This is a genomic window from Gallibacterium faecale (assembly GCF_027920745.1).
Taxonomy (GTDB): Bacteria; Pseudomonadota; Gammaproteobacteria; order Enterobacterales; family Pasteurellaceae; genus Gallibacterium; species Gallibacterium faecale.
Genome location: NZ_JAQIBB010000057.1, coordinates 1 through 55374, shown reverse-complemented (window position 1 = coordinate 55374; position 55374 = coordinate 1). Strand labels below are relative to the sequence as shown.

Annotated in this window: 75 protein-coding genes and 1 tRNA gene (1 of these 76 only partly in view); 55 read left to right on the top strand and 21 right to left on the bottom strand. The window is 37.5% G+C overall.

Annotated elements, in window-relative coordinates:
* The 3 genes in view from ydiJ to hemH are tightly spaced (at most 2 nt apart) and all read left to right on the top strand, a layout consistent with a single transcriptional unit that may run on beyond the window.
* Positions 1-158 carry the 3' portion of a D-2-hydroxyglutarate dehydrogenase YdiJ gene (gene ydiJ, locus PF272_RS06210; RefSeq protein WP_271142070.1) on the top strand. It extends 2911 nt beyond the left edge of the window, so only the last 158 of its 3069 coding nucleotides appear in the window; its start codon lies beyond the left edge, outside the window; its stop codon occupies positions 156-158.
* On the top strand, positions 158-589 hold the full coding sequence (locus PF272_RS06205) for a PaaI family thioesterase (RefSeq protein ID WP_271142069.1): 432 nt from the start codon (positions 158-160) through the stop codon (positions 587-589). Before ydiJ ends, PF272_RS06205 begins: the two co-directional genes overlap by 1 nt.
* 2 nt (positions 590-591) lie before the next feature.
* Positions 592-1563 (top strand): ferrochelatase, encoded by a 972-nt coding sequence (gene hemH / locus PF272_RS06200; protein WP_271142068.1) that lies wholly within the window; start codon positions 592-594, stop codon positions 1561-1563.
* 33 nt (positions 1564-1596) lie between these two features.
* Here hemH and rsmC read toward each other — a convergent pair whose 3' ends face one another.
* Both rsmC and metG read right to left on the bottom strand, forming a co-directional pair.
* Positions 1597-2595 (bottom strand): 16S rRNA (guanine(1207)-N(2))-methyltransferase RsmC, encoded by a 999-nt coding sequence (rsmC, locus tag PF272_RS06195; protein ID WP_271142086.1) that lies wholly within the window; start codon positions 2593-2595, stop codon positions 1597-1599.
* Positions 2596-2678: 83 nt separating this feature from the next.
* Positions 2679-4712, bottom strand: coding sequence for a methionine--tRNA ligase (gene metG / locus PF272_RS06190; protein ID WP_271142067.1), 2034 nt, complete (start codon positions 4710-4712; stop codon positions 2679-2681).
* A 226-nt stretch (positions 4713-4938) separates the two neighbouring features.
* On the opposite strand from metG, the gene apbC reads away from it, so the two are divergent.
* On the top strand, positions 4939-6027 hold the full coding sequence (apbC, locus tag PF272_RS06185; protein ID WP_271142085.1) for an iron-sulfur cluster carrier protein ApbC: 1089 nt from the start codon (positions 4939-4941) through the stop codon (positions 6025-6027).
* A 535-nt stretch (positions 6028-6562) separates the two neighbouring features.
* Here apbC and PF272_RS06180 read toward each other — a convergent pair.
* Both PF272_RS06180 and PF272_RS06175 read right to left on the bottom strand, forming a co-directional pair.
* The gene (locus PF272_RS06180; protein WP_271142066.1) at positions 6563-7561 is read right to left on the bottom strand and encodes a phage portal protein; all 999 of its coding nucleotides are present in this window, start codon (positions 7559-7561) and stop codon (positions 6563-6565) included.
* 11 nt (positions 7562-7572) lie between these two features.
* The gene (locus PF272_RS06175; RefSeq protein ID WP_271142065.1) at positions 7573-9342 is read right to left on the bottom strand and encodes a terminase large subunit domain-containing protein; all 1770 of its coding nucleotides are present in this window, start codon (positions 9340-9342) and stop codon (positions 7573-7575) included.
* Positions 9343-9478: 136 nt separating this feature from the next.
* Between PF272_RS06175 and PF272_RS06170 the strand changes: the two genes are divergently transcribed.
* The 13 genes from PF272_RS06170 (at position 9479) to PF272_RS06115 (ending at position 15383) form a co-directional block, all read left to right on the top strand.
* Positions 9479-10291: a GPO family capsid scaffolding protein gene (locus tag PF272_RS06170; RefSeq protein ID WP_271142064.1), complete on the top strand. Its 813-nt coding sequence runs from the start codon at positions 9479-9481 to the stop codon at positions 10289-10291.
* 15 nt (positions 10292-10306) lie between these two features.
* A complete protein-coding gene (locus tag PF272_RS06165) occupies positions 10307-11350 on the top strand; it encodes a phage major capsid protein, P2 family (RefSeq protein WP_271142063.1) in 1044 nt (347 codons plus the stop codon).
* Complete coding sequence (gpM, locus tag PF272_RS06160) at positions 11350-12009, top strand: phage terminase small subunit (RefSeq protein WP_065236498.1); 660 nt, start codon at positions 11350-11352, stop codon at positions 12007-12009. Before PF272_RS06165 ends, gpM begins: the two co-directional genes overlap by 1 nt.
* Before the next feature lie 92 nt (positions 12010-12101).
* A complete protein-coding gene (locus PF272_RS06155; RefSeq protein ID WP_271142062.1) occupies positions 12102-12617 on the top strand; it encodes a head completion/stabilization protein in 516 nt (171 codons plus the stop codon).
* The gene (locus PF272_RS06150; protein WP_271142061.1) at positions 12614-12823 is read left to right on the top strand and encodes a tail protein X; all 210 of its coding nucleotides are present in this window, start codon (positions 12614-12616) and stop codon (positions 12821-12823) included. Before PF272_RS06155 ends, PF272_RS06150 begins: the two co-directional genes overlap by 4 nt.
* A gap of 2 nt (positions 12824-12825) precedes the next feature.
* Entirely contained in the window at positions 12826-13011 is a 186-nt protein-coding gene (locus tag PF272_RS06145; RefSeq protein WP_271142060.1) for a phage holin, read from the top strand.
* Positions 12992-13504 carry a lysozyme gene (locus PF272_RS06140; RefSeq protein WP_271142059.1) on the top strand — a complete coding sequence of 171 codons (513 nt, stop codon included), beginning with the start codon at positions 12992-12994 and terminating at the stop codon, positions 13502-13504. Before PF272_RS06145 ends, PF272_RS06140 begins: the two co-directional genes overlap by 20 nt.
* Entirely contained in the window at positions 13492-13827 is a 336-nt protein-coding gene (locus PF272_RS06135) for a hypothetical protein (protein WP_271142058.1), read from the top strand. Before PF272_RS06140 ends, PF272_RS06135 begins: the two co-directional genes overlap by 13 nt.
* Positions 13745-13981 carry an Rz1-like lysis system protein LysC gene (gene lysC / locus PF272_RS12985; protein WP_413789431.1) on the top strand — a complete coding sequence of 79 codons (237 nt, stop codon included), beginning with the start codon at positions 13745-13747 and terminating at the stop codon, positions 13979-13981. Before PF272_RS06135 ends, lysC begins: the two co-directional genes overlap by 83 nt.
* An 8-nt stretch (positions 13982-13989) precedes the next feature.
* Positions 13990-14247 (top strand): hypothetical protein, encoded by a 258-nt coding sequence (locus PF272_RS06130; protein ID WP_271142057.1) that lies wholly within the window; start codon positions 13990-13992, stop codon positions 14245-14247.
* Positions 14244-14459 carry a TraR/DksA C4-type zinc finger protein gene (locus PF272_RS06125; RefSeq protein ID WP_271142084.1) on the top strand — a complete coding sequence of 72 codons (216 nt, stop codon included), beginning with the start codon at positions 14244-14246 and terminating at the stop codon, positions 14457-14459. Before PF272_RS06130 ends, PF272_RS06125 begins: the two co-directional genes overlap by 4 nt.
* Positions 14456-14935 (top strand): phage tail protein, encoded by a 480-nt coding sequence (locus tag PF272_RS06120; RefSeq protein WP_271142056.1) that lies wholly within the window; start codon positions 14456-14458, stop codon positions 14933-14935. The genes PF272_RS06125 and PF272_RS06120 overlap by 4 nt, the downstream gene beginning before the upstream one ends.
* Positions 14928-15383 (top strand): phage virion morphogenesis protein, encoded by a 456-nt coding sequence (locus PF272_RS06115; protein ID WP_271142055.1) that lies wholly within the window; start codon positions 14928-14930, stop codon positions 15381-15383. The genes PF272_RS06120 and PF272_RS06115 overlap by 8 nt, the downstream gene beginning before the upstream one ends.
* On the opposite strand, the gene PF272_RS06110 is transcribed toward PF272_RS06115, so the two are convergent.
* The 3 genes from PF272_RS06110 to PF272_RS06100 all read right to left on the bottom strand — a co-directional run bounded on the left by PF272_RS06110 (position 15380) and on the right by PF272_RS06100 (position 16275).
* A complete protein-coding gene (locus PF272_RS06110) occupies positions 15380-15637 on the bottom strand; it encodes a hypothetical protein (protein WP_271142054.1) in 258 nt (85 codons plus the stop codon). The two genes, PF272_RS06115 and PF272_RS06110, sit on opposite strands and share 4 nt — an antisense overlap.
* A gap of 5 nt (positions 15638-15642) precedes the next feature.
* Positions 15643-15924: a hypothetical protein gene (locus PF272_RS06105; protein ID WP_271142053.1), complete on the bottom strand. Its 282-nt coding sequence runs from the start codon at positions 15922-15924 to the stop codon at positions 15643-15645.
* A 114-nt stretch (positions 15925-16038) separates the two neighbouring features.
* Complete coding sequence (locus PF272_RS06100; protein WP_271142052.1) at positions 16039-16275, bottom strand: hypothetical protein; 237 nt, start codon at positions 16273-16275, stop codon at positions 16039-16041.
* Between the two features lie 68 nt (positions 16276-16343).
* On the opposite strand from PF272_RS06100, the gene PF272_RS06095 reads away from it, so the two are divergent.
* From PF272_RS06095 to PF272_RS06060, 8 genes are all read left to right on the top strand, one after another.
* The gene (locus PF272_RS06095; RefSeq protein WP_271142051.1) at positions 16344-19142 is read left to right on the top strand and encodes a tape measure protein; all 2799 of its coding nucleotides are present in this window, start codon (positions 16344-16346) and stop codon (positions 19140-19142) included.
* Positions 19143-19206: 64 nt separating this feature from the next.
* Positions 19207-19485 (top strand): type II toxin-antitoxin system RelE/ParE family toxin, encoded by a 279-nt coding sequence (locus PF272_RS06090; protein WP_271142050.1) that lies wholly within the window; start codon positions 19207-19209, stop codon positions 19483-19485.
* A 9-nt stretch (positions 19486-19494) separates the two neighbouring features.
* Positions 19495-19821 (top strand): HigA family addiction module antitoxin, encoded by a 327-nt coding sequence (locus PF272_RS06085; protein WP_271142049.1) that lies wholly within the window; start codon positions 19495-19497, stop codon positions 19819-19821.
* A gap of 119 nt (positions 19822-19940) precedes the next feature.
* Positions 19941-20480, top strand: coding sequence for a phage baseplate assembly protein V (locus PF272_RS06080; protein WP_271142048.1), 540 nt, complete (start codon positions 19941-19943; stop codon positions 20478-20480).
* Positions 20480-20812, top strand: a complete 333-nt coding sequence (locus PF272_RS06075) for a GPW/gp25 family protein (RefSeq protein WP_271142047.1) — start codon at positions 20480-20482, stop codon at positions 20810-20812. Before PF272_RS06080 ends, PF272_RS06075 begins: the two co-directional genes overlap by 1 nt.
* A complete protein-coding gene (locus tag PF272_RS06070; protein WP_271142046.1) occupies positions 20809-21723 on the top strand; it encodes a baseplate assembly protein in 915 nt (304 codons plus the stop codon). The genes PF272_RS06075 and PF272_RS06070 overlap by 4 nt, the downstream gene beginning before the upstream one ends.
* Complete coding sequence (locus PF272_RS06065) at positions 21716-22252, top strand: phage tail protein I (RefSeq protein ID WP_271142045.1); 537 nt, start codon at positions 21716-21718, stop codon at positions 22250-22252. The genes PF272_RS06070 and PF272_RS06065 overlap by 8 nt, the downstream gene beginning before the upstream one ends.
* Positions 22253-22255: 3 nt before the next feature.
* Positions 22256-24202, top strand: a complete 1947-nt coding sequence (locus PF272_RS06060; RefSeq protein WP_271142044.1) for a phage tail-collar fiber domain-containing protein — start codon at positions 22256-22258, stop codon at positions 24200-24202.
* An 18-nt stretch (positions 24203-24220) separates the two neighbouring features.
* On the opposite strand, the gene PF272_RS06055 is transcribed toward PF272_RS06060, so the two are convergent.
* Positions 24221-24472 carry a hypothetical protein gene (locus PF272_RS06055; protein ID WP_271142043.1) on the bottom strand — a complete coding sequence of 84 codons (252 nt, stop codon included), beginning with the start codon at positions 24470-24472 and terminating at the stop codon, positions 24221-24223.
* A 233-nt stretch (positions 24473-24705) separates the two neighbouring features.
* Here PF272_RS06055 and PF272_RS06050 point away from each other — a divergent pair, with 233 nt between their 5' ends.
* The 8 genes from PF272_RS06050 (at position 24706) to PF272_RS06015 (ending at position 29546) form a co-directional block, all read left to right on the top strand.
* Positions 24706-25905, top strand: a complete 1200-nt coding sequence (locus tag PF272_RS06050; protein ID WP_271142042.1) for a phage tail sheath protein — start codon at positions 24706-24708, stop codon at positions 25903-25905.
* Between the two features lie 12 nt (positions 25906-25917).
* Complete coding sequence (locus tag PF272_RS06045; protein ID WP_271142041.1) at positions 25918-26424, top strand: phage major tail tube protein; 507 nt, start codon at positions 25918-25920, stop codon at positions 26422-26424.
* A 62-nt stretch (positions 26425-26486) separates the two neighbouring features.
* The gene (locus PF272_RS06040) at positions 26487-26786 is read left to right on the top strand and encodes a phage tail assembly protein (protein ID WP_271142040.1); all 300 of its coding nucleotides are present in this window, start codon (positions 26487-26489) and stop codon (positions 26784-26786) included.
* Positions 26787-26791: 5 nt separating this feature from the next.
* Positions 26792-26929 carry a GpE family phage tail protein gene (locus tag PF272_RS06035; RefSeq protein ID WP_413789430.1) on the top strand — a complete coding sequence of 46 codons (138 nt, stop codon included), beginning with the start codon at positions 26792-26794 and terminating at the stop codon, positions 26927-26929.
* Positions 26926-27516 (top strand): DUF4376 domain-containing protein, encoded by a 591-nt coding sequence (locus tag PF272_RS06030; protein WP_271142039.1) that lies wholly within the window; start codon positions 26926-26928, stop codon positions 27514-27516. Before PF272_RS06035 ends, PF272_RS06030 begins: the two co-directional genes overlap by 4 nt.
* Positions 27503-27970: a hypothetical protein gene (locus PF272_RS06025; RefSeq protein WP_271142038.1), complete on the top strand. Its 468-nt coding sequence runs from the start codon at positions 27503-27505 to the stop codon at positions 27968-27970. The genes PF272_RS06030 and PF272_RS06025 overlap by 14 nt, the downstream gene beginning before the upstream one ends.
* 2 nt (positions 27971-27972) lie before the next feature.
* Positions 27973-28410, top strand: coding sequence for a phage tail protein (locus tag PF272_RS06020; protein WP_271142037.1), 438 nt, complete (start codon positions 27973-27975; stop codon positions 28408-28410).
* Positions 28407-29546, top strand: coding sequence for a phage late control D family protein (locus PF272_RS06015; protein WP_271142036.1), 1140 nt, complete (start codon positions 28407-28409; stop codon positions 29544-29546). The genes PF272_RS06020 and PF272_RS06015 overlap by 4 nt, the downstream gene beginning before the upstream one ends.
* A gap of 4 nt (positions 29547-29550) precedes the next feature.
* Here PF272_RS06015 and PF272_RS06010 read toward each other — a convergent pair whose 3' ends face one another.
* From PF272_RS06010 to PF272_RS05985, 6 genes are all read right to left on the bottom strand, one after another.
* Positions 29551-30087 carry a hypothetical protein gene (locus PF272_RS06010; RefSeq protein WP_271142035.1) on the bottom strand — a complete coding sequence of 179 codons (537 nt, stop codon included), beginning with the start codon at positions 30085-30087 and terminating at the stop codon, positions 29551-29553.
* A gap of 113 nt (positions 30088-30200) precedes the next feature.
* On the bottom strand, positions 30201-30359 hold the full coding sequence (locus PF272_RS06005) for a hypothetical protein (protein ID WP_271142034.1): 159 nt from the start codon (positions 30357-30359) through the stop codon (positions 30201-30203).
* Between the two features lie 5 nt (positions 30360-30364).
* Positions 30365-30571, bottom strand: a complete 207-nt coding sequence (locus PF272_RS06000; RefSeq protein ID WP_271142033.1) for an excalibur calcium-binding domain-containing protein — start codon at positions 30569-30571, stop codon at positions 30365-30367.
* A gap of 22 nt (positions 30572-30593) precedes the next feature.
* Positions 30594-30923, bottom strand: a complete 330-nt coding sequence (locus tag PF272_RS05995; RefSeq protein WP_271142032.1) for a hypothetical protein — start codon at positions 30921-30923, stop codon at positions 30594-30596.
* Positions 30924-30941: 18 nt separating this feature from the next.
* Positions 30942-31328, bottom strand: a complete 387-nt coding sequence (locus tag PF272_RS05990; RefSeq protein ID WP_271142031.1) for a hypothetical protein — start codon at positions 31326-31328, stop codon at positions 30942-30944.
* Position 31329: 1 nt separating this feature from the next.
* Positions 31330-32031 (bottom strand): XRE family transcriptional regulator, encoded by a 702-nt coding sequence (locus tag PF272_RS05985; RefSeq protein ID WP_271142030.1) that lies wholly within the window; start codon positions 32029-32031, stop codon positions 31330-31332.
* A gap of 126 nt (positions 32032-32157) precedes the next feature.
* Between PF272_RS05985 and PF272_RS05980 the strand changes: the two genes are divergently transcribed.
* Entirely contained in the window at positions 32158-32379 is a 222-nt protein-coding gene (locus tag PF272_RS05980; RefSeq protein WP_271142029.1) for a transcriptional regulator, read from the top strand.
* Between the two features lie 65 nt (positions 32380-32444).
* Here the strand turns inward: PF272_RS05980 and PF272_RS05975 are convergent, their stop codons facing one another.
* The 3 genes from PF272_RS05975 to PF272_RS05965 form a co-directional block, all read right to left on the bottom strand.
* Positions 32445-32687: a hypothetical protein gene (locus PF272_RS05975; protein ID WP_271142028.1), complete on the bottom strand. Its 243-nt coding sequence runs from the start codon at positions 32685-32687 to the stop codon at positions 32445-32447.
* A 108-nt stretch (positions 32688-32795) separates the two neighbouring features.
* The gene (locus PF272_RS05970) at positions 32796-33113 is read right to left on the bottom strand and encodes a hypothetical protein (RefSeq protein WP_039088910.1); all 318 of its coding nucleotides are present in this window, start codon (positions 33111-33113) and stop codon (positions 32796-32798) included.
* A gap of 193 nt (positions 33114-33306) precedes the next feature.
* Entirely contained in the window at positions 33307-33555 is a 249-nt protein-coding gene (locus PF272_RS05965) for a hypothetical protein (RefSeq protein WP_271142027.1), read from the bottom strand.
* Positions 33556-33749: 194 nt separating this feature from the next.
* Between PF272_RS05965 and PF272_RS05960 the strand changes: the two genes are divergently transcribed.
* The 14 genes from PF272_RS05960 to PF272_RS05900 all read left to right on the top strand — a co-directional run bounded on the left by PF272_RS05960 (position 33750) and on the right by PF272_RS05900 (position 40893).
* Positions 33750-34382: a hypothetical protein gene (locus PF272_RS05960; RefSeq protein WP_271142026.1), complete on the top strand. Its 633-nt coding sequence runs from the start codon at positions 33750-33752 to the stop codon at positions 34380-34382.
* Positions 34382-34642 carry a hypothetical protein gene (locus PF272_RS12980; RefSeq protein ID WP_413789429.1) on the top strand — a complete coding sequence of 87 codons (261 nt, stop codon included), beginning with the start codon at positions 34382-34384 and terminating at the stop codon, positions 34640-34642. The genes PF272_RS05960 and PF272_RS12980 overlap by 1 nt, the downstream gene beginning before the upstream one ends.
* Positions 34643-34728: 86 nt before the next feature.
* Complete coding sequence (locus PF272_RS05955) at positions 34729-34983, top strand: hypothetical protein (protein WP_271142025.1); 255 nt, start codon at positions 34729-34731, stop codon at positions 34981-34983.
* Positions 34984-34993: 10 nt separating this feature from the next.
* Positions 34994-35290, top strand: coding sequence for a hypothetical protein (locus PF272_RS05950; RefSeq protein WP_271142024.1), 297 nt, complete (start codon positions 34994-34996; stop codon positions 35288-35290).
* Positions 35280-35510, top strand: a complete 231-nt coding sequence (locus PF272_RS05945; protein ID WP_271142023.1) for a hypothetical protein — start codon at positions 35280-35282, stop codon at positions 35508-35510. Before PF272_RS05950 ends, PF272_RS05945 begins: the two co-directional genes overlap by 11 nt.
* 11 nt (positions 35511-35521) lie before the next feature.
* Positions 35522-35800, top strand: coding sequence for a hypothetical protein (locus PF272_RS05940; RefSeq protein WP_271142022.1), 279 nt, complete (start codon positions 35522-35524; stop codon positions 35798-35800).
* Positions 35800-37932 carry a replication endonuclease gene (locus PF272_RS05935; protein WP_271142021.1) on the top strand — a complete coding sequence of 711 codons (2133 nt, stop codon included), beginning with the start codon at positions 35800-35802 and terminating at the stop codon, positions 37930-37932. The genes PF272_RS05940 and PF272_RS05935 overlap by 1 nt, the downstream gene beginning before the upstream one ends.
* Positions 37895-38188: a hypothetical protein gene (locus tag PF272_RS05930; protein WP_271142020.1), complete on the top strand. Its 294-nt coding sequence runs from the start codon at positions 37895-37897 to the stop codon at positions 38186-38188. Before PF272_RS05935 ends, PF272_RS05930 begins: the two co-directional genes overlap by 38 nt.
* Positions 38189-38190: 2 nt before the next feature.
* On the top strand, positions 38191-38589 hold the full coding sequence (gene ssb / locus PF272_RS05925; protein WP_271142019.1) for a single-stranded DNA-binding protein: 399 nt from the start codon (positions 38191-38193) through the stop codon (positions 38587-38589).
* Between the two features lie 12 nt (positions 38590-38601).
* Positions 38602-38901: a hypothetical protein gene (locus PF272_RS05920; protein WP_065236456.1), complete on the top strand. Its 300-nt coding sequence runs from the start codon at positions 38602-38604 to the stop codon at positions 38899-38901.
* Positions 38902-39456 carry a phage N-6-adenine-methyltransferase gene (locus PF272_RS05915; RefSeq protein ID WP_271142018.1) on the top strand — a complete coding sequence of 185 codons (555 nt, stop codon included), beginning with the start codon at positions 38902-38904 and terminating at the stop codon, positions 39454-39456. It begins immediately after the preceding gene.
* Positions 39457-39495: 39 nt separating this feature from the next.
* Positions 39496-39726, top strand: coding sequence for a single-stranded DNA-binding protein (locus PF272_RS05910; protein WP_271142017.1), 231 nt, complete (start codon positions 39496-39498; stop codon positions 39724-39726).
* A 12-nt stretch (positions 39727-39738) separates the two neighbouring features.
* On the top strand, positions 39739-40038 hold the full coding sequence (locus tag PF272_RS05905) for a hypothetical protein (protein ID WP_065236456.1): 300 nt from the start codon (positions 39739-39741) through the stop codon (positions 40036-40038).
* A gap of 234 nt (positions 40039-40272) precedes the next feature.
* Complete coding sequence (locus tag PF272_RS05900; RefSeq protein WP_271142016.1) at positions 40273-40893, top strand: P22AR C-terminal domain-containing protein; 621 nt, start codon at positions 40273-40275, stop codon at positions 40891-40893.
* Here the strand turns inward: PF272_RS05900 and PF272_RS05895 are convergent.
* The 4 genes from PF272_RS05895 to PF272_RS05880 all read right to left on the bottom strand — a co-directional run bounded on the left by PF272_RS05895 (position 40890) and on the right by PF272_RS05880 (position 43735).
* Complete coding sequence (locus PF272_RS05895; protein ID WP_271142015.1) at positions 40890-41891, bottom strand: tyrosine-type recombinase/integrase; 1002 nt, start codon at positions 41889-41891, stop codon at positions 40890-40892. The two genes, PF272_RS05900 and PF272_RS05895, sit on opposite strands and share 4 nt — an antisense overlap.
* 239 nt (positions 41892-42130) lie before the next feature.
* A tRNA-Leu gene (locus PF272_RS05890) sits at positions 42131-42217 on the bottom strand.
* A gap of 128 nt (positions 42218-42345) precedes the next feature.
* Entirely contained in the window at positions 42346-42795 is a 450-nt protein-coding gene (locus tag PF272_RS05885; RefSeq protein WP_271142014.1) for a DUF441 domain-containing protein, read from the bottom strand.
* Positions 42796-42808: 13 nt separating this feature from the next.
* On the bottom strand, positions 42809-43735 hold the full coding sequence (locus PF272_RS05880; RefSeq protein WP_065234855.1) for a LysR family transcriptional regulator: 927 nt from the start codon (positions 43733-43735) through the stop codon (positions 42809-42811).
* A 139-nt stretch (positions 43736-43874) separates the two neighbouring features.
* Here PF272_RS05880 and metE point away from each other — a divergent pair, with 139 nt between their 5' ends.
* The 7 genes from metE to PF272_RS05845 form a co-directional block, all read left to right on the top strand.
* Positions 43875-46133 carry a 5-methyltetrahydropteroyltriglutamate--homocysteine S-methyltransferase gene (gene metE / locus PF272_RS05875; RefSeq protein WP_271142013.1) on the top strand — a complete coding sequence of 753 codons (2259 nt, stop codon included), beginning with the start codon at positions 43875-43877 and terminating at the stop codon, positions 46131-46133.
* A gap of 518 nt (positions 46134-46651) precedes the next feature.
* Positions 46652-48136, top strand: coding sequence for a ribonuclease G (gene rng / locus PF272_RS05870; protein ID WP_065235254.1), 1485 nt, complete (start codon positions 46652-46654; stop codon positions 48134-48136).
* Positions 48137-48435: 299 nt separating this feature from the next.
* Positions 48436-49890 carry a metalloprotease TldD gene (gene tldD, locus PF272_RS05865; RefSeq protein WP_271142082.1) on the top strand — a complete coding sequence of 485 codons (1455 nt, stop codon included), beginning with the start codon at positions 48436-48438 and terminating at the stop codon, positions 49888-49890.
* Between the two features lie 204 nt (positions 49891-50094).
* Positions 50095-51303, top strand: a complete 1209-nt coding sequence (locus PF272_RS05860) for an aspartate aminotransferase family protein (RefSeq protein WP_271142012.1) — start codon at positions 50095-50097, stop codon at positions 51301-51303.
* Between the two features lie 80 nt (positions 51304-51383).
* The gene (gene corC / locus PF272_RS05855) at positions 51384-52280 is read left to right on the top strand and encodes a CNNM family magnesium/cobalt transport protein CorC (protein WP_065236448.1); all 897 of its coding nucleotides are present in this window, start codon (positions 51384-51386) and stop codon (positions 52278-52280) included.
* A 63-nt stretch (positions 52281-52343) separates the two neighbouring features.
* The gene (gene lnt / locus PF272_RS05850; protein WP_271142011.1) at positions 52344-53894 is read left to right on the top strand and encodes an apolipoprotein N-acyltransferase; all 1551 of its coding nucleotides are present in this window, start codon (positions 52344-52346) and stop codon (positions 53892-53894) included.
* Positions 53895-54080: 186 nt separating this feature from the next.
* On the top strand, positions 54081-55374 hold a 1294-nt coding region (locus tag PF272_RS05845; protein ID WP_271142010.1), incomplete at its 3' end, for an ATP-binding protein.

Below are 55374 nucleotides of genomic sequence, written 5' to 3'. Positions count from 1 at the left end.
CTAAAGAGATTTATCAACTCTCTTGGGCAAAAAAATTACAAGATAAAGATTTACAATATTGCTTAGTTTCTGGCTACTCTTGCCGCAGCCAAATTAAGCGGATGCAACATCAAATCAGTAAACACCCATTACAAGGACTGTTGGAGATTATAAATTAATGGAAATTTGGAAAAAGAAATTTACGCTAGAAGATCTTAATCAAGCAAACAAAAATACCGCAGCTGAACAACTTGGTATCGAATTTGTCGCTTATGGTGATGATTGGATGGAAGCTGCACTAACCGTTGATCAACGTAACTGCCAACCAATGGGGTTACTGCATGGTGGTTCTTCCGCCTTATTAGCGGAAACAGTGGGATCTTATGCTGGTTTTTGTGCTTGTGAAGAGGATAAAGGTATTGTTGGCGTAGAAATTAACGCCAACCATTTACGGGCAATGAAATTAGGAGAACGTGTCACTGCTCGTGCAACAGCATTACATATTGGCAGAACATTACACGTTTGGCAGATTAATATCTCTGATTCGCAACAACGCTTGTGTTGTCAAAGCCGTTTAACTTTAGCCGTTTTAGATCAAAATAAGGAATAATTGTGATAGCAAAACGAATTGGTGTTTTACTTGTTAATTTAGGTACGCCCGATGAGCCTACTGTTCCTGCGGTGAAACGTTATTTACGTCAATTTTTAACAGACTCTCGTGTAATTGATTTACCTCGTTGGCAATGGCAGTTATTACTTAATGCAATTATTTTACCTAAACGAGCACCTCATGTGGCTAAACTCTATCAACAGATTTGGCAAACTGAAGGTTCACCATTACTTGCAATTAGTCGGCAACAACAAGCTGCATTACAACAACGCTTTCAGCAAAATGATAAAGAGATTCTTATTGAATTAGCGATGACTTATGGCAACCCATCTATCAATTCTGCATTAGATAAGTTGTATGCAGCGAAAGTTGAACATCTGATTGTATTACCTCTCTATCCACAATATAGCAGTACAACTACCGCTTCTGTGCTAGATGCCTTTCATACTGCCTTAAAGCACCGGCGTCAGTTGTTACCTTTTGACTTCATTTTTTCATATCAGGATCATCCGCTCTATATTGAAGCACTCGCTAAAGCCGTACAGCAGCAACCATTAGCCAATGATGAGCATCTTGTGATTTCCTTTCATGGTATTCCTCAACGTTATCAACAAGAAGGAGATTATTATCCTCAACATTGCCAACAAACAGCTAAAGCACTTACTGAACGTCTTAACTTAACTGAGCAAGATTGGACACTTACTTATCAATCACGTTTTGGTAAAGAAGTCTGGTTACAACCTTATACGGATGAAACACTTCGCGCTTTTCCAGCACAAGGTATTAAGAAAGTAGCGGTAATTTGTCCTGGCTTTGCTGTTGATTGCTTAGAAACATTAGAAGAAATTGCAGAACAAAACAAACAAGTTTTCTTACAAGCAGGCGGTGAATCTTATCGTTATATTCCAGCATTAAATGCAAATGAACTGCATATTGAGCTGTTATATCAGTTAATTAGCGAAAAATTAAAGTAAACAAAGGTGTCGGATATAAAATCCGACATCTTATTACTTAATCACCCGATAAACTTTAAATTTCCCTGTCTTCGCTAATACTTGATGCGAGCCAAAGTAATGATCCAATAAATCTGGATAAGGTAAGAACGCATTAGCCACAATCCGTAATTCCCCGCCCGAATTCAGGTGATGTTTTGCCTCACGGATTAAACCCTCTACCGCATGATAGGCAGTATCAATTCCAGCATGGAATGGCGGATTAGAAATAATTAAATCAAACTTATCGGTAATTGCTGAAAATACATCACTTGCAATTACCTTTCCTTCTAACTGATTCTGTTTTAAGGTTTCTTTCGCGGAAGTAATCGCCATCGCATGAATGTCCGTCATCACTAATTCAATTTGTGGATAATGCTGTTTTAAATAGCTACCAATTACTCCTGCCCCACATCCCACATCAAGCACTTTACCCTGCACGGTTTGATCTATTGTACTTAATAATAGAGCTGTACCTTGATCTAACTCACTGGCACTAAATACTCCTGGTAATGCGTAAATATGTAAATCATTACACATTGGTAATTGATATTGTTGCCACCAAGCTGCTAATGAAAACTCAGGTACCGTATCTAGCTCAAAGTGATACAAACTGCAACGGCGAGCCGAATCAATCTTAGCAATTGTTCCCCATTTAGCACAAAATTTTTCTGCTGAACGCACACCACCGCGGTTTTCACCAACAATTAATACTCTTTGTCCAACTTTGGCTTGTGACAAAATTTGTAGTAGTTGAAATTGGCATTCTTGCTTATTTTTTCCCCAATAAAAAATTATCCAATCTTCACCTTGATATTGTGCTTCTAAAGAAAACTCTGCCTTTGCTCTTGTTTTATTAACATAATCAAAATAATTGCTAACAACACGAACTTGCTGTGCATATTTTTGACACTCTACCGGAAAATCATCTTGAACATTGCCTAAAAATAACAGGTGTTTTTCAGCAAATAACGCTAAATGGCGCATTAATACTTGGCTTTCAGCTGTGAGGATCACATTAATATTCCTTATATTTATTATTTTATAAAAAATAAAAATAGCGATACCAAGATCGCTATTTTTTACTATGACTTATCTTATTTTACTCGCATTCCCGGCACTGCACCTTGATCAGGTGTTAATAAGAAAATATCACTACCACCGGGTCCTGCAGCCAACACCATACCCTCTGACACACCAAATTTCATCTTACGAGGTGCTAAATTAGCCACCATCACTGTTAAACGTCCTTCAAGCTCTTCTGGTTTGTACGCCGCTTTAATTCCCGCAAAAACTTGGCGTGTTTCGCTGCCAATATCTAAAGTCAATTTCACCAATTTATTTGCTTCTGGTACAGCTTCTGCTTTTACAATCTTAGCGACTCGTAAATCAATCTTAGCAAAATCATCAATCGAGATCGTTTCTGCAATTGGTGCAATCTCACTATTCGCGGCTGGCGTAGTTTTCGCTGGCGCATTAACTGCTGCATTTTCTGCTTTAGAGGCCTCAATCAATGCATCAATTTTGCTCATTTCTAAACGACTGAATAATGCTTTAAATGGTGCAATTTGGTGACCAAGCAATGGTGTTGCTAAATTTGCCCACTGTAATTGATCATTTAAGAATGCCTCTGCTCGTTCTGCTAATTGTGGTAATACTGGTTTTAAGAATCCCATTAACACACGGAACATTTGAATTCCCATGGAACAAACTTCATGTAACTCCTGTTCACGAGCTTCATCTTTTGCAATTACCCAAGGTGCCATCTCATCAACATATTTATTCGCCTTATCACACAAATTCATAATTTCACGAATTACTTTATTAAACTCACGATTTTCATAATATTGTGCGATTTGCTCTGATTGCTGGCAGAATGCTTGCCATAGTGCTTCATCATGTAAACGATCTGCTAATTTGCCACCAAAACGTTTTTGAATAAATCCTGCATTACGACTTGCTAGATTCACTAATTTATTCACAATATCGCTATTCACGCGTTGGACGAAATCTTCTAAGTTCAAATCTAAATCATCAATACGATTACTGAGTTTCGCTGCATAGTAATAACGTAAACATTCTGGATCGAGATGATCTAAATAAGTTTTTGCTTGAATAAAGGTACCACGTGATTTTGACATTTTCTCGCCATTGACAGTCACATAGCCATGTACAAAGATATTAGTCGGTTTACGATAGCCAGCACCTTCTAACATAGCAGGCCAAAAGAGGCTATGGAAATAGACAATATCCTTGCCAATAAAGTGATAAAGTTCTGTCGTACTTGCTTTATTCCAGAAACAATCAAAATCAATCCCTTTACGTGAACAAAGATTTTTAAATGAAGCCATATAGCCAATTGGTGCATCCAACCATACATAAAAATATTTGCCAGGCTGATTTGGAATTTCGAATCCAAAATAAGGTGCATCACGTGAAATATCCCACTGTTGCAAACCTGCTTCAAACCACTCCATCATTTTATTAGAGACTTCTGGCTGCAAAGTACCAGACTTAATCCATCCTTTTAACATCTCTTCAAATACAGGCAAATCAAAGAAGAAATGCTCAGATTCTTTTAATACAGGTGTTGCACCTGACACCACAGAACGTGGATTAATTAATTCAGTCGGGCTATATGTCGCTGAACACACCTCACAATTATCGCCATATTGATCTTCTGCCTTACATTTTGGACAGGTTCCTTTTACGAAACGATCTGGTAAGAACATTCCTTTTTCAGGGTCAAATAATTGCGAAATAGTACGGCTTTTAATAAAACCATTCTCTTTTAATTTGTTGTAAATAATCCCTGAAAATTCTTGGTTTTCTGGGCTATGAGTAGAATAGTAATTATCGTAACTAATATTAAAACCAGCAAAAGAAGAGATATGTTGTTGCTGCACATCTGCTATTAATTGTTCTGGTGAAATTCCCATTTGGTCCGCTTTTAACATAATAGGCGTACCATGCGCATCATCTGCACAAACAAAATAAATTTCATTTCCACGCATTCTTTGGAAACGTACCCAAATATCTGCCTGAATATGTTCAAGCATATGACCTAAGTGAATTGGACCGTTAGCATAAGGCAATGCACAAGTAACAAGTATGTGACGGCTACTAGACATAAATTTTCCTTCTTAAACCATTTTTCTATTTTTAAAAATAACGGCTAATGTTACTCCATTACCCTTTATTTTTCCAGTTCAGTAACTCCATCGAGTAACTTTCAAACTTTAAGTGACTTTTCGCTTAACAGTTGCTTGCTTGCGTGGTTAAATAAGCGGGCAAATTTAATCGCTACAAATTAAAAAGGATGGATCAATGAGTAAGTTAACTTTTACTTTTTCCAATATGGATGAAACACTTGCACAGCAAATTGCTGAAAAAATCCAACAATTCCAGCACCCTACTCTACAAAAAGACTTATTAAGTTTAAAAGCACTAAAAAAACTTTCTTTAGCAGATAACAAATTGCAAATTGCCTTAACAATGCCATTTGCTTGGAATGGTGGCTTTACTGATTTAAAAAATGCACTCACTGCGCCACTTGCACAACTCGCTAATGTAAGCGATGTAGAATGGACTCTCCAATATCAAATCGCTACCTTAAAACGCGCTAATAATCAACCAGCAGTGAATGGTGTAAAAAACATTATTGCGGTGACTTCAGGTAAAGGAGGCGTGGGTAAATCTACTACCGCCGTTAATCTCGCATTAGCGCTGCAAGCACAAGGTGCAAAAGTTGGGATCTTAGATGCTGATATTTATGGTCCATCTATCCCTTATATGTTGGGTGCTGAGGGGCAACGTCCAACCTCACCTGATAACCAACATATGGTGCCAATTGTTGCTCACGGATTACAATCTAATTCTATTGGTTATTTGATGGATGCCGATAGTGCCACCATTTGGCGTGGTCCAATGGCAAGCAGTGCATTAGGTCAATTATTAAACGAAACTTGGTGGACTGATTTAGATTATCTTGTTATTGATATGCCTCCAGGTACAGGTGATATTCAGCTCACGTTGTCACAACAAATTCCTGTTACAGGTGCTTTAGTGGTAACAACCCCACAAGATATTGCATTACTAGATGCAATTAAAGGTATCTCGATGTTTAAGCGCGTATCTGTACCTGTATTAGGCATTATTGAAAATATGAGCGTTCACATTTGTGCCAACTGTGGACACCACGAAGCGATTTTTGGTACGGGTGGTGCTGAAAAAGTTGCCGAGAAATATCAAATTAAACTTCTTGGTCAATTACCATTACATATCCGCTTACGTGAAGATTTAGATCAAGGTAAACCAACTGTTGTGGCTGCACCAGATCACGAAATCACTCAAGCATTCCTCAATCTTGCACAAACTGTTGCAGCTGAACTTTATTGGCAAGGCGAAACCATCCCAGCAGAAATTATGATCCGTGAGGTTAAATAAGCTGGCATAAACCCGCTTATTACTACACTATAAAAACAAATTCCCCATCAGGGGTTATCAACTGATGGGGAATTTTGTTTGGGTATCTATTATGAAATTTAAAAAGCAAAAACCGCCTTTTTATCGGCGGTCTTTTTTTTGAAATCATTTTAATGGTGCCTAGGGTCTGTACAAAATAATCTTATAAATCAATAATAAAATATATGTTGGGTGCAATATTGAGCAATCTGATATTAAGATTAAAAATATTATATATTTGTGATCTAAATCAAATAAAACGGATCTATTTAGATCATAAAAATTGCATTGTTTTGCGTAAAAATGCGTTAAAAAAGATCTGTTAAAAGATCTTAGATCTTTTGTCCTGGATAAGGACTCGGGTTGATTGCGTTTTTGCGTAATTTTCCACACTTTTATTGTGCGGGCGTGGCGAGGTACGCATCGCGATTTTTTGGTAACGAACATCAAAAAAAGAAAAAGCTATTGAGAAAATACTCAATAGCTTTTTATCTTTATCTAATTATAAAAATATAAATTAATTTGTATCTAGTAGTCTGTAATTACTAAACTTAATCAAATCTTGCTGAATATTATAATTATCTCTAAACCAAACATTGATTTCATTGAGCTTTCGTTGCAACGGTTCGATTTCATTGATGAAAAAGACTTTGCCTGCTTTTTCCACATCACCGAAACCACCAGTATTATTCGGAATAATGCCGAGTAATTGAGGAGGCACTCGGTGCGCGGCTAAGATGTCATCACGACTAGTGTTCTTGATGTTTAAGAATTCATCTTTTGCGGTAATGTCGGAAAGCGGTATCACTTGTAAACCTTTCTCTTTGCCGTTTGGCGAATAGATAAAAAGGTTTTTAAAATTGCCTTTTCCTTTTGCCGATTTGATCTGCTGTTCCAAGTTATCAATACTCGCTTCCGATTGTAGCGGATCAGTCAAATAGATAATACTTCCTGCATGAGCGCCATTAATATAATATTTGCGGCGAAATAAAGTGGCCGCTTCATTTAAGAATGAAGACTGTAATGCAGACAAATATTCGGGTAAACCGTAAATCTCTTGGTTAAAATCGGGTTGGATAAAGTGATAAACACTATCTTTAGGAAATTCAAAGTCCTCTACAAAATTAGTGACTTGATAATAAATTCCATCTTTAACACCTTTTCTGACATACTTTGCTAACATCGCCTGCAGTCTAACGGGTTTACCTAATTTATTTTTATGAATCAAAAAGTAAGCATTGCCAAAGATCAAATAATCTAAGACAAATCGTTCTAAGTCCAAACGTGAGATTAAATAAGATGTTTGCAATGTACTTAATAAAATATTTTTCTTTACTGTAAGTGCAGTTGAATGATATGAAGTTGAGTGAAATGCTTTGGCTAAACCAGTAAAGTTAACTGGCGTTGTATAATACTTATTAAGATAAATCGCACTTTCAAAGTAAGATAAAATCTCCGCTTTATCAATAACAGGGATTGGATCATCAAAAGCAAATAGTTTAGATTGTATAGTCATTGTTAGTTCCTTTAGTGAAATTCAATAATTCTGGCTGATGTGTTGGTTTTAGCATCGTAAGGCTCGTTAATAAAACAACTCATAATTGCCCACGCAATGTCGCCATGACTTGCTTCTTCGGAGCGATCCGATATATAAGTAATCTGACGCCCAGATTTAGTTACTTGCTTTTTGATGGTCATAAAGCTAGTAATAATATCTTTATCTCCCTGGTCAAACTCAAAGCGGCGTTTTTGAATAATATTCAACGTTTTTAAGACCATCTCATTTTTTACATCTAAGTTATAAGATAGACCTTGAGCAGTTGGAAAAAACTTACTAACCAACTGAAAAACGCCCTCCCCCATACCCGTCTTATCAATCGTGATACGTGCCACATTATAGCAATCACAATAATGCTTAATCCGTGCGGCTTGCTGCTCAAAATCCATGCCGTGAAAAGTTTGATAATGCAGCAATCTAAACTTACCGCCCTCAACCGCAGGCGGAGCAACAATTACCAACGCAGCCCTATCTCCTGTATAAGCGGGATCATAGCCAATCCATACAGGACGATTACCAAACGGCCGTTGATAAAATGGATTAAAATCGCGCCAAACTTCGAGCGAATCAATGCCACATTTTTGCAAATCAATAAACTTAAATACACTGCTGTCATCATCGATGAATTGACATAAAAAAAGCTGCTCAAATTCTTCAACGGAATATTCTAGCTTCAAGGCTTCAATATCAAACAGATTACAACCACCCTCTTCGGCATCATAAATCGTCACAATCTGACGCCACTGACCATCAGGCATCAATCGCCCTGCTTTTAAATAATCGTGCGATAAATTAAATTCTTGTCGCTGATCCGCTGGTCGCCCTTTATTAAAGCGTTGTCCAGACCAAAAAGGATAAGCAGAATGAGATATAGCAGATGGGGTAGAAAAATAGGTTTGTCTAAATTGCTTTTGTGATGCCATGCCAGATGCCACTTTGCGGATTTCTTCAAAACGTGGCACCCAGAAGATTTCGTCAAAATACAAATTGCCGTGATAGGATTGTGCGGTGTTTGAATTTGTTCCTAAAAAAATCAATTCGGCTTGATTAGGTAATTTGATTGTTTCACCTTTTAAATCCACATCTGCTGTTTTTTTGGCATAATCACAAATGTAACTACGAAATTGTAAAGCTTGTTTTTTACTGGCTGATAAAAAGATCTGATTCCGCCCTGTTTTTAGCGAATCAATAAAAGCTTCGTGTGCAAAATAATAAGTTGCACCGATTTGACGACTTTTTAAAATATTGCGAATCCGATATTGCAGCCCAGCGTCGTACCATCTGCGCTGATACGCAAACATTTCAGACAAAAAGCTATTAATTAATGCTTCTTCCTGTTCCTCATTAATCGCATTCTTTTCAGCTTGTTTCCGCTCCGATTTATAACGACTTTTAATTTTAGGATTAAGATCCGTTTCATTACCCCCACCGTTACTATATTTCTTGATTCGAGCGATCCGCTCCATTTGCCGACTTAGTAAATCTATTTCCTTGAAGTCATGACCTGTTTTGTCGTCTTTGTTAATCAATAAACAAAGTCTAGCTTCTAAAGATACCTCTACTCGCCCAACTGGTGCGGTATCTTCCCATTTTTCGCGATCTTTCCAACTCGAAATAGTTGATGCAGGAATATTTAAGGTTTTTGCAATTTCAGCAATACGATAGCCAGCCCAATACATGATTTGAGCTTGCCTTTTTTGTTCTGCAGATAGTGTTGTTTTAATGTTTTCTTTTTCCATGCGTTAATCATAGATAGCGCATAGAAATTGGCTTGTTTTGTTATTTGTGATAACGAGATTCACAAATAACAAAAATAGAAAAATATTTTTAAGCGTTCAATATTGTTGGCAATGTTAAATACGGAGCAAAAAAACTATGTCAACAAAATCTAAGTGGTTTGTCGTTGCGACTGAGGGTGCAACCGCAGACGGGCGTAATATCGAACGCCAATGGTTGGAAGAAATGGCGTCTAACTATGATCCAAAGCTTTACGGAGCAAGAGTAAACCTTGAGCATTTCAAGGGAATTTTTCCTGACGGCGACTTTAAACGCCTTGGCGATGTGTTAGCGTTAAAAACTGAAGAGCGTGACGGAAAGCTCCGTTTATTAGCACAAATTGAACCGACAAAAGACTTAATCGAAATGGTAAAAAATAAACAAAAAGTTTATACCTCGATTGAAGTCAACCCAAATTTTGCTGATTTAAACAGTGCTTATCTTGTTGGGCTTGCTGTTACTGATGACCCAGCAAGCTTAGGCACAGAAATGCTCACATTTTCCGCACAAGCGAAACAAAATCCATTAGCCCACCGCAAACAAGATAAAGATAACCTCTTTAGTGAAGCGATAGAATTTACGCTAGAACTTGAAGAGCAAGAAAAAGAAAGTTTGTTAGATAAACTCAAAGCAATGTTTATAACAAAAACAAACTCACAGCAAACAGAACAACAACTCTACAAAATGCTAGAAGATGTTGGCACGTTATTAACTGAACAAATTAAGCAAGTTCAAGAAGAAAACGAAAATCTTACACAACAACTCAACGAATTAAGCACTGCGAACATCGAGTTAACGCAACAATTACAAGCGTTAGAACAAAAAATCACTACTCTAGAAAAAGAACCCGTTGAATTTAATCGCCCAGTAATTACGGGTGCAGAAAAATCAATGATTGAAACAGATTGCTAATTTAAGGAACGCACAATGAAAAATACTACAAAACAACAATATAATGCTTACGTTGCTCGTATTGCTCAACTTAATGGAATTACTGAAAAAGATGTCGCAGAGGGATTTTCTGTTGAGCCAACACCAGAGCAAAAATTGTTTGAAAAAGTGCTGTTAAGTTCCGAATTTTTGCAAAAAGTCAATTCCGTCAATGTTGATGAAATGACCGGAGAATTAATCGGCTTGTCAGTTGCGAATATTATCGCTAGCACTACCGACACCAATGCTAAAGATCGTGAAACAAAAGATATTGCAAAATTAGACTCTCGCAAATATTTCTGCGAACAAGTCAATTTTGACACTCACATCACTTACCAACGCTTAGATCAATGGGCTAAATTCCCTGATTTCCAACAAAAATTAGCCAATCAGACCCAACGCACCATTGCACTTAATATCATTATGATGGCATTAAACGGCACGAGCCGTTCGGCAACATCAAACCCGAACAGCAATACTCTGCTACAAGATGTTAAAAAAGGTTGGTTGCAACAACTCCGTGAAGATATGCCAACGCACGTGATGAACGGATCAACCACTGAAAATAAAATCAAAGTCGGTAAAGGACAAGGAACAGGGGCAAACGCAGGTAAAGGTTATGAAAATCTTGATGCACTTGTATTAGACGCAACGAACAATTTAATTAGTGAAGTGTATGCCGATGATACCGAATTAGTTGCAATTTGTGGCCGAGAAATCCTGAATGATAAATATTTCCAAATGGTCAACAAAACTACTGAGCCGACCGAGGAATTAGCGGGACAAATCATTATGTCACAAAAACAAATCGGCGGCTTGAAAGCAATTCGAGTTCCATACTTCCCCGCTAATGCGATTTTGATTACTCGCTTAGATAATCTATCTGTTTATTATCAAACTCAATCGCTCCGCCGTGCGATTATCAACAATCCGAAGCGTAATCGCATTGAAGATTACATCTCGAAAAACATTGATTTCAAGATTGAAGACTACGATTGTGCCGCATTGATCGAAAATATTACTTTTGAGGACGCAGCATAATGAAAAGATTATCACCCGCTCAACGCCATGTGCAGCATATTGCTGCACAATTGCAGGGCGAACAACAAGATCTGGCACACCTTAGCGAGTACGACAAGATGTTGTACTTGCTCGCACGTCATAAAAAAGATTTAAGCAATATCCAATCAAAAGAAGCCAAGGCGGAATACAAACGCAAAATCTTGCCCGACTATCTCGATTGGATTAACGGCGTCATGCAAGCTGGCACTGGTCGCCAAGATGATGTGTTAATGATGTGGCTTATTTGGGCAACGGATTGTGGCGAATATGAATTAGCGTTAAAAATCGGTGAATATGCGCTCTTCCACGACCTCACATTGCCAGAGGGATTTAACCGCACCACAGCGACCGCAATCGCAGAAGAATTTGCCGACGCTGCCAATAAAGCAATGACCTTAAACAAAGCGTTTGATCTGGGGTTGTTACAAAAAGCTAATGACATCACTCAAAATAGCGATATGCCAGATGAAAGCCGTGCGCGATTGCTGAAAGAATTGGGATTGCAACAAAAAGAAAGTAACCCAGAACAGGCATTAATCAATTTAACTCGTGCTTTATCACTTAATCAAAATGTCGGAGTTAAAGGCGAAATTAAAGCCTTACGCAAAAAATTAAATTTAACCGAAGAAACCGAATAGCAAGAATGCGACCACGCAACGCACGGGGCGGATGAAAAAGCCTCTTCGAGGTGATTAAGTAATCCTCACCCCGTTTTTTAAGGAGTAACAAAATGGCAGATCTTACGATTACTATGTACCAAGATGATGATCTTGCTATGCCAGCAGTACAAAAAAACGTGGAGCAATCGCAACCCTCAAACGACATCATCAATAACGATCCATTTTATCCAAACATTGAACTAACACTATTACGCAACGCAATGCGAATTGATAGCAATGTGCCAAACGAACGTCTAAAAGAAGCAGCATTGCACGCCGTGCTAGACGTGAATACGGAGCTAGAAGCATTTAAAGCTAAACAACTCGAAGCTAACGTTACTACACTTGCAAACATTAAAGGCGTAATGATTGATAACCAAAATCAACAAACCTATTACTACTTACGTGCCGTTTATTGCTTAGCGGTAGCAACACTGTATGAACGTTATGCAAGTTACGATCTCACTAACGACGGCGAAAAACGCATGATGATGTTAGAAGAAAGTATCGGCGATTTACGGCGAGATGCGCGCTTTGCAATTCGTGCAATACTCGGCAAACCAAAAATCACAGCGACATTACTATGAAAGTGTTTGCAATACAAAATGACAACTTAGATACCATCATTTACCGATACTTTGGGCGTGTTGATGGGTTACTTGAACCAACGCTGGCACTAAATCCACATCTAACAGACAACGCAATAATTGAAATGGGAACGGAAGTCAATTTGCCAGATTATGAAACGATTAAACAAGGAAAAACGATTCAATCCGTGAATCTATGGGACTAAATATGAAAGATTCAACGACTTACGCATATTGGGGTGCAGTCCTCTCTTTTTTTAGCGGCTTATCTATCAACGAATGGGCATCGCTCATTGGGATTGGGCTTGGTATCGCCACATTTTTAATTAACTGGTATTTCAAGAGCGAAGAATTAAAACTAAAGAAACAACATCATGATGAAGATAGTCATTAAATATTGCAGCGTAACAGCAGTTATCGCCATTGTATTAAGCCAGTTTGCTAATGAAATAAAAACATCACAAAAAGGTTTAGAGTTAATTGGCAATGCAGAGGGCTGTGTGCAACAACCTTACCAATGCCCAAATGATGTTTTGACTGTCGGCATAGGCTCAACCGAAGCAAGCGGACAAGTAATAGAACAACGTAAATACAGCTTGCAAGAAATCGCAGAACGCTGGGTCAGTGATATAAAAATCGCTGAACAATGTGTGAATCAATTTGCGAACGGAAAAGCAATGCCGCAAGGTGCATTTGACGCTTTAACGTCTATTACGTTTAACGTTGGCTGCACAAAACTACAAAATTCAACGTTATTTAAGATGGCTCGCCAAGGCTACACGCCAGCAATGTGCGATCAGTTTGCCCGTTGGGTCTATATTGCTGGGCAAAAATCAAACGGCTTAATCCAACGCCGAAACAAGGAGCGTGCGTTATGCCTAAACTAACTACCCTAATTGAAATCGTTTTGTTATTTGTTTTTGTAATGTTAGCGACCATAAGCAGCACGCTTTACGACAAAACAAAGCGACAACATCAAACAATCAGCGACCTTACTCAACAATTACAACAAACAACACAACAAATTGAACAATTTAAGAAATCACAACAGCGCCTGTTGGGATTACTGGAACAACAACAGCAACAAGCAACGAAACAAAAGCAACAAATTAACGAGGTGTTACAACATGAAAACAATAAAAACTGGCGTGATCAGCCTGTGCCTGATGACATTAGCCGCCTGCTCAACACCGAAAAAGCCAACAACTAATCATCTGATTTGCCCACAAAGCAATCAATGCCAAACACCAAACGTACAAATTAAAACTAATGGCGATCTAGTAACAACATTAGCAGACGCATTAAATACGATTGAAATCTGCAAAATTGAAAAACAATCATTAATCAATTGCCTTAATCAATAGGAAATAAAATGGCATTACTGAAATACTACACAAAAAAAGAATTACTCTCCGAAGGCTTTACACATTATGGGAAATTATTCGGTATTCCTGTCTATATAGGTGAGATTGATGGCATTGCCCCGACAATTGCAACGGCTAATTTTATTCCAGAATTTATCTTGTATATAGCACAAAGCATTTATTTTAATCTTGAATCATTAATGAATATAAACAACCCCGCATATGAACCGTACTTTAGGATTAGAGTTGAAGGAAAAATTGAATAATGGATCAAATTGATAGAGCGAACGAATTAGCACAATTAGAACGTGACTACAACTTGCAACAACGACAACAAAAAACAGTAAGACAAAGTTTAACGCACTGTATCGATTGTGAGGAACCTATCCCAGAAAATAGAAGAAGGTTACAGGGCGTGACACGTTGCATTGACTGTCAAACTATTTACGAACAGCAACAGAAGCAATATCGCAAATGAAAAAACCAGCACAACTAAGAGAAGTGATTGAAAAAGCCTATCCGTATTTACGTAATAATCCAGACAGGCTACAAGTATTTATTGATGACGGGCATATTATCGCGACAAATGCAGAATCATTAAGTTATGAATATCAATATACCATAAATATTATCATTACTGATTTTGATAAAGATGTGGCGATCATTATCGTGCCGCTGCTCGCCTACTTACGCAAAAATCAGAATGAGCTATTTGACAATCCAGCAAAACGCCCAGATGCAATCGCCTTTGAAACTGATTTGATTAATAAAACTACCCAAGATTTATCACTCAAAATCAAATTAACCGAACGCGTAAAAGTTGAACAAACCGAAAAAGGCACAGAAATCACTTATCTACCAGAGCCAATCGCAGCGAATGAAACACTTGAGCGATTAGAGCTCTATATCAAAGATGAATTTATTACCTCGACCGACGGTGAGCATCATGGATAACGTTGATGAATTAACCAATAAATTAAGCACTTTAATCGCTAATTTATCACCGCAAGCTAGACGTCATCTCGCAAAAAATATCGGGCAGAAAATCGCACAATCACAACGCCAACGCATTACTAATCAACAAAATCCAGATGGCACAAGTTTTATTCCGCGTAAAAAATTAAGAAAAAAGAAAGGTCGGATTAGACGACAAAAAATGTTTGTAAAATTAAAAATGGCACGTTACTTAAAAGCAAAAAGTACAGCCAATCAAGTTACTGTCGGATTTAGTGGATCTGCAGCAAATATTGCTGCTGTGCATCAACTGGGTAAACGTGGTGTCGTGAATGAGAAACGTAATATCTCAACACAATACGCAAAGCGGGAATTATTAGGGTTTACGGAACAAGATAAATCATTAGTAGAAGAGTTAATTATTCAGGGGTTAGGCTGGAACAATTAAGGCTTTTTACGGCTGAAAAAATAGATTAAGCCGCAAATACATAACAAAATGAAAGTTGCTGTTTCACCAATCCAGCCAGCCAAAACTCCAATGCCAATCAGAATACAGACAAGAATAAATAAAGGAATCGCAATCGCAACAACGAGAGGCAATAAATAAACTGCTGCTGCAATCATCGCAAAAGTCGCAGTAAAAGCAAATGCTAATGAAAAACCGACACCGATAAGTAAAAGGACAAAATAAATTAGCTCCATAATGATTACCTTTTAGCATTGGTAAAAATAGCTTCAGTGACGATAGGGATAAACAAAAGAGATAACGCTGCTTGCCATAAAGAGTCATTAATAAAATTGTAATAGATAAAAGGCGAGGCAAGCATTAAAGGGGTTAATAACGCTTGTACTTTCTCTTTACGTGTTACAGCAAATTCATATTGATCTTTTGTACCTAAAACAATACCGAATAAAAGACCAAGTGGCACAAAAACGACACAAAAAATGACTATAAGAATCCAGAAGAAAATTAATAAGATGCTGAACATAATTCAATTTCTCCTTAATCGTTTTATTACATTATTGATAGTAATATTAATGATGTCAACCAAAACAGGGTAAAACTATGAGCAATCTCAATTTAAAAATTATAAGGATTAATTTTAACTTGTTGCTTTACATCTTCTCTGGAAAAGGTGGGCTAAATAACAATAAAAAATAAGCGCAACTAAACCTAGAAAGACATTAATGTCAAATAACCAAAGGATAGAAGCAATCATTAACAAATAAAGAAAAATGAAAGGAACAGCAAGAACTAGACCTGTGGCAAAAGGTAACATCACCATTGTCAAGGCTAGCAGACTAATAAAAAAGATAGATATTAAAATTAGGCTGACCATAATTAACTCCTTGTTTAAGCCATTATCAAACTAAACTGAAAATATTGTCAATTAAAAAGTAGGTTTTTATGAACAATTTACAACTTACCGTTTTATTAAATGCGATTGATAAAATTTCTGCACCTCTTAAAAGTGCAGAAAAAGCCAGTCAGAAATTAGCAACTGCACTTAAAGAAAGCAAAGATAGCCTCAAATCATTAGAAAAAGTTCAAGGACAAATTAATGGTTTCCAACGGCTTAAAGCGAATATTGATAACAGTACAAAAAGCATTCAGAAATACAATGAAAAAATTACCTCTTTACAAGGAAAACACGAAAAACTCAAAAGCGGTCGCGATAACTTAATTGTCAGTATTAAAGAGAAAAAGCGAGAATTACAACAAATCTTTGATGCACAAAATACACTAAGCAAAGGTGGGCTAGGTAATAGTAGTGAGTACGTTAAACTTAGCACACAAGCAATGTTTGCCAACCAAGCCATTAATCGACTAGAACAAGAGTTACAAAAACAGAAAAACGCCCTTAGTGCTAGCAAACAAGCCATTAATGCCGAAAAATCCGCATTAAAAGCCAGTCGCCATGAAAAGGCATTGCAATTAGTAGAATTACGTCGTTTACAACAAAAGCTGAAAGAAAGCGGAGTCAATGTTAAGAGATTAGGAACAGAAGAACTCATTACAAAAAACAAAATCAGCCAAGCAACCAAAGAAATCGACAAACAGAAAAAAGCATTAGAACGATTAAATAAAACCAAAGCCGCACAGCAGAAATATCAACAACGAGTAGCAATGTTAAAAAGCGGCAGTGAACGTCTTGCTAATTTTGGACAACGCTCAATGGTAATGGGGGCTGGGTTAGTTGGTGCTGGTTATGCTGCTGGAAGTGGTGTCGTAGGTATGGCAAAAACAGCAGCTCAATTTGAACAATTTCAAACAGTGCTAGAAACAACAGAAGGCAGCCAAAGCAAAGCTAAACAAAGTATGGATTGGATCAGTGATTTTGCTACTAAAACCCCATATGAGTTAGGCGAAGTAACAGAAAGTTTTGTACGATTAAGGGCTTACGGAATGGATCCAACTAATGGTTTATTAAAAACATTAGGCGATACATCTTCTGCAATGGGAAAACCTATTATGCAAGCGGTAGAAGCGATTGCTGATGCAGTTACAGGAGAAAATGAGCGATTAAAAGAATTTGGTATTAAAGGAAATGCTATTAAAGGAACAAATTTTATTGAGTATGAATATACAGACCGCAACGGTAAACAACGAACAGCAAAAGTTAATAAGAATAACCGTAAACAAATCGAGGAAACTTTAAAAAGAATTTGGAATGAAAAATACGCCGATGCAATGGAAAAACAATCAAAAACATTGATTGGTATTTGGTCTAACTTACAAGATCAATGGGTTAGATTCCAGAATATGATAATGCAATCTGGAGCATTTGATGTTTTAAAAGGGAAACTAAAAAACGTTCTAGATGCTGTTGATCAAATGGCACAAAATGGAGAGCTAGAAAAATGGGCAAATGATGTTGGAAAAGGAATTTCTACAATCGTTGAAGGTATGTGGGAAGTTATTGTTATTGTGGCGAAAGTAACAAAATCTATTGGACAATGGGTAACAAATAATAAAGATCTTGTTGTTAGTTTAATAAAATGGGGTGGTACTTTAGGAGCTTCGTTAATTGTTGTTGGGGCTTTAAGTAATTTGCTAAGTTTTATGCTTTATCCAATCGCAAGAATGGGGTTAGGATTTCTAAAAGTTGGCGGAATAGTGCTTTCATTAGGTGGTAAATTCTTAGGATTAATTAGGGCAATTTCTTTATTTGCAATGACGAATCCTATTATTCTTGCTATTGTAGCAGTGATTGCAACATTAGCAGCCATTGGCTACCTTATTTATAAAAACTGGGGACCAATCAAGAACTTTTTTGTGAAAATTTGGACAAACATCAAAGCCGCGTTCGACGGTGGAATTGGTGAAATTGGAAAGCTTATTGTGAATTGGTCACCCATCGGGCTATTTTACAAAGCTTTAGCTAAAGTAATGTCATATTTTGGGATAGAACTGCCGGATAATTTTGTGCAATTTGGCACAAATATTGTAACTTCACTCAAAAAAGGTATTGAAGATAAATTCAGTGCAGTTACCAATTTCATTAAAGAAAAAGTCGATTGGATTAAACAAAAACTCGGCTTCTCCACCGAGGCAGAAACAAAAATTAATGAAATTAAAGAAAAAGCAGAACAAGAATCGCTACAAAAAGCAGTACAACAATTCCATGGTGGTACCAATATTTTAATGGATGAAGCTATGCGAGGGGTATTAACACAACAAAAAGCAACAGGCGGCTATACTGGTAGCGGTGGCAAATATGATCCTGCAGGCATTGTGCATCGTGGCGAGTTTGTCTTTAATAAAGAAGCGACTTCCCGTCTAGGCACTGGCTTTTTATCAACGCTACACAGAGCAAAAACCGCCAAAGCAGGAATGGTTGCTGCAGGATTAGCAAGTAGCGTGGCTTTTGCTCAACCACAAGTTGCACTACCGCAGCCACAAGTTGCACTACCACAACCACAAGTTGCACTACCACAACCAACTGTGCTACCGCAACCACAAGTCGCATTACCGCGGCCAATTGTACTATCACAACCAAGTCTAAAAATTGATGAACGAAAAAATAAGATCAATGATCATAAGTATCAACATGATCAAAAAGCCACTAATTTACAAGTGTCAATAAATATCAATGTGCAAAACGGCAATCCAGAAGCAATCGCGGCAGCGGTAAGAAAAGAAATTGAGTCTATACAACGACAACAACAAGCAAAAAATCGTAGTTTATTGTCAGATAGAGATTAAAAGTGTTGCGTTTAATAACGAATAACGTTATCATACCATCAATTAATAACGAGGAGCGTTAATAATGATATTAAGTTTTCGCTGCAAAGAAACAGAACAATTTTTTAATGGAAAAAGGATAAAAAGGTTTATCACTTTTGAACGTGTTGCAATGAGAAAATTACAACAACTTAATGCAGCGACAGACTTAGCTTTTTTACGTATTCCACCAGCTAATCATTTGGAAGCTTTAAAAGGTGATAGAGTCGGTCAATATAGTATCAGAATTAACGATCAGTGGCGTATCTGCTTTGTCTGGCAAAATGGACACGCTGCTAACGTTGAGATTGTGGATTATCATTAAGGAGGCAATATGAAAGATCGTGAAGTGCCACTAGTGCATCCGGGTGAAATATTATTAGAAGATTGGCTAATCCCACTAAACATTAGTCAATATGCGCTGGCTAAAGCTATTAATGTGCCGCCGCGTAGAATTAATGAAATTGTGCAAGGTAAACGCAGTATTACTGCTGATACTGCATTACGTTTAGCCGCGTTTTTTAGCACAGACGCACAAAGCTGGCTAAACTTACAAACACATTACGATGCACAAATCACAGAAGAAAAAATTGCTATTGCGCTTGCTGAAATTAAACCGTTTAATCAAGCAAGCACACAAACGCAACACATTACCCAATAATTAATCAATCAAACCAAAAAGGAAAGTGAACAAACTTTCCTTTTTTTATCTATTTGTGATAGCCAATCTCACAATCTTATCAGCTCGCCTACCCTCTTTATCCTCTCAATAATAGCGGTATGAATATCGCAGACATCATTCGCCGACTTGAAAGCTTAATCAAGATTGGCGTTATCCACGCCGTGGATTATCAACAAGCAAGAGCAAGGGTGCAATCGGGACAAATAATTAGTGACTGGTTGCCATTTTTAACCTTGCGTGCAGGAACAACCATCACTTGGTCACCGCCAACCGTCGGCGAACAATGCTTATTGCTTGCGCCGAGCGGCGAACTCAATACAGGCGTGGTTATTACTGGTATCTATTTAAAAAATCAATCTCCGAGCAATAGTCCTGATGAACACGTTATCAAATTCGCTGATAACGCCGTCATCAAATACAACCAAAAAACGCACGCTTTAACCGCAAGCGGTATTGCAACAGCACAGATTGAAGCAAGTCAATCTGTTACCGCTGATACCCCGCAAGTCAACTGTACCGGCAATGTACACATCAACGGAACTGTGACAGTTGATGGTGATGTAGTCGCGTCAGGCATTAGCCTAGTTAAGCACATTCACCCAGGAGATAGCGGTGGAAAAACAGGGGAACCGCAATAATGAACAAAAGTAACGGCACACAAATCACCGATGAAATAGCACATATTAAACAGTCTGTTACCGATATTTTAATTACGGCCGTTGGCTCAAGAATTCAACGGCGTGAATACGGCAGTTATCTCTATCAACTTATCGATCGTCCGTTAAGTCAAGCGCTAATGCTGCAAATGTCTGCGGCTTGCATTATTGCAATAAAGCAATGGGAGCCGCGTATCGACATAAAAGCATTTAAGGTCTATCTGCAAGATCAAAAATTTGTCGCAGATCTAAGTGGCGTACTTAAACGTAATCAACAAAACATCAACTATCAAAAAATAGGCTTAACGTTATGAGTGCATTAATTGATTTATCCAAGATACCGCAGCCAGATTTCCTAGAAGCATTAAATTTTGAAGCGATCTTTGAAGCAAGGAAACAAGCATTTATTACATTATACGACAAGCAAGAAGACAAAGATTTTTGGTTACAACGATTGCAGTTAGAAAGCGAGCCAATCGTTAAGCTATTACAAGAAAATGCTTATCGAGAGTTATTGCTTAGACAACGTATTAATAACGGTGCATTAGCCGTATCACTGGCACACGCAACTGGTGCAGATCTTGATGCTATCGCCGCTAATTACAATGTAGCACGTTTAGTTATCCAACAAGCAGACAATACTGCCAATCCACCAATTCCTGAAATTTTAGAAGGCGATGAAGCATTACGCTATCGCGCTCAATTAGCATTTGATTCGATTAGCACCGCTGGCGCAAAGTCAAGTTATGAATATCACGCTTTATCGAGTGATGGACGTGTTGCGGATGTTGATGTTTACTCACCACAGCCATGTTATGTGACTGTGTCTGTTTTGTCATATAACGGCAACGGAACCGCAGAAGCAGATCTCTTAAATAAAGTTCGCATTGCATTAAATGATGAAAATGTGCGTCCTGTTGCTGACCGTGTCACCGTGCAATCGGTACAAATCCAAAATTATCAAATACAGGCGACACTATACACCTACAAGGGACCAGAGTCAGAACCGATTAAAGCCGAAGCATTAAAAAGAATTAATGAATTTGTTCGTCGACAATTAAGACTTGGTAAAGATATTAATATCTCTGCAATCCATGCGGCACTACACGTTGAAGGCGTACAACGCGTTGAAGTAACACAGCCAACACAAAACATTGTGCTAGCACATGACCAGGCTGGTTACTGTGAGTCCATCAATTTGGAGGTCACAGAATCAGATGACTAAAACACTGTTACCCGTTGGCTCAAGTCAGCTAGAACAAAAAGCAGCTCAAATTTGTGCATTAGCTGAGTATCTGGATGTGGACTATTCGATTTTGTGGAACGCAGACAAATGCCCAGAACCGTTACTCCCTTTCTTGGCATGGGCATTGTCTGTCGATTATTGGGAAGAAAGTTGGAATCAAGAAAAGAAACGCGAAGTCATTCGTAATGCATTCAGAACGCACAAGTACAAAGGCACAATATCAGCAATCAAGCGTGCTATTGAGCCGTTTGGCTATATCACCGATTTGACGGAATGGTTTGAAGAAACTCCCGCAGCACAAGCGGGAACATTTAGATTATCGATTGAAGTGCCCGCATCAGGATTAACTGAAAAGCTAAATAAAGAATTACTACGCTTAATTGATAACACAAAACCAGTATCACGCACACTACGACAACTCATTATCACATTAACAAACATCTGCGACACAAACGTAGCAAGTACTATCACATCAGGAACAATAACAGAAATCTATCCGCGAGACTAAAATATGGAAAAACAATATTACTCTATTTTAACCGCACAAGGTGAATTAGATATTGCACAAGCAATATCTGACGCTGGTACTATAAAAATAAAAAAAATCGCAATTGGAGATGGGAATGGTGCAATTGTTGTACCGAAAAGAACTCAAACTAAGCTAGTCAATGAAGTATATCGTAACACAGTAACATCTGTCGCTGCAGATACAAAAAATCCACAAAATGTAGTTGTTGAACTAAACATACCACCAGATGTTGGGGGATGGTATATCAGAGAATTAGGCGTGTATAACGATAGAGATCAATTAATTGCTGTCGGAAACTACCCTGAAACATATAAACCGATCTTAGCTAGCGGAAGCGGTCAATCATTGTTGATTAGACTTATCTTGAAAGTGCAATCAGTAGATAACGTTGAATTAACTGTTGATAGCACAACTGTTTATGCAACTAGACTTGAAGTGAAACCAAAAGGGATCACTGAAAATACAACAAATGCTGTTGATATGACAGGTCATACACATGCAATAGATAAAGCAACAACATCTCAAGCCGGTATCGTGCAGCTTACAAGCGCTTTAGATAGTGACAGCGAAACTTTAAGTTTAACCGCAAAAGCGGGTAAAGCCTTAAAAGCATTAATTGACGCTATTACTCGAAATCTGAGTAATTACATCCCAAATAGTAAAAAATCAAATGCAGTCAACAGTACTAGCAGTGACACAGTAGCAACAAGCTATGCAGCTAAAACAGCATATGACAAAGGTGTCGAAGCGTTGAACCTCGCCAATAGAAAGCAATCACCAGCTACTACTCTTGCCGGATACGGAATTAAGGATTTTGTTGTTAGAAATATCGGTACTGATGAAAACCTTAACGATATAAGAACAGCGGGTATCTACACACAAAGTAATTCCACACGAGCAACACTAGATAAAAACTATCCAGAGACTCAAGCAGGGTCATTAGAGGTGATTAATTCAGGAGGTCTTTTACAACGATACACGTGCTTGCACAATAAGCACGTTTATTTACGCAAATACAATGGAGAAAATACCAAATCTTGGACGCAGTGGACAAGAATTGATGCGATAGATAAGCTAGATTTATATACTGGCGGCACAGTAAACGGTGATGTAACAATTAGCGCTGGTAATAAGCTGTACGCTCGTAAAATCTCATCAACATCAAACGGCGCAGACTATCTTGATTATTGTTCGACCAGTGGGCATATATTTTATAACAACTCTACGGCCTCAAACAAAATATTGACACTATCAAACGGAAAAGTAGGTGTCATAGGCGATTTAAACATAAACAGTAATATGCTGATGTTTAACGACGGAATGCCGGGAGGCGACCTTAGCTCAGCAAAAAACTCAAAAAATGCTGATGGTATCTGGGCTGACGACGAAAATAACATATTCCATTTTCAGTTCAACTCACCATATAAAACAGACGGTGGCAGTGGAAAAGCTAAGTTAGAAGCGGCTGATTTTCAGATAGACGATACAAAGTCATTTAGTAATATTGTATCAGCTATATCTGCTCTATTAGCCGGTAATATTGCTGGATTAAAAAGCATTGCAAATTTATTGGGGCAAAATGGAAATAACCCGCTTGGTATTAGATATGATTTTGCAAATCCAAACGCTTGGTGGATAAGCTTAGGACCACTTTATGGCGGGCTAATTATCCAAGGGGGATTGTTTGTTCATTATTTTAATTATATAGACAATCAAACATGGTCTGTAACTCAAGTATCACTTCCCATTAAATATGGTACTAAAAATCTATTTTGTAATGGTGAATTTACATTTGGAACAATGCAATACGAACTAACAAAAACTCAAGAAGATTATTCGCTAGGAGGTTTTAATTTTATTGCTTATACAGATAACCCATCACTATTAAAGAATGGGGGTAAAGTTGCTTGGATCAGTCTTGGTATCTAGCCAAGGGCTAGGCACTGTTTATACACAAAATGCAATAAAAAATTGATAATCTGATGGTCTTGACCAGTCTTTTTTATTTAATAAGCAAATTTGAGTTTTATTGTTGGCTTTCTCTATACCCCAAGCAACAATGCTTTCTGGAGCTCCCATTACTTCTGTTCCGCCTTCAACTTGATACGGGATAGCAGCAAATACTTTATTAACGGTTATTGCTAGTGTAGCGTAACAAATTGGTTTATCTCCTAAATAGCTTCCCCCTTGGGTTTGCATCGTAACCAACTGTTTTTCGGGCTAAATAAGGTCTGTGTCTATTTCCACTTAATTTAATTACGCTGCCATAGCCGTTTGGTAATCTCATAATTTTTCTCCTATTTTTTTAGTATCTAACTTACAAGCTCTGTAATGTGATAAGTCATTTCACAGGTTTATTAGATAGCATATAAATTAGCTGACGATCACAATAGCAATATCTCTTCATTATCAACAACAAACAGGGATTTGCTATGTCCGAAGAATACCTACACGGGGTCAGAGTCAACGAGATTACTGAGGGCGTTCGCTCAATTCAGATGGTATCTACTGCTATCATTGGGCTAGTCGCCACTGCATCAGATGCTGACGATGATACTTTTCCGCTAAATAAAGCTGTATTACTTACCAACCCACAAGCCTATATTGCAAAAGCTGGCACGAAAGGCACGCTAGCAAGATCGTTAGATGGCATTGCTGATATTGTTAACTGTAAAGTGATTGTTGTGCGTGTGCCAGAATCAACGCACGATGAATCAACAGAAGCAGAAGAGTACAAATCAGAAATGAACGCCAATATTATCGGTACAACAGATGAAAACGGTAATTACACTGGCATGAAAGCGTTGCTCACGGCGTCGGTCAAATACGGCATTAAACCACGTATTTTATGCGTACCAAAACACGACACCAAAGAAGTAGCGATTGAATTGGCTGCCTTGGCGGCAAAAATGAACGCATTTGCTTATCTCTCTTGTTACGGCTGTAACACCAAAGAGCAAGTTTTAACTTACCGTAAAAACTTCGCACAGCGTGAAGTGATGTTAATTTTCGGTGATTTTATTTCGTTCAATCCATTAACATTAAAAAATGAAGTGGATTATGCAGTAGTACGTGCTGCAGCAGTGCGTGCTTATTTAGACAAAGAGCAAGGCTGGCATACATCTATTTCTAACAAGGCAATTAACGGCGTGTCTGGCGTTACCAAAGAAATTTATTTTGATATTAACGACAGCTCAACAGACGTTAATTTCTTGAATGAAAAAGGGATTACTTGTTGTATCAATTATAACGGCTTCCGCTTCTGGGGCTTGCGTACTTGTTCTGATGAGCCGAAATTTAAATTTGAGGTTTACACCCGCACGGCACAAGTGCTGAAAGATACAATTGCACAATCCTTTGACTGGGCAATGGATAAAGATATGTCGGTTACGTTAGTGAAAGACATTATCGAGGGCATCAAAGCAAAATGGCGTGATCTTACAAATAAAGGCATGTTGATGGGCGGTAATGCTTGGATTACTGCAGATCTAAATTCGAAAGAAAATCTATCAGACGGTAAGTTAATTATTGATTATGACTATACACCTGTACCGCCACTAGAACAGTTGCAATTTAATCAACGCTTTACCGATTCTTATCTTGTTGATTTTGTTAGTCGAGTAAATTCATAAGGAGCGTAACAAATGGCAATGCCGAGAAAACTAAAATATATGAATATGTTTATTGATGGTAATAACTATCGAGGACAAGTTACCGAAGTTACGCAACCCAAGCTGGCAATTAAATCTGAAGAGTATCGTTCCGGCGGAATGATTGGTGCGGTTGACGTTGATCTTGGTTTAGAAAAGCTGGAAGCGGAAATCAAGATGGGCGGTTATATGACAGAGTTATTTCGTCAATTTGGCAAAAATATCTCAGACGTGCAATTACGTTTTACTGGCGCATATCAGCAGGATGATAGCGGCGAGGTAACGCCGATTGAAATTGTAATGCACGGGCGTTTTACCGAAATTGATCCGGGCAATAGTAAGGCTGGCGATGATACGGAACAAACATTTAAAGCCTCATTAACCTATTACAAGCTCATTGAAAATAGTCGTGATGTCGTTGAAATAGATATGCTGAATATGATCTATGTTGTTGATGGTGACGATAAACTCGCCGACCACCGAGCGGCAATCGGAATCTAATTTTTACACCACCCTACGCCCCGCAAAGGGGCTTTTCTCAATTACAACTTAAGGATTAAAAAATGACTAAAGTAAAAACAGATAATCAAAAAACAGTAACATTAACTGCAGGTATTCGTCGTGGCGAAAACACAATTACAGACATTGTGATTAATAAGCCAAATGTCTTTGCGTTAAAGGGATTGAAATTAGTTGATGTGTTAAATGTTGATGTTGACGCAATTACGAAGTTATTACCTCGCGTTACCTCGCCAGCGTTAACAGAAGTGGAAATTAAATCGCTTGATATTGTTGATTTTACAGAATTAGCGACAAGCGTTATCACTTTTTTTATCAAACCGGATCAACTCGAAACGGCGTGATTTTAGTGCCGCAGACCGTTGATGATGCGATTGCAGATATTGCAACGGTCTTTCACTGGCAACCGACTGCATTTAATGAAATGTATTTAGATGAATTAATGTCATGGCGTGAAAAAGCAATCGAACGTAGTCAATCAGAATGAGAAACGATTATTTAATTATTATCAATCCAGAAACTGGAAAACGCGAAACATCATATGTGATTGGGGTTACTGCACCAAATTATGATGAAGCTAAACAAATGGCGCGGGAACAATACCCGAACTGTCTGTATTTTGAAGATGACGGCACATTACAACAGCAACTTGTTAACCAGAATAAATTATATATTGATGGGCAAGTTGTTGATGCGCCTCCCGTCATTATTCCGATTGAACAGCGGCAAGATGCGGTTTGGGAAAGGATTAAAGCGGAGCGCTATAAAAGGACGCATAGCGGCGTTTATGTTGCTAGCGTCGATAAGTGGTTTCACACAAACGAGCCAAGTCGGCAACAGTACACATTTATGCGGACGTTACCGGTTTTCGAAGCATTAAATTGGAAAACAATGGACGGGACGTTTGTTGAAATGGATAAAACATTACTTGATAAGTTGTCATTAGCGATTTTGCAGATGGAACAAGCTAATTTTGCAAACGCAGAACAACACCGCATTGCGATGTTAGCAAGTGATGATCCAGGTGATTACGATTATTCGACAGGTTGGAGTGAGATTTATGCAGAGGAATAATATCTATATCGCTTTTTACAAAGGGCAAAAAACGGGAAAATCCTTATCCGCTATCTGGGCGAGGTTTTGCGATTGGTTAACGCGTAAAACAACGAAGGGGAAGTATTCGCACTGCGAAATTGTTTATCGCGCTAAGGAAGGCGATTATCATTGCTTCTCTGCTTCGGTGCGGGACGGCGGTGTACGTTATAAGCGAATGCAACTAGATTTAGAAAAATGGGATTTTGTGCCGATTGATTTAGATAAACGTTATTTAGATTATTTTTACAATGGAGTGAAAGGGCAAGATTATGACTGGCTTGGTGCGATTGGCGTTGTCTTGAAATGGCGACAATCTGCTAATAAGTGGTTTTGTTCAGAATTTTGTGCCGCGGCACTAGGTTTTAATCAAAGCTGGCGATTCTCACCTAATGATCTCTATATTGTCTGCAAAAGAATGGCGGAAGATTTATAGCAATGTTTCAAAATTTCGCACTTGCTTCACTTGGATTGTTCGTTTTTATGCAGCGAACAATCCCCTTTCAATCATTAAGCCGAGAATCATCTTGGCGGCACCCAACAAATAACGTTATTGGCTTAATGCCGAAAACTCAATTTATTGGCAAAGAAAGCGAAACTATCACCATTAGCGGGCGTTTAGCGCCAGAAGTTACGGGCGGAAGAGTTAGCATTAAACTGTTGGAACTTATGGCAGATTTGGGCGACGCTTACCCGTTGATTGATGGCGCAACGTTTGAGCTGATAGGTTATTTCGTGATTGAAAAAATTAGTGAAGAGCGGACAGAGTTATTCGGGGACGGTGCACCACGTTTAATTGATTTTAGTATGACATTAAAGCGTACAGATGATCCACTGTCTGTTAAACTCGTGCAAAAAGTGATGGATTACTTATGATTGATATTATTAGTGATCTCTTTAATAGCAATCATCGCAAACCCATTTTTAAGGTTGTTGTTACGTCAAAAGACGACAAAACGCAAAAAGATATTACGCACATTGTCAGCGAGCGTTTAATCTCGCTCACGCTTACCGATAATCGCGGCTTTGAGGCAGATCAACTTGATATTACATTAAGCGATCACGATAGTGAGCTAGTATTACCCAGTCGAGGGGCAACCATTAATTTAGCGATTGGTTTTAAAGATACAGGCTTAGTCGATAAAGGTAGTTATAAAGTTGACGAGATTGAGTTTAGTGGTCCACCTGATACGCTTGTTTTGCGAGCAAGGTCGGCAGATCTATTCGGCTCACTAACAACAAAGCAAGAGCGTTCATTCCATAAAATAAAAATTAAAGATTTAGTGGCACAGCTTGCTGCAGAAAACAAATTAAAACCACTCTGCGATAAAGAACTTGGTGAGCAAACTATCGAACACTTAGATCAGCAAAATGAAAGTACGATTAATTTACTCACGCGACTTGCGAAAGAATATGACGCTATCGCCACGGTGAAAAACGGTTATCTAATGTTCTTCTATGCTGGCGAAATGAAAACCGCTAACGGTAAGCCGTTGCCCTCAATCTTGATTACAAAACAATCGGGCGATAGTTATCGTTTTAATATTGCCGAGGGGGATAATTATAGTGCAGTGCGTGCTTATTATTACAATACAAATACAGGGGAAAAAGGCGAAGTGATTATTGATAAGCACTCCGAAATTCAACGCAAAAACATTATCACTAAAACGGGGAAAGTCAGTAAGAACAAACAAAAAGTATTAGTTCAGCATCAGCCAGTTGAAAGCGATGCTAATCAAATGAAAACGCTACGCCATACTTATGATTCAGAAAAGCGTGCGATCAATAGCGCTAAGGCAGCGTTTGATAAAATGAAGCGAGGCATTGCCAGTTTTTCGCTAACGCTTGCTTACGGCAGACCTGAATTAATCCCTGAAATGCCAGCGGTTTTAGCTGGCTTTAAGGGACAAATTGATAGTAGTAAATGGATTGTTACTCAAGTTACACATAATTTAAACGATAGCGGCTATACAAGTAATGTGGAGTTTGAGTTAAGTCCTAACAAGGAATAACATATTATTTTTCTAGTTTTTCAAAAATTTTATGCGAACGTATATCAAAAAATTGAGCTAATAAACGTTGATACCAAGAAATTTTTGAACATCTTTCTTTAGTAAATCCATCAGCAATTAACTGTTCATTATAACAAATCTGCTCAAGAACTATTAGTACTGCCGGCTCTTTGCTATCAAGTTCACGCATTTTAGCAGTAACATCATTGATTAACTTTTCAGATAATTCACTAGTTAATAGTAACGTCTGCAATTGAGAAAAATCATTAATAAAATCGCGATGATCCCGTGCTTTATCCCCAAAACCTATTACCAAGGCTAAACTAGAAGACACTGTAACTACAACGCCGAAAAGTGTTGCTGCTAACTGATATTCTTGAGTAATTGCGTAAATTATACTAGAACTAAAAACTACCCCAATAAAATTAACAAAGCGATTTAAACACTCAAAAAATTTACACCGTTTTGCGTTGTAACGAATTGAACGGTTAATATCGAATAATAGATCTCTTTTACTATTCTCTAATTCTATCTTGGTCATCTTTATCTTTCTCTTTATATGGACTTGGACGGTGACGGCTAGTATAGTCGTCACGCTCACAATAAAAGAAAGCGAAACCTTTTACATAATTGTTTAATATGTGATTTTGTTGATCACCTTTTATTATTGTTATCATCACATTTCTTTACCGTATTTTTATAATCAGTATCTTTCTTGTTGTAAGGAGATGGTCTGTGCTTGTAAGTTTCTAAAGATACTGAAATTTTTTGCTTAGAAGCTTCATTTATTCTTTTATTTAAATTTGTTGTCATTATTATTACCTACAAATACTCTCACACGGTACGCCGTCTTTATCGCGATCTAAACGCCCTACTCCGCATTGGTTAAGGTAAAACTTCGCTTCTTCGCATGATCGCATTTCTTTGCAATAACGTTTGCCGTCGTCGCAGCTATATTCTTGTTTTGCGGCTAATGCAGACTGGGTTAATAATAATGCACTGATGATAAGAAGTAATTTTTTCATATAGATACCATCTTTTATTTAATTAATTACATTGTGCTGTTCCAAGATTTACCCATTCACCAGTTTGTACAATTTTATCTATATCAACAACACGCACTAGAACACTTTTACCTTTAAAGCCATGTTCATAAAGCACTTGACAAACATATTCTGCATAGCCATCTCTACTAGAACCATCATCATGAACCCCGACTTTAAAAACATTATCGCTAGTCCAAACAGCATCAATAGCTGTCGGTTCTTGCTTACTAACAAAAATTTGTTTAACTTTATCTCTAGATTTATCTAAATTATCTGCTAATGCAGACTGGGTTAATAATAATGCACTGATGATAAGTAGTAGTTTTTTCATATGTTTCTCCCAAAATTATTATTTCTTAATCCATCCCATCATAGTGATTAACATTGCAGACATATCACTAACCTTTGTAGTTGCTGTTTCTTTACTTGCCTTTTTACCATTACAAGATGAACTATCTAAGCCTTTTACTAATTCTTCAGCCATTAATTTGAGTCCATCAATGTCATGTGTATTTAAGGCTTGCATAAGCTCATCTTGATATATTTTATTATTGTAGCCAACAGCTACTAAATCACCTGCTGTTGCTAACTTATTTTTATCACTAGCTTTACACCATTCTTTCATAGTAGATTGATGTAATGTTCCTTTTTCCTCGTACCACTCTTTAGCTTGTAAATTGGTAATATTGGCAGACAAAACTAATAGACTACTGATAATTAAAACTAGCTTTTTCATTTTAAAGCTCCTTTGCATTAATGGGTAAAACTCGAATAAACTTTCCGACAATTTTCGCGGTATTAAACAAGTCATCAGATATATCAAATGCAGGATAAAGTTTATTGTCGGAAATCGCTTTATAAACATTGGTAGGTAATCGCATTAAACGCTTGATATATAAATCACCGTTTAGCGAAAAAATATAAATTCCTTCAGTGTCATAATAATCAATTTTGGTATCTACAAAGACTAAATCACCTTTATTGATTGTTGGTGCCATGCTGTCAGTTGGCACCGTAATTAAATAAACATTGTCAGTAGATTTTTTGCCAACAATTTCAATCAAACCTTGTTTTGAAAAATAAATTGACTGAATAATATCTGGATAATCTTGATTAGTAATGCCATTTATTGCTGCTGCAGCTTGTACGTCTAGGCGGTCAATTTGGTAGGTATGCTCTTCATCTTCGTTATTACTAACCAATGATGTAATAGGCGAGATCGCTGTTGTTATTTCTCGACTTCCTTCGCCTGTTTTTAACCAGTGAGGGTTAACATTTAGTGCATTGGCTATTTCCACTATGTTCTTAGGATCTCTGGTCTCCCCTTTTACAATTTTCGCAATCGCAGGTTGACTAACATTAATCATTTTGGCAAGCGCATACATAGATATACCTTGTCTATTTAGCTCTTTTTCTAAACGTTCTGCCAAACTTTGCATAAATAATCTCCTCTATTTTTTGAATTATATAACTAAAGTTTCATTCGACAAGTCAAAAAAAAGTTGACCATACAAAACTTTAGTTTTATATTATATGAAATTTTAGTTAATCTTTAGGTGTGAGATATGAAACTTAATATCGAAAAGGCAGTGTTTATTTGTGGAAGTAAAACAAAACTAGCTGAAATTTGTGGTGTTACATCACAAGCTGTTAGCAAATGGACTGCAGGAAAAGCAAAAATCTCTATTGAATATATTCCAGGAATTATCCAAGCAACTAACGGTGAAGTAACCGCAAGAGATCTCCGTCCTGATGTTGATTGGGACACGATTAAGGCAAGTTTATAAAGGAAAGGTGGTGTATATGAATAAGAAAAATCCCCTAAAACCTACAAGGGGAAAGTATAAAAATTCTATTGTGCAGTATGTGGCTTGGCATTTAGTAAAGCATCTATGTCGATTTTCTCTTGAAAAACAGCCAATGCCCGAATCATTTCTTGTGTTGCCTGTGGTGAGAACTGAATCTGAAATTCCATTTGTCCACCGTCTGATAAAAAGTGATAACTCTTCACTATTAATTCTCCAGAATCCGTATTCAAAGAGATCTTCAAAGGTGAATCAACATAAAAAGGAGCAATAAGACTTTTAGTATCCATAAATTTTTCCTAGTTAGATAGATTGAGGAATAAAGTTTAACAAAATTTAGGTGGTGTAAATGGCAAAAATTAGAAAACGCCCTACAAGTAAGGCGTTAAACACGAAAGTCAATTTTTCTCGGTCAGTTGACAATGTATTTGTTGTAAATCGGTTATCAGTGTATTTAGGTAATCCCTGCCAGTGTCGTCATCAGGTGAGAGCTGCTGTTTTAACTGTTGATAATCTTCAATCTGCTTTAGATAAAATTGTGAAAGAGGCTCTAGATCGACCGACGGCGGCAAGAGCGAAATTAAAAGATGAGTATTAAGTGATAGTTGTTCTAGTTGGTGAGAAATAATGGTAGCAAATAAATTTTGGCGATCAATGCGTTTTTGTATTTGCTGTTCTAACTTTTCTAACCGAGCTTCTAAATTTTTAGTATCCATAAATTTTTCCTAGTTAGATAGATTGGGGAATACAGTTTAACAAAATTTAAGGTGGTGTATATGTGTAATCAATGCAAAAAACAGAAACAAAGCCCAACAGATAATCACGTTGGGCTGGTAAGCGGAAAATTTACTGTGCGTTGTAATCAAGATGGACAGTATCGTTTAGATTTTAGCTTATTTGATTATGGCTTTACTTGTCGAGAAAAGATTCAAGCTCGTCAAATAATGCTTCAAACTCTTCTGCTTGATCTTCTTCAAGCTCAAAGTTCTCTAAGTGCTGGTAGCGTACGTGTTCATAAAGCTGCTCGAGTAGGGAGCGTTGATTTGAAGTTAAAAGCGGTTTTAAGAGATCAAGAATAGTGCTTTTGGCTTTGAGTTGGTTCGCTTGTTCTTCATTTTTGACGGTCAGCTCAATAATTTCATTTTCATCATTGCTCATAGATGTTTCCCTTATGGGGTTAAATGGAAATTTAGCATAGCATAAAGTTTTATAAGGGAAAATAAACCAGTTAAGGATAAAGATGAGAAATCGTAACAACCATGTAAGCATAGCGTACCTCGCAACATTAGTTTCTTTTATAGCATTTGTGTTAATACAAATGATTTTAGCGTAACGGTAAAAAGGTGGTGTAAATGAAATCTTTAAATTCTACCCCTTATTCTTCTGACGATAATAAGGATTCATTAAATCAACAGGACGGTAATTATCTAAAGGTATATCCGCTTCTAACATTGGATCGATTGAAATTGCAAGCTGAACGAGTTGCTCGACTTGTTTATGTTTCCCTTGATCATGTAGCTTACGAAGCTGCTCACACAGAAACCAAGCCATATCCGCAGGCTGAAACCAATTATTTAAACCTAATTCGTAAAATTGGCGAAGAATTTTATCAGTTAGATGATGGTGTTCAGATTGTTGAAGTGATAAAAGCAATGCCTGATAAAAATAGAGCAAGACCGATTTATCAAAATGTTTCTTTTTTGGAGGTGTTATGTTTGCTGCGGTCGTTTGGGTTACCGCTTGATGGCGAGATAAGTTTTTATCGTCATTTTGCATTTTTTGCTCCTGCGTTAGATGCGTTAGCTAAAAAAAGCGAAAGATTATTAGGCGAGCTGTTGACATTATTAGTACTAGTTAAGCTTGCACAACATTATCAAGATTTTAATCCAGATGACAATGAGAAATTTTCTGCATTCATCAAAGCGTCATTTTCTCAATGGATTAATGGGTTTGTTGATGAACTTATTAAACAAGGTGGTAAATAATGGCAAATATCGATCATCGCTGCACAAACTGCGGGAGTCCAAATTTAAGAGTGAGGACGTCGGAAAAGGTAGGGTTACTCGTCATTGGTACTACCCTTTATTGTAATAACTGCGGGACAAAACTTGAGGTAAAAAGTCAGATTATGCGTGTATTCACGCCGACATATCATGAGCGACCAGAAGCATTGCGAATAAATAAGCCGTTGTTACAGATAGACAATAAAACGTTAGATATGTTCGAAGCAGAACAACAGTCGTAATTCTTTTTTAATTAACACACTGTGCAAATTATAGCCTTTTTCACAAAGGGCGAGTTTTTTGCACCCTAAATTCGAGGATTTGAACAATGATTAAACAACCTTATCGCTACAAAGTCGTTAAGCAACAGAAGAAACGTATCAACCTTATCAAGCTGGAACAACGTATTGAAGCGTTAGAACGAGCTGTCGCACAACAAAATCGGATGAATGCACATATTGCAAGCAACAATCAGATTATCAATTTAGCAAACGAAAGTTTGTTAGATCGAGTGGAAGCATTAGAAGCATTGCACTACAAGCCAACGTTTTTGAGTTGGTTATTTGGGAAATTAGGTAAGTAAGGGGTTGGCTATGACTGCTGCAAATTTAGCAAAAGATGAGTTTTTTAAATCATTTCATCGACTTTACAACGAGTCAGATTTTGCGGCGGAGCGACTTTTTGAACAGTTAACGTTAATGCAAAAAACGGCGGTGGCGAGAGCGGCTAGCGTTGAGTTTAAGCGGCATTTGCGTGATTACGACATAGAAGATAGGCGAAAAATTGGTAACGCTATACGGCAAATTAAGACGATTGCAAGCGCATTTAATTTACCTGTTAGCGTAAATGATTTTTTAAAAGTGGATTCAGAGGTGGTGTATGAAGATTAAACAAAAATTAAACGTTAACCGTGAAATGGTGAACGGGTCAATTTATTACTTTACGGAGAATTGCTTGGGTTATTTGGGGTTGTGTAAGCATAAACCTCGTGCTGAACGAGTGAAGTTATTAGCTAAGGCAAGTCTGCAACGAAAAGCTGCAGCGGAATTTATTCAGTTGCGAGCAAGAATTAATAAAACCTTAGCGGCAACTTATATCACTTTACATTAGGAGTAACCACAATGGGCGAACGTATCTTTTTTGATTTGGGCGAGCGTTTTTGCGTACAACGTACGGAAAACGGTCAAGGTTTTTGTAAGACATCATATGCGTTTGATGTGGAACATGGGGTTTGGAAGCCAGCTGAAATCACAGAATACCCTAATTTTGAAGACTTATTGCTAGCGATTTTTAAGGAGCAATTTGCTAAGACTGATCGCTCCCCTGTTGCGGTATTTGATGCCGTCAATGCGGTTATCGGGCAGATGAAAGAAGAAGTTATTCGGGTAAGGGATTTGTAATGCAATACGCCACAGTTAGACAGTCATCTGATTATATTAAGACAGATCGTGTTGCGCCAATGGGCTTAACCCCGGTGCAATACGAGCTGTTTAATTGTGGCGATGATGACATTTTTAAATTCGGGTATGCCAAGTTAAAGGGATTACCCGATTTTTTAAGTAAGTATTTTGTTAAGCGTTATTTAAAAACGTTTCGGAAGTCGGGTCGTTTTACGGCGAATACTTGGTTACGCACGACATTAGATAATGGCGTGCTTGAGCGCGTTGAGAATGTCTTACAACGTCACCCGATCATCGAAACGGTTAAAGTTTCGGAAAGCAATATTCAGACGATTGATGAAGACGGAAAGCGAATCAATACGACAAAAACTATCGCATTACACGAGTTTTCTCGCCATCAGGTTGTTGAGTTTGCAAAAAAAATTGCTGATGAAATGTTTATTGTTCAACAGGATTTTTTAGACGAAAACTTACACTCCTGCAAAACAAAAGAAGCTATCGATAAAAAAGTCAAAAGCCTGTACTACAAACTTGGTCGCTTAACCGAGTTAAAAGGGATTACACCGCAATTTTGGGACAAATATCACAAGGGCTTAATCACATCTGAGCAAATCGGCATCAGTATCATGAAGATGTGTGATGAAGATTGGTGGACGCGGAAACTTTGGCAAAAACGTTCTTATTTGCGTGAGCATTTAGCGATTGCGGTCGGTCAAGTGCAAGCAGCGGCGAGTCCTTATGCTAGCCGTGAAGCGATTGCGGAATGGCGGACGCAAAAGAAGAAGAATAGTCAGTTTCTGAAAACAATGCAGCTTATCAATGAAGAGGACGAAGAAGAGCAACTCGGACTTGATGAGATGTTTTATAAAACCGTTTCTAATCCTGCGATTCGCCGTTGTGAGTTGATGAACAGAATGCGTGGTTTTGAAGAGTTGGCAAAGATTTATGGCTATGTTGGTGAGTTTTATACCTTGACTGCTCCCTCCTCTTATCACGCTATCCACTCTAAAGGCGGTTTCGTTAAAAAATGGAATTTTAGTAATCCACGCGATACGCAAGATTATTTATGCCGCGTTTTTGCCCGCGTTCGTGCTGCATTGAAAAGACGCAACATAAATATTTTTGGTTTTCGTGTTGTTGAGCCACACCACGACGGCACACCGCATTGGCATATGTTGTTCTTTATGGAACAAAAGCACGTGGAAACCGTACGTGCCATTTTTGCGAAATATGCACTTGAGGAAGACGGTAATGAGGCTGGGGCAAATGAACACCGTTTTACCGCAAAAGCGATTGATTGGGAAAAGGGATCGGCAACTGGCTACATTGCGAAATACATCGCTAAAAACATTGACGGTTACGCTTGTGATGATGATGTGGACGATGAAACAGGCGAGAAATTAAAAGATGTGGCAAAGAATGTTTGTGCGTGGGCATCTAAATGGAGAATTCGTCAATTTCAGCAAATCGGTGGTGCGCCCGTTTCGGTTTGGCGTGAATTACGGCGTAAACATGGACAGTTAGTTGGCGACCAACAAATCGATGCGTTAATTCAAGCAGCGGATGATGGCGATTGGACAAAATATACCGAGTTACAAGGTGGGGCATTTGTCAGCCGTAAAGATTTAGTTGCGCGCACTGTTTATGAAGATAGAAAACCGAATAAGTACGGCGAAATTAGTAAAAAAATTATCGGTATTTTTAATCAACTTAAGCCTATTTTTGAGTTGATTGGTACGCGGTTGAAAAAATGGAAACTGGTTAAGAAGTCGGTTTTAGCTTCACAACAGGAATTAGTAAATCATTCGGTGCGTAGCACCGCTTGGAGTTCTGTCAATAACTGTACGGATCAAAAAATAGACAATATTGGCGAGGAGATTAACACAGACGAAAAAATAGACAAAGAACAGCAGGTACAAGCGTTAATCAGTAGAAAAATTGGTTGGTTATTACGCAAGAAAATTCGGTTAACTGATGAAATGTATAACGAATTGGTGCGAACTGGTTCGGTGAGAGTGAAAGATGGTCGTTATTTGTCAGTCGATTATGGCGAATTGCGGTTGAGTTATTTAAAACGAAATGAGGTTACAGAAAATGATTGGAAAAATTCAAGAACAAAAACAATTAATTAGCAAATTATATCTTCAAATAGATACCGCAGATGATATATGTCGAGAGATGTATGATTTCTGGCAAGATACATTTATTAATGGTGAGGAGGTAAAAAATGAAGAGTTTAATCATGAATATAATTTAGATGATATTAAAGTTTCTATTGATAACGCTATCAAGTTATTAAATGCAGCAAAACAAACAATAGCAGCGTTAAAAAAAGAAAACATAACAACCGCTGCACAAATATCAAAATTATATGATAGCGAGGAATAATGATGGCTGGAGTAAATAAAGTGATCATTGTCGGCAATATCGGCAACATTGACGTGAAGATTTTTCAAACTGGGTCGATTGCGAATGTGAGCGTTGCTACATCAGAAAACTGGGTAGATAAAGAAACGCAGCAGAAAAAAGAGCGTACCGAATGGCATAGAGTGATTTTTTATGGGCGATTAGCGGAGATTGTGCAGCAATATTTAAAACGAGGATCAAAGATCTATGTTGAGGGAAAATTGCGAACTCGTAGTTATGAGAGCCAGGGCGTTACGCACTACATTACTGAGATTATCGGTGAGCAGTTGCAGATGTTGAGTAGTAAAGAACCAACCACAACAGAAACAAAAAACAATCATCAAGCAGTACAAACTGATGATTGCCCGCCGTTTCCAGTTTAACGTGAGGTGATTATGGAACAAATTACAAACCAAGCACTATTAGAAAAATTGCAAGCAGTAGAAGCGTTATTACTGCAGCAAAAAGAACCTCTAACAGAAGATAGTAAAGAGCTTTGGACAGTAGCTGATATTGCAGCTTATTTTAAGTTAAGTGAGCGTCATATTCGTGGCGCTGTAATTGCTGATCCATATTTTCCGCAACCTGTTCAAGTTCCTTCACAGCGTGACATTAGAAAGAAAAGCTCAAGTTTACGTTGGATTGCAGGCGATGTAGTGCGGTATGCAGAGAGGAAAAAGGCGAGGAGAGTTTAAATGGATAAATTAATAGAATATCAACATTTATTAACTGTTAATAAGCCATTTATTATTGATAATTTAAAAGAGAAAGATTACTGGGCCACACCAAAAGAGGTAGTAGAAAATATTCAACGATTAACTGGGCTTAACTTTAATCTTGATGCTTGTGCAAATAAGCAAAATACAAAATGTGAGGAGTTCATAACTGAAGAACAGAACACATTAATTACAGATTGGGGTAAATACAAGCAAGTGTTTATGAATCCACCTTATTGTAATCCATTACCTTTTATTATTAAGGCTGTTAATGAATGTTATCGGAATCACAATCAAGTGGCCATATTATTAAACATTGATACATCTACAAGGTGGTTTAAAGTTTGTGAAGTATTTGCAAGCCAGATTTATTTTATTACTAGTGGTCGAATTTCTTTTCTTGATTATCGAACAAAAGAAAAAGTAAAAGGAAACAATAAACCACAAATGATAGCCGTTTTTTATCCGCCTTGTTCCAAAAAATATAATAATAAAGTTCAAACATATTTTATTGATATTAATAATTTACAGTAAAAGAAAAGGAATAATAAAAAATGACAAAACCAATCCTTGATGCGTGTTGCGGTGGTAAAATTGCAGCAATATTTAAAACGAGGATCAAAGATCTATGTTGAGGGAAAATTGCGAACTCGTAGTTATGAGAGCCAGGGCGTTACGCACTACATTACTGAGATTATCGGTGAGCAGTTGCAGATGTTGAGTAGTAAAGAACCAACCACAACAGAAACAAAAAACAATCATCAAGCAGTAAAAACTGATGATTGCCCGCCGTTTCCAGTTTAACGTGAGGTGATTATGGAACAAATTACAAACCAAGCACTATTAGAAAAATTGCAAGCAGTAGAAGCGTTATTACTGCAGCAAAAAGAACCTCTAACAGAAGATAGTAAAGAGCTTTGGACAGTAGCTGATATTGCAGCTTATTTTAAGTTAAGTGAGCGTCATATTCGTGGCGCTGTAATTGCTGATCCATATTTTCCGCAACCTGTTCAAGTTCCTTCACAGCGTGACATTAGAAAGAAAAGCTCAAGTTTACGTTGGATTGCAGGTGATGTAGTGCGGTATGCAGAGAGGAAAAAGGCGAGGAGAGTTTGACAGTTTTATTTTATCGGGTTAGGATAGCCGCACTTACTTTTCAAAAGCGGCGTCCGCTCCGATAATTTGCGGTTTTTTGTACCTATATTTTAGGTTATATCCGATGAGATCGGGGTGAGAGAACGACATACAATACATTTGAATAAGTTCCGCCCATCTTTTGGAGGGTAAGTTGAACCCCGATCACCCACTTAGTGTTCGGATTAATAACTTAAATCCAAAAGGTACAAAATTATGTCAAACCAAATTTTCAATTTTAATTCCAATCCTGTCCGTGTAGAGCTTTTCAACAATCAACCATACTTTTGTTTACTTGACGTCTGTGGAATTTTTGAAATCCAAAATTCTCGTAGAGTTCAACGTCAAATGTTAGATCCTCAAGGTGTACGTTTGGCGTACACTTTGGCAAAAGATGAGAAACAGAGAAAAACAGCATTCATTAATGAACCAAATTTATATCGAATTATTTTCCGTAGTGAAAAACCTGTGGCAAAAGAATTTCAAAACTGGGTATTTGAGGAAGTCTTGCCTCAAATCAGAAAAACGGGTCGTTATCAACATACTACCCCTGTAAAACAATACTATATTCATTTTACGGAAGAGGAATTAAAGGAACTTGCTTGGCTTTGGCGTTCTGCGTTGCGAATGGTTAAATTTAGTCAAGACCTGGTGAAGCCGTTAAATTTATTAAATTCTTCGTTAGCAGGTCAAGCTTTTGGACAAGCTACGGAATATCACTCTCAACTTAAAAGAACACAACCGATTATTCAGCGAATTACTCAAGATTTTGAGATTGGGCATTGGAGCGATGAAAGTTGGAATCGGGTTTTACCTCTTATTAGAAATAATATTTAATCAAGTAATTTAACCACATCAACCATATTCGGGGCATAGTAAGTATTAAGCAGAATTTTAATATCTCTATGCCCTGATATTTTTGCAAGCGTCATTACATCAACTTTTTTGGCGAGCCGTGTTAGCGCTTCACGGCGGGTATCGTGGAAATGTAAGTTTGCATTATCTAATGCTGCTTTTGCTTTTAACTTTCGGAAATTGGCATCTAGTTGTGCTGGCTTTAGTTGGAAAATGAGATCAGTGTCATCAGTTTTTATTTTTTCCATTTGTTGAATAATTTCCATTGCAATTAATGATAGTGGAATATCTCTAGGATGTCCGTTTTTAGTTTGTGGTAAATGTAATAGCCGTTTATCCATTTTGAGATCTTGCCATTTTGCGTTACAGATTTCTCCAGCTCGCATTGCGGTTTCGAGTGCAAATAACATTGCGGCTGCAACTCTATTTTGTATCGTTGTTGGGATCTGTTGCTTGTTATAATCTGCAACAAATAAAATTCTGTTTATTTCCTCTTCACTTAATCGGCGTGTTCTTTCTGGCGGTTGACTTGGTCTTTTTAGGTTTTTGAGTGGGTTTTCTTTTAGGTATTTCCATTCTGTTACTGCGGTATTTAATAGGTGGGATAAAGTATTCCATTCACGCAATACCGTCGCAATACTAACTTCTTTTTGGCGTTCTTCTTTCCATTGTTGAAAATGGTATTCGTCTAAATCACGTAAGTTAATTTGTCCAATTTTTCTGTTACTAAGCCTTGTTAGGCGAATAACTTCATTTTTATAGCTTCGTTTTGTGATGGATATTTCTTTGATGTATTTATCAATAAGATCTGAAAATGTAATGTTTGGTATGTGATTTAGATCACCATTGAAAATTTTACTTTCCATTTCTAAAGCCCACGCCTGTGCTTCTGCTTTTGTGCGAAATTGAGCTGAACGTGAAATGCCTTTTCGTCTTATTTGTACTCGCCAGCCGTTGTTCCGTTTTGTTAATGTAGCCATTATTTCTTTCTCTATTTTTGGGTGCAATTTCTGGTGCAATTTGGGTGCAAATAGATAATAAATGAGATCATTTCAGATCATCAAGACGACAAAATAATAGCAATTTACTGTATATCTGTACAGTGTTATTGGAAATATTTTCTTGTTAATTTTTGGCGTAAGTTGTTGATATTATGAGTATTTTAGGCAATAAAAAACCGCCTTTTTATCGGCGGTCTTTTTTTTTGAAAACTTTTTAGTGGTGCCTAGGGTCGGACTCGAACCGACACGCTTTTAAGGGCGGCGGATTTTGAATCCGCTGCGTCTACCAATTTCGCCACCCAGGCAACAAAGAACGGAGCAAATTATACGGATGTTTCGAACTGTTGCAAGTAGAAAATAAGATAAAGCGTCTATTCGTTGTTATTTTCAGCAACTTTCTCTGATTTACTGATCTGCTCCGCTATTCTCTTATCTATTTTGTTAAAACTAATGACAATATCCCAGCAGCAATTAATGGACCAACTGGCACGCCACCTAAGAAAGCAACACCAATGATTGTGCCAATTAATAATCCTGTTACTAAAGTTGGTGCACCTAGCATTAATGTCGCGCCTCGTGCACCAAGCCAAGCCACCAAAATCCCCACTACTACCGCTAATAACATTTTCCAATGCAATAACTCTTTAATTTCAGGCAGACTAATTTTGCCGGAAACTAAGGGGCTTAAAACCCCAATCGTCAAAATGATAATACCAACACTTAAGCCATATTTGTCTAGCCACACCACATATTTAGATAATGCCGTTTCATGCATTAACAATAAAACTGTCGCGGCTACCGTAATAGAATTGTTATGCCCAACTACGCCTAATGCAATTAATACCACTAGAAACAATGCAATTCCGTTGAATTGTAAAGACATCTTCTCTCTTCTCCTAATCTAAAACCACTAATCCTGGTAAGGTGGCAAAACTTTTATTTTTTACCGTTTCATAAAAATCATCAATATAAGCAATCCCCTGATCTTCTGCACGGATTGCTGCATATAAATTACTATATAGCCCTTTATCTGTAATCTTTCGAGCTACAACATATCCACGCTCTAAATAAGGCAAAACAGCCCAATAAGGTACTGCCGCTACCCCACGCTTACTCGCGACTAATTGTATCATTGCAATGGTTAATTCAGTAGTTCTTCTTATTGGATTAATACCCGCTGGTTTTAACACTTGGCGTAATAAATCCAGCATCTCGTCTGGTACGGGATAAGTAATTATCGTTTGATCGATAAAATCTTCTGCTTGCCAAACCTCTTTTGAGGCTAACTCATGGTCTCGAGAACAAATACCAACCATTTCATAGGCAAATAATGGACGATAAATCACATCGCTATTTTCTTCTACTTCAGCAACCACAGCCCAATCTGCACGATCGGTTAATAATAAGCCAACAGGATCAGTATGGAACCCTGACACAATATCTAACTCAACTAATCCCCAATGCTGACGAAATTCATCCATCGCTGGCATTAGCCAATCAAAACACGTATGACATTCTACTGCAATCCGTAATTCCCCAGCCTCGCCTTGTTGTACCCGAGCTAAATCACGTTCTGCCATTGCTACTTTAGGCAATACTTCATTAGCTAATTGGATTAAACGTTCTCCTGCTGCTGTAAAGCGTAACGGATTCGTTTTGCGTTCAAATAGAGGTAAACCAAATTGTTCTTCAATCAATTTTAATTGATGAGAAAGTGCCGATTGCGTTAGATAAACACGTTTTGCAGCCGAAGAAACACTACCAGTTTCTTTTAAGGCTAATAATGTTTTTAAATGGCGGAGTTCTAAAAAAGTAGGTTTCATCTGTATTAAATTAATTCATCTTATTTATGAAAATTATGAGCTTTCATCATACAGGATTTTTCGCTATTCTGCATTGCAGATAGACGTTTAGCCGTCTATTTGAAAGAATTTTTAATAAAAATATTATGGAGAAGCGATTATGACAGTATTTCATTTAGCCGGTTTCCCTCGTGTTGGAGCAAAACGTGAACTTAAATTCGCCCAAGAACGTTATTGGCGCAAAGAACTTTCAGAACAAGATTTATTAACCGTAGCAAAACTATTACGTGAAAAAAATTGGAAACACCAAGCGGAAGCAAATGCAGATTTTGTTAGTGTCGCTGATTTTACTTTCTATGATCATATTTTAGATTTACAAGTTGCCACAGGTTCTATTCCTGCTCGTTTCGGTTTTGATAGTCAAACATTAACATTAGATCAATATTTCCAACTTGCTCGTGGTAATGAGAGTCAATTTGCGATTGAAATGACAAAATGGTTTGATACCAATTATCACTACCTTGTCCCTGAGTTTCATAAAAATACAGAATTTAAAGCTAACCCAGCTCACTATGTGCAACAACTTGAAGAAGCTCAAGCATTAGGTTATCAAGCAAAACCAACCTTAGTCGGTCCACTCACCTTCTTATATCTTGGTAAAGAAAAAGGTGAAACCTTTGATCGTTTATCATTATTAGAAAAACTCCTACCTGTCTATGAGCAAATTCTTGATGCATTAGTCGCAAAAGGTGCCACTTGGATTCAAATTGATGAACCTGCACTAGCACTTGATCTCCCTCAAGCTTGGCTAGATCAGTTTGCCCCTGTATATGCACGTCTTGCTAACAAAGCAAAAATTTTATTAGCGACTTATTTTGGTTCTGTTGCAGAACACGCCGCTTTATTAAAATCATTACCTGTTGCAGGTTTACATATTGATGTTGTTCGTGCTCCTGAACAATTAGCCACTTTTGCTGATTACGATAAAGTGCTTTCTGTTGGTGTTATTGATGGTCGTAATATCTGGCGTGCTAATTTGAATAAAGAGTTAGATTTACTTGAGCCTTTAAAACAAGTCTTTGGAGATAGATTATGGATCGCACCAAGCTGTTCACTGCTACACGTTCCTTATGATCTTTCCGTTGAAACACAATTAAATGCAGATATTCGTTCTTGGTTAGCATTCTGCTTACAAAAAGTTGAAGAGTTAAGTATCTTGAAGAAAGCATTAGATCAAGGTCGTGCTTCAGTACAAGCTGAATTAGAAGCAAGCCAAGCCGCAGCTGATGCTCGTGCTAATAGTAAAGTAATTCATCGTCCAGAAGTTGCAGCTCGTTTAGCAGCATTGCCAGCAAATGCAGATCAACGCAAATCACCATTTGCTGAACGTATTAAACTACAAAAAGCATGGCTAAACTTACCATTACTACCAACTACCAATATTGGTTCGTTCCCACAAACTACGGAAATTCGTCACGCTCGTGCAAAATTTAAGAAAGGTGAACTTTCTGCTGCTGATTATGAAGCGGCAATGAAGAAAGAGATTGAATACGTTGTTCGCCAACAAGAAAAATTAGATTTAGATGTTCTTGTACATGGTGAGGCAGAACGTAACGATATGGTGGAATATTTTGGTGAGTTACTTGATGGTTTTGCTTTCACCAAATTTGGTTGGGTACAAAGTTATGGTAGCCGCTGTGTAAAACCACCTGTTATTTTCGGTGATGTTGTGCGTCCACAACCTATGACTGTCGCTTGGTCAACTTACGCGCAAAGCCTCACTAATCGTGTTATGAAAGGTATGTTAACTGGCCCTGTCACAATTTTACAATGGTCATTCGTACGTAATGATATTAGTCGTGAAACTGTGTGTAAACAAATTGCTTTAGCTTTAAATGATGAAGTTTTAGATTTAGAAAAAGCAAGTATTAAAGTTATCCAAATTGATGAGCCGGCTATTCGTGAAGGGCTACCATTAAAACGTGCTGATTGGCAGGCTTACCTAGATTGGGCAGGACAAGCATTCCGTCTTTCTTCTAGCGGTTGTGAAGATAGCACACAAATCCATACCCATATGTGTTATTCAGAATTTAACGATATTTTGCCAGCGATTGCAGCATTGGATGCCGATGTTATCACAATTGAAACCTCTCGCTCTGATATGGAATTACTCACTGCATTTGCTGATTTCAAATATCCAAATGAAATTGGTCCAGGTGTATATGATATTCATAGTCCTCGTGTACCAGCAGAAGCAGAAATTGAACATTTATTACGTAAAGCGTTAAATGTGATTCCTAAAGAACGTTTGTGGGTTAATCCAGACTGTGGTTTAAAAACGCGTGGATGGCCAGAAACCCTTGCAGCGTTAGAAAATATGGTGAAAGTCACTAAGAAATTACGTGCAGAACTTGCCTAATTTTTGTTAAGTAATCCCCACACCTATGTGGGGATTTTTAGTTTGATGACAAAATACTTTATTTCCCGTCTTTTGACTCGAGTGTAAATAATTCCATAATAGATCTCCCTCTTCAATGAAATGAAGAGAGCTGGGGAGATTTAAATAAATACTGTCCATCAGTTACAAATTGCTTCAGATTCCCCTAGCTCTTCAATCTTGAATGGGAAAGTTAAGCGTGTAATGAGGTAATATTCACTCTTACTCTTCAATGAAATGAAAGAGAGAAACCAATCATGAAATAGATTCTTGGCTATTTTAATCTTTATTGGATGGGCTCATTAGTTCTTGCCCTAAAGCTAGTCTTTTCATTATTCATCTCCAACCTCAACCCAACTCACTTCCCACCAACTGGTGGGATAATCACCACAAGAAATGATATTAAGCAAAGATTGTGTAGAACACCTCAAAATATTCTAGGATTTAATTTTCGATTTCGTTAGACTAACGCACAGTGTCATATTATTAGGATAATAAACATGGAAAACGGTAACAAAGTCGAGTTGTTGGTCAATGTTACCCCGAATGAAACAAGGATTGCGCTCGTTGCTGCGGGCATTTTACGTGAAGTTCACGTTGAACGGGAAACAAAACGGGGAATTGTTGGCAATATTTATAAAGGTCGTGTCACAAGAGTATTGCCGGGGATGCAATCCGCATTCGTGGATATTGGCTTAGAAAAAGCAGCTTTTTTACACGCTTCAGATATTGTTTCACATACTGAATGCGTTGATGAAAATGAACAAAAGCAATTTGTCGTTAAAGATATTGCAGAATTAGTCCGTGAAGGACAAGACATTGTTGTGCAAGTGGTGAAAGATCCTCTTGGTACAAAAGGGGCACGTTTAACTACCGATATTACCCTGCCTTCTCGCTACTTAGTATTTATGCCTGAAAATAGCCATGTTGGTGTGTCACAACGAATTGAAAGCGAAGAAGAAAGAGCAAGGTTAAAAGAACTTGTTACGCCGTTCTGTGATGAACTTGGTGGTTTTATTATTCGTACTGCGTCAGAAAATGTTTCTCTCGAAGAGTTACAGCAAGATGCAGACTTCTTAAAACGTTTATGGCGTAAAGTATTAGAACGTAAAGTACGTTCCACCGCACCAGCTATGCTTTATGCTGAACCTGCACTTGCCCAACGAATTATTCGTGATTTCGTGGGTATGACGTTAGATAGTATTCGTATCGACTCCAAATTAGTTTATTTAGAAGTCAAGGAATTTATTGAAGAATTTCTGCCTCAATTAACGCAAAGTTTATCGGTCTATACTGGACCACAACCACTCTTTGATATATATGGCGTCGAAGAGAGTATCCAAAAAGCCTTAAATAAACGGGTAAATTTAAAATCTGGTGGCTATTTAATTATTGAACAAACCGAAGCCATGACAACGATTGATATTAATACTGGTGGTTTTGTTGGACATCGTAACCTAGAAGAGACCATTTTTAATACCAATATTGAAGCGACTCAAGCCATTGCCCATCAATTACAGTTACGTAATCTTGGCGGTATTATCATTATTGATTTTATTGATATGCAGCTTGAAGAACATCAAGAGCGAGTCCTGCAATCTCTCAAAGAAGCTTTAGCGAAAGATCGTGTAAAAACTACCGTCAATGGTTTTACGCAACTGGGATTAGTAGAAATGACTCGTAAACGTACTCGAGAAAGTTTAGAACACGTTCTCTGTGAAGAGTGTCCTAACTGTCAAGGTCGTGGACGGGTGAAAAGTGTGGAAACTGTTTGTTACGAAATTGCGCGCGAAATTATTCGTGTCCACCACCTCTATTCCAGCGAACAATTCTTAGTTTATGCTTCTCGTGCTGTTGCTGAGCATTTAATTAATGAAGAAACTCACGCATTAATCGCAGAAGTAGAAGTCTTTATTGGAAAGAAAGTACAAATTAAGATGGAACCTTATTACACTCAAGAACAGTTTGATGTTGTGGTAATGTAACTTCTCCAGTGAAAAATAACGAGTGAGATCGCTATTATTTGGCGATCTCAACCTGTATCAAACCTAAAATCTCAATACACATTTGATCAATAGTTAATAGATTTAATCACCATTACTGTTTCTTATTCCAATCAAACAGATGCAAGAGAGAAGAAGAACAAGTTAAACCGTTTAATTAATAAAATTAGTCCTAAGTTAAATGACATTAACGACAAACTGAATATAATATTTCCCTATTCTCAATTTATTTAATCCATTTTGTAACAATAGCCGTATTTATTTAAAACAATATGAAAAAAATCATTAACCAAGTTGCAGACAACTTACTCGCAGCAAATCAATTATCTCTTCAACAATTACCCAATCTCTTCAATCTTTTTTCTGATCGCCAAATTGATTTTGCTGATCTCTTTTTCCAAACCTCGATGGATGAAGTCTGGACATTAGAAGATGGCATTATTAAAGAAGGGGGATTCCATATTGATCGGGGTGTTGGTGTTCGTGCGATTAGTGGTGAAAAAACTGGTTTTGCCTATTCAGATGTGATTAATTTTGCCGCTTTACAAGATTGCGCATTAGCCGCAAAAGGCATTGCTCAAACGAAACAACCAGCAGCATCTATTTTCACACCGCAAGGATTTACCCCTGTTGAACCAACCCTGCGTTATGCTGCAATTAATCCTCTCGATACCCTTTCTCGAGAAAAGAAAATTGAATTATTACGATTAGTTGATCAGGTTGCACGAGCTGAAGATCCTCGTGTTACCCGTGTTTCTGTAAGCTTATCCACACTCTATGAAGAAATGTTAGTTGCTGCCACTGACGGCACATTAGCAGCTGATATTCGTCCATTAATCCGTTTATCAATCTCTGTTTTAGCTGAACAAGATGGTAAGCGTGAACGTGGTAGTGCGGGAGTGGGTGGACGCAGAAGTTTAACCTGGTTCTTTGAACAATATCAGGGTGAACAACGTGCGGTCTATTTTGCGAAAGAAGCAGTACGCCAGGCATTAGTTAATCTAAGTGCAGTGGCGGCGCCAGCGGGTATGATGCCTGTTATTCTAGGAGCTGGCTGGCCAGGTGTATTACTGCACGAAGCTGTCGGTCATGGTTTAGAAGGTGATTTTAATCGCAAACAATCTTCTATTTTTAGTGGCAAAATCGGTGAACTCGTCACTTCTCCACTCTGTACGATTGTTGATGATGGCACACTCCCAGATCGCCGAGGTTCATTAACCGTCGATGATGAAGGTGTTCCTGGACAATATAATGTGTTAATTAAAGATGGCGTATTACAAGGCTATATGCAAGATAAGTTAAATGCTCGATTAATGGGAATGCAGCCAACAGGTAATGCACGCCGTGAATCTTACGCTCATCTGCCAATGCCTCGTATGACAAATACCTATATGCTGCCAGGGGAAAGCCAATTTGAAGACTTAATTGCGTCTGTAGATTATGGCGTGTATGCCCCTCATTTTGGTGGTGGGCAAGTTGATATTACATCGGGTAAATTTGTGTTTTCTACTTCTGAAGCCTATCTCATTGAAAAAGGAAAAATCACCAAACCGATAAAAGGCGCAACATTAATCGGCAGTGGTATTGAAGTTATGCAAAATATTTCTATGGTAGCGAATCAATTAGAAATCGATCATGGCATCGGCGTTTGCGGTAAACAAGGGCAAAGTGTTCCTGTTGGTGTTGGTCAACCTGCATTAAAAATTGAAAAAATTACTGTAGGTGGCACCAACTAAAATGAATTTTTATGCATTTTATTGACTATATATGCAATCAGTCGTATGCTTATTTCAGTTTTTACAACAAAGTAAATGCATTTATGTTCTTTACCCCTTCTGTTGCAGAATGGGGTATTTTTCTGTAGCAAATACAACACTCCCAGTAATAGACAATAAATGCATCATTCAATCGATAATTTATCAGGAATTTGAGGCAATACTATGACACAACAAATTACACGTAGCGACTTTGATCAATATTTAGTACAAAACTATTCTCCAGCAGATTTTATTCCTGTAAAAGGTAAAGACAGTCGAGTTTGGGATCAGCAAGGCAAAGAATATATTGATTTAACTGGCGGTATCGCAGTTAATGCTTTAGGACATTGCCCAGACGAACTGCTCGAAGTATTGCAACAACAAGGCGCTACACTCTGGCATTCTAGTAACTGGTTTACCAGTGAACCAACGATTGCATTAGCTAAAACATTAGTTGAAAAAACATTTGCTGAACGAGTGATGTTTGTGAACTCTGGTGCAGAAGCTAACGAAGCCGCTTTAAAATTAGCTCGCCGTTATGCGGTTGATCACTTTGGATATCAAAAAAGTAAAATCATCTCATTTAAACAAAGTTTCCATGGCCGTACGTTATTTACTGTCAGTGTTGGTGGACAAGCCAAATATTCCGATGGCTTTGGTCCAAAACCAGCCGATATTATCCACGTCCCTTTCAATGATTTAGACGCAGTAAAAGCGGTAATTGATGATCATACTTGTGCAATTATTGTTGAACCAATCCAAGGCGAAAGTGGCATATTGCCTGCAACACCAGAATTTTTACAAGGATTACGTCAACTCTGCGATCAACATCAAGCATTATTAATTTTTGATGAAGTACAAACTGGTGTAGGCCGTACAGGCTATTTCTATACCTATATGAAATATAATGTGATCCCAGATATTTTGACCAGTGCTAAAGCTTTAGCAAATGGTTTTCCTATTGGGGCAATGATGACAACCCACAAAATTGCAGCAAGTTTTAAACCTGGCGTGCATGGTACAACATTCGGTGGGAATCCTCTAGCTTGTGCAGTCGCTAAGAAAGCCGTTGATATTATTTCTGATGAAACTTTCTTACAACAAGTTCGTGCTAAAAGTGAATTGATTAAACAAACCATCGCACAATTTAATCAGCAAACACCGATTTTCAGTCAAATTCGTGGTGAAGGATTGTTAATTGGTGCAGAATTGATTGAAAAATATCATGGCAAAGCAATGGATTTTTGTCATCTTGCTAATCAATTTGGCTTGATGTTATTAGTAGCTGGCCCAAATGTAGTCCGTTTAGCACCAGCATTAAATATTTCAGTGCCAGAATTAGAAGAAGGTTTAGCCAAATTTGCAAAAACCTTGACTGAGTTTGCGAAATAATAAATCGTTATCTAGCAAAAAATAGGTAAATGTGATAGCTTTACAACGTTTAATTATCTTGGAGTAATCAATAAATCGTCATGAGTGAAGAACATTCGACAAATTCAACAGAATCCAATTCGAAAAAGAATTTTTTTCAATCGTTGTTAAATAATTTTTTCCCAGCAGAACCAAAAAATCGTGAGGAATTAGTTGAAACCATTCGTGATTCAGAGCAAAACGAAATTATCAATCAAGAAACACGACAAATGATTGAAGGCGTGATCGAAATTTCTGAATTACGTGTACGAGATATTATGATTCCCCGCTCACAAATTGTATTTATCAATGCTGAGCAAAGCTTATCTGAGTGTTTAGATGTAATCATTGATTCTGCTCACTCGCGATTCCCTGTTATTGCAGATGAACGTGATAATGTCATCGGGCTGTTATTGGCAAAAGATTTACTCAAATATTTACGCCCAGATTCTGAAGAGTTTTCCATTCACGAAGTATTGCGTCCTGCTGTCATTATTCCTGAAAGTAAACGTGTCGATAGAATGTTAAAAGAGTTCCGTTCAGAACGTTTTCATATGGCGATTGTTGTCGATGAATTTGGTTCGATCTCCGGTCTAGTTACGATTGAAGATATTTTGGAACAAATTGTGGGCGATATTGAAGATGAGTTTGATGAGGAAGATGTTGAAGATATTCGCCAACTTTCTAAACATACTTATGCCGTACAAGCCTTAACTGATATTGATGATTTTAATCACTACTTTGCCACTGGATTTACTGGTGAAGAGGTAGATACCATTGGCGGTGTCATTATGCAAGCCTTTGGTTATTTACCAACTCGTGGTGAAACCATTCAATTAGATAATATTGAATTTAAAATCACTTCTGCTGACAGCCGTCGTATTATTCAACTACGAGTAGTCATTCCTGATGAACAAATTGAAAAAATGGAACAGCAGAATATTACGGAAGAAGTTTAGTTTTTACCAAAATTTAATCATGAAAAACGGACATTATGTCCGTTTTATTATAAGAGTATGTCTATGCCACAATATTTATTCCCTTTATTCTCGATTTTAGGTGGAATTCTCGGGGTATTTGCCTACGCCCCTTTCAATTACAGCTTTTTAGCCTTTATCTCATTGTTTATTCTGCTTGCCTGTATCAAATACAGTAAAACGACTAAACAAGCCTTACTTTCTGCTTTTTTATGGGGATTAAGCTACTTTACCTTTGGACTAAATTGGATTCATATTAGTATTAGCCAATTCGGTGGATTATCATTACCTGTGGCCTATATTTTAGTTGTCCTGCTTGCGGCCTATCTTGCTCTTTTCCCTACCGTATTTACTTACTTAATCCGCAAGTTACACATTAGCCAATCTATCCTTTTTGCGATTTTATGGACTTTCACTGAGTTTTTGCGTGGCTGGCTATTTTCTGGTTTTCCTTGGCTACAATTTGGTTATACCCAAATTGATACTTTCTTTGCAGGTATTGCCCCTTTCTTTGGGGTACAAGGCATTACGTTTGTGATGATATGGCTATCTGCATTGGTTTTGAATGTGATTGATAGCCTATTTAGTAAACAGCCTCGTCATCTATTACTGATCAGTTCACAAAGTTTACTCGCAATTGTCCTTATCGCGTTAAGTTATTACAGCCAGCAGATTAGCTTTATCAAACAGAATACGGCAGAAAAACCACTTACCATCACTTTGGTACAAGGCAATATCGAACAGCAATATAAGTGGGATCCTGACTATATTTATCAGTCACTCGATATTCACAAAAACCTGCTCGAACCCCATTTAGGTAAAAGCGATATTATTATTCTGCCTGAATCCGTATTACCACTATTAGAGAATCAGCTTGAGCCTTATATTGCAATGCTCTCTCGTTTTTCTCAACAATCAAATACCGCTATTTTATTAGGCACAATTTACCAAAAACCTAATACTGATCAATTATTTAACTCTCTAATTGCATTAAACCCAGAACAACCTTATACCATTGATTCTGCACCACGCTATTTAAAACATCATTTGGTGCCATTTGGGGAATATATTCCCTTACCATTTGTAAAAGAGCTGTTCAATATTCCATTCTCGGATATGAGCGAAGGTAGCTACACCCAAGCACCACTTACGGTTAAAGGCGCTAATTTTGCTAATGCAATTTGTTATGAAATTATCTTTGATCGTCAAGTTCAACATAACGTCCAAAATAATAGTGATTTTATTTTAACTGTTTCTAATGATGCCTGGTTTGGTACCTCTATTGGACCTTGGCAACATTTCCAAATGGCAAGAATGCGTGCTCTAGAATTAGGCAAACCGCTTATTCGTGATACCAACACAGGCGTAACCGCATTTATTGATGCTCACGGGAAAATTATTAGCCAAGCCCCTCAATTTAAACCAACCACTTTAACCGCAAAAATTTACCAAACGATTGGTAAAACACCATTCTCTGTTTTTGGTAACACACCACTTTATCTACTTTCGATTATATTGTTAGTCCTACATCTACTAGTCAGTTTTGCAGGAAAGGTGTTGTTGAGGAAGGTTCAACATCCAAACAATAAGGAATAGAACAGTAATATAAAGACAAAAGCCAACAATGTTGGCTTTTTTTGTTTTATTTTCAGCAATTCATTTGAAAAAGTGTGGACTTTTATCATTTTTTAGTTTGAAAAAATGAGATTTTTACCATTTTTTCATTTGAAAAAATGTATTCTTCTATATAAGATAAATAAAATTTCTCAATCACTTTACTGTATGCAACGAAAAATCCTTAAATCACTAGAACATTGGAAAGCAAAAGTTCAACGCAAACCTTTAATTATTCAAGGTGCTAGACAAGTTGGTAAAACTTGGATTATGAAATATTTTGGTAAAAATTTTTTTAATAAATATGCCTATATTAACTTTGAGAATAATCCTCGCATGAAATCACTATTTTCTGGTGATTATGATATTAACCGTCTAATTTTAGGCCTCAAAATTGAAAGTGGAGTAGATATTCAGGCAGAAAATACTCTACTTATTTTTGACGAGATTCAAGAAGTACCACAAGCGTTATCTGCCCTAAAATACTTTTATGAAAAGGCCCCACAATTTTATATTATTGCAGCAGGTTCCTTACTCGGCGTATCATTACATCACCAGACCTCCTTTCCTGTAGGTAAAGTTGATTTCCTATCCATGTACCCAATGGATTTTTCTGAGTTTTTACACGCAATAGGCCAAAACGAATTAGTACAACTATTAGAATTACAAGACTGGCCTCTAATTTCTGCAATGAAATCTTCTTATATTGATTTACTACGCCAGTATTATTTTATTGGGGGAATGCCAGAAGCAATACAAACATTTATAAATAGTAAAAATTTTGAAGATGTTAGACTAGTTCAACGGAATCTATTAATAGCATATGAACAAGATTTTTCTAAACATATTATTGATGGACAAACTATTCAAAAAGTACGCTCTGTATGGAATGCGATTCCTGAACAATTAGCAAAAGAAAATAAAAAATTTATTTATTCACAATTACAAAAAGGCGCAAGAAGTAAAGACTATGAAATTGCCCTTCAATGGCTAAAAGATAGTGGTTTAGTTTATGCCATACCACGAATAAAAAAACCGCATTTACCTTTATCCACTTATCAAGATAATGCATTTAAATTATTTGGTTTAGATGTCGGATTATTGGCTGCACAAAGTTATTTGGATATAAGTACTTTACTAGAAGGTCACCGTATTTTTAGTGAATTTAAGGGAGCATTAACTGAACAATATGTCTTACAACAAATTATGGCTAACCAAGAAAATCCTATTTTCTATTGGGCAACAGAACGAGGCACTGCAGAAGTAGATTTTATCTTACAACAGAAACAAAATATTATCCCAATTGAAGTAAAAGCTGAAGAAAACTTAAAAGCAAAAAGTTTGAAAGTATATGTAGAACAATTCCAACCTAAACAAGCCGTTCGATTTTCTATGGCAGATTATCGAGAACAAGATTGGTTAGTTAATGTGCCATTATACGCTATAAGTACAATCGTAAGAT

Coding starts and splice junctions, on each gene's coding strand:
- PF272_RS06205 (WP_271142069.1), top strand. CDS start 158: ATGGAAATTTGGAAAAAGAAATTTACGCTAGAAGATCTTAATCAAGCA.
- metG (WP_271142067.1), bottom strand. CDS start 4,712: ATGTCTAGTAGCCGTCACATACTTGTTACTTGTGCATTGCCTTATGCT.
- apbC (WP_271142085.1), top strand. CDS start 4,939: ATGGATGAAACACTTGCACAGCAAATTGCTGAAAAAATCCAACAATTC.
- PF272_RS06180 (WP_271142066.1), bottom strand. CDS start 7,561: ATGACTATACAATCTAAACTATTTGCTTTTGATGATCCAATCCCTGTT.
- PF272_RS06175 (WP_271142065.1), bottom strand. CDS start 9,342: ATGGAAAAAGAAAACATTAAAACAACACTATCTGCAGAACAAAAAAGG.
- PF272_RS06170 (WP_271142064.1), top strand. CDS start 9,479: ATGTCAACAAAATCTAAGTGGTTTGTCGTTGCGACTGAGGGTGCAACC.
- PF272_RS06165 (WP_271142063.1), top strand. CDS start 10,307: ATGAAAAATACTACAAAACAACAATATAATGCTTACGTTGCTCGTATT.
- gpM (WP_065236498.1), top strand. CDS start 11,350: ATGAAAAGATTATCACCCGCTCAACGCCATGTGCAGCATATTGCTGCA.
- PF272_RS06155 (WP_271142062.1), top strand. CDS start 12,102: ATGGCAGATCTTACGATTACTATGTACCAAGATGATGATCTTGCTATG.
- PF272_RS06150 (WP_271142061.1), top strand. CDS start 12,614: ATGAAAGTGTTTGCAATACAAAATGACAACTTAGATACCATCATTTAC.
- PF272_RS06145 (WP_271142060.1), top strand. CDS start 12,826: ATGAAAGATTCAACGACTTACGCATATTGGGGTGCAGTCCTCTCTTTT.
- PF272_RS06140 (WP_271142059.1), top strand. CDS start 12,992: ATGATGAAGATAGTCATTAAATATTGCAGCGTAACAGCAGTTATCGCC.
- PF272_RS06135 (WP_271142058.1), top strand. CDS start 13,492: ATGCCTAAACTAACTACCCTAATTGAAATCGTTTTGTTATTTGTTTTT.
- lysC (WP_413789431.1), top strand. CDS start 13,745: ATGAAAACAATAAAAACTGGCGTGATCAGCCTGTGCCTGATGACATTA.
- PF272_RS06130 (WP_271142057.1), top strand. CDS start 13,990: ATGGCATTACTGAAATACTACACAAAAAAAGAATTACTCTCCGAAGGC.
- PF272_RS06120 (WP_271142056.1), top strand. CDS start 14,456: ATGAAAAAACCAGCACAACTAAGAGAAGTGATTGAAAAAGCCTATCCG.
- PF272_RS06115 (WP_271142055.1), top strand. CDS start 14,928: ATGGATAACGTTGATGAATTAACCAATAAATTAAGCACTTTAATCGCT.
- PF272_RS06110 (WP_271142054.1), bottom strand. CDS start 15,637: ATGGAGCTAATTTATTTTGTCCTTTTACTTATCGGTGTCGGTTTTTCA.
- PF272_RS06105 (WP_271142053.1), bottom strand. CDS start 15,924: ATGTTCAGCATCTTATTAATTTTCTTCTGGATTCTTATAGTCATTTTT.
- PF272_RS06100 (WP_271142052.1), bottom strand. CDS start 16,275: ATGGTCAGCCTAATTTTAATATCTATCTTTTTTATTAGTCTGCTAGCC.
- PF272_RS06095 (WP_271142051.1), top strand. CDS start 16,344: ATGAACAATTTACAACTTACCGTTTTATTAAATGCGATTGATAAAATT.
- PF272_RS06090 (WP_271142050.1), top strand. CDS start 19,207: ATGATATTAAGTTTTCGCTGCAAAGAAACAGAACAATTTTTTAATGGA.
- PF272_RS06085 (WP_271142049.1), top strand. CDS start 19,495: ATGAAAGATCGTGAAGTGCCACTAGTGCATCCGGGTGAAATATTATTA.
- PF272_RS06080 (WP_271142048.1), top strand. CDS start 19,941: ATGAATATCGCAGACATCATTCGCCGACTTGAAAGCTTAATCAAGATT.
- PF272_RS06075 (WP_271142047.1), top strand. CDS start 20,480: ATGAACAAAAGTAACGGCACACAAATCACCGATGAAATAGCACATATT.
- PF272_RS06070 (WP_271142046.1), top strand. CDS start 20,809: ATGAGTGCATTAATTGATTTATCCAAGATACCGCAGCCAGATTTCCTA.
- PF272_RS06065 (WP_271142045.1), top strand. CDS start 21,716: ATGACTAAAACACTGTTACCCGTTGGCTCAAGTCAGCTAGAACAAAAA.
- PF272_RS06060 (WP_271142044.1), top strand. CDS start 22,256: ATGGAAAAACAATATTACTCTATTTTAACCGCACAAGGTGAATTAGAT.
- PF272_RS06055 (WP_271142043.1), bottom strand. CDS start 24,472: ATGCAAACCCAAGGGGGAAGCTATTTAGGAGATAAACCAATTTGTTAC.
- PF272_RS06050 (WP_271142042.1), top strand. CDS start 24,706: ATGTCCGAAGAATACCTACACGGGGTCAGAGTCAACGAGATTACTGAG.
- PF272_RS06045 (WP_271142041.1), top strand. CDS start 25,918: ATGGCAATGCCGAGAAAACTAAAATATATGAATATGTTTATTGATGGT.
- PF272_RS06040 (WP_271142040.1), top strand. CDS start 26,487: ATGACTAAAGTAAAAACAGATAATCAAAAAACAGTAACATTAACTGCA.
- PF272_RS06030 (WP_271142039.1), top strand. CDS start 26,926: ATGAGAAACGATTATTTAATTATTATCAATCCAGAAACTGGAAAACGC.
- PF272_RS06025 (WP_271142038.1), top strand. CDS start 27,503: ATGCAGAGGAATAATATCTATATCGCTTTTTACAAAGGGCAAAAAACG.
- PF272_RS06020 (WP_271142037.1), top strand. CDS start 27,973: ATGTTTCAAAATTTCGCACTTGCTTCACTTGGATTGTTCGTTTTTATG.
- PF272_RS06015 (WP_271142036.1), top strand. CDS start 28,407: ATGATTGATATTATTAGTGATCTCTTTAATAGCAATCATCGCAAACCC.
- PF272_RS06010 (WP_271142035.1), bottom strand. CDS start 30,087: ATGACCAAGATAGAATTAGAGAATAGTAAAAGAGATCTATTATTCGAT.
- PF272_RS06005 (WP_271142034.1), bottom strand. CDS start 30,359: ATGACAACAAATTTAAATAAAAGAATAAATGAAGCTTCTAAGCAAAAA.
- PF272_RS06000 (WP_271142033.1), bottom strand. CDS start 30,571: ATGAAAAAATTACTTCTTATCATCAGTGCATTATTATTAACCCAGTCT.
- PF272_RS05995 (WP_271142032.1), bottom strand. CDS start 30,923: ATGAAAAAACTACTACTTATCATCAGTGCATTATTATTAACCCAGTCT.
- PF272_RS05990 (WP_271142031.1), bottom strand. CDS start 31,328: ATGAAAAAGCTAGTTTTAATTATCAGTAGTCTATTAGTTTTGTCTGCC.
- PF272_RS05985 (WP_271142030.1), bottom strand. CDS start 32,031: ATGCAAAGTTTGGCAGAACGTTTAGAAAAAGAGCTAAATAGACAAGGT.
- PF272_RS05980 (WP_271142029.1), top strand. CDS start 32,158: ATGAAACTTAATATCGAAAAGGCAGTGTTTATTTGTGGAAGTAAAACA.
- PF272_RS05975 (WP_271142028.1), bottom strand. CDS start 32,687: ATGGATACTAAAAGTCTTATTGCTCCTTTTTATGTTGATTCACCTTTG.
- PF272_RS05970 (WP_039088910.1), bottom strand. CDS start 33,113: ATGGATACTAAAAATTTAGAAGCTCGGTTAGAAAAGTTAGAACAGCAA.
- PF272_RS05965 (WP_271142027.1), bottom strand. CDS start 33,555: ATGAGCAATGATGAAAATGAAATTATTGAGCTGACCGTCAAAAATGAA.
- PF272_RS05960 (WP_271142026.1), top strand. CDS start 33,750: ATGAAATCTTTAAATTCTACCCCTTATTCTTCTGACGATAATAAGGAT.
- PF272_RS12980 (WP_413789429.1), top strand. CDS start 34,382: ATGGCAAATATCGATCATCGCTGCACAAACTGCGGGAGTCCAAATTTA.
- PF272_RS05955 (WP_271142025.1), top strand. CDS start 34,729: ATGATTAAACAACCTTATCGCTACAAAGTCGTTAAGCAACAGAAGAAA.
- PF272_RS05950 (WP_271142024.1), top strand. CDS start 34,994: ATGACTGCTGCAAATTTAGCAAAAGATGAGTTTTTTAAATCATTTCAT.
- PF272_RS05945 (WP_271142023.1), top strand. CDS start 35,280: ATGAAGATTAAACAAAAATTAAACGTTAACCGTGAAATGGTGAACGGG.
- PF272_RS05940 (WP_271142022.1), top strand. CDS start 35,522: ATGGGCGAACGTATCTTTTTTGATTTGGGCGAGCGTTTTTGCGTACAA.
- PF272_RS05935 (WP_271142021.1), top strand. CDS start 35,800: ATGCAATACGCCACAGTTAGACAGTCATCTGATTATATTAAGACAGAT.
- PF272_RS05930 (WP_271142020.1), top strand. CDS start 37,895: ATGATTGGAAAAATTCAAGAACAAAAACAATTAATTAGCAAATTATAT.
- ssb (WP_271142019.1), top strand. CDS start 38,191: ATGGCTGGAGTAAATAAAGTGATCATTGTCGGCAATATCGGCAACATT.
- PF272_RS05920 (WP_065236456.1), top strand. CDS start 38,602: ATGGAACAAATTACAAACCAAGCACTATTAGAAAAATTGCAAGCAGTA.
- PF272_RS05915 (WP_271142018.1), top strand. CDS start 38,902: ATGGATAAATTAATAGAATATCAACATTTATTAACTGTTAATAAGCCA.
- PF272_RS05910 (WP_271142017.1), top strand. CDS start 39,496: ATGCGTGTTGCGGTGGTAAAATTGCAGCAATATTTAAAACGAGGATCA.
- PF272_RS05905 (WP_065236456.1), top strand. CDS start 39,739: ATGGAACAAATTACAAACCAAGCACTATTAGAAAAATTGCAAGCAGTA.
- PF272_RS05900 (WP_271142016.1), top strand. CDS start 40,273: ATGTCAAACCAAATTTTCAATTTTAATTCCAATCCTGTCCGTGTAGAG.
- PF272_RS05895 (WP_271142015.1), bottom strand. CDS start 41,891: ATGGCTACATTAACAAAACGGAACAACGGCTGGCGAGTACAAATAAGA.
- PF272_RS05885 (WP_271142014.1), bottom strand. CDS start 42,795: ATGTCTTTACAATTCAACGGAATTGCATTGTTTCTAGTGGTATTAATT.
- PF272_RS05880 (WP_065234855.1), bottom strand. CDS start 43,735: ATGAAACCTACTTTTTTAGAACTCCGCCATTTAAAAACATTATTAGCC.
- metE (WP_271142013.1), top strand. CDS start 43,875: ATGACAGTATTTCATTTAGCCGGTTTCCCTCGTGTTGGAGCAAAACGT.
- rng (WP_065235254.1), top strand. CDS start 46,652: ATGGAAAACGGTAACAAAGTCGAGTTGTTGGTCAATGTTACCCCGAAT.
- PF272_RS05860 (WP_271142012.1), top strand. CDS start 50,095: ATGACACAACAAATTACACGTAGCGACTTTGATCAATATTTAGTACAA.
- corC (WP_065236448.1), top strand. CDS start 51,384: ATGAGTGAAGAACATTCGACAAATTCAACAGAATCCAATTCGAAAAAG.
- lnt (WP_271142011.1), top strand. CDS start 52,344: ATGCCACAATATTTATTCCCTTTATTCTCGATTTTAGGTGGAATTCTC.